Origin of the sequence: Bradyrhizobium sp. Arg816, assembly GCF_029989365.1 — a bacterium.
Taxonomy (GTDB): domain Bacteria; phylum Pseudomonadota; class Alphaproteobacteria; order Rhizobiales; family Xanthobacteraceae; genus Bradyrhizobium.
This window is the reverse complement of the sequence record NZ_JAPRAQ010000013.1, coordinates 1-57,222: the sequence shown is the minus strand read 5'-3', so window position 1 is coordinate 57,222 and position 57,222 is coordinate 1. Positions and strand designations below refer to the sequence as shown.

The following is a 57,222-nucleotide window of genomic DNA, read 5'->3' as shown; positions in this document are numbered from 1 at the left end:
CTGCACAGGACGCCGATGAGGCGGGTGTAGCCCCGCTCGACACGGTTATAGACGGCGTTGAAGCCGCGGTAGAAGAAATTGCGCTGCTCCGGCGGCACCGTCGGCCGCAGCCAGAGCGCGCATTGCGTCGGCTTCAGCGTCGCCGCGTTGATGGCGGACAGCAGCGCGGTCGCCGCGATCACCAGCGCGAATTGCGAATAGATGCGCCCGGTGAGGCCGGCGAGGAACGAGGCCGGCAGGAACACCGAGATCAGCACCAGGGTGATGCCGACGATCGGCGCGAACAGCTGGTCCATCGCCCTGATCGCGGCGTCGTGGCCGTTCATGCCCTGCTCGATGTTGTGCGCGGCGCCCTCGACCACGACGATGGCGTCGTCGACGACGATGCCGATCGCGAGCACGATCGCGAACAGCGTCGACATGTTGATGGTGAAGCCGAGCGCCGCCATCGCCGCGAACGCGCCGATGATGGTGACGGGCACGGTCGTCGCCGGCACCAGCATCGCGCGCCAGTCCTGCAAGAACACCAGGATCACGACCAGCACCAGCAGGCCGGCCTCGATCAGCGTCATGTAGACCTCGTGCACCGAGGCTTCGACGAATTTGGTGGTGTCGAACGGCGTGTCGTATTTGATGCCTTCGGGGAATCGTTTTGCAAGCTCCGCCATCTTCTTCTCGACGGCCTGCTCGACCTGGAGCGCGTTGGCGCCCGGCGACTGGAACACGCCGATGCCGGTGGCGGGCTGATTGTTCAGCGAGAAGATCTGGCTGTAGGTCTGCGCGCCCAATTCGACCCAGCCGACGTCGCGCACGCGCGTGACGTCGCCACTGGTGCCTGATTTGACGATGATGTTCTCGAACTGGGTGGTGTCGTCGAGCCGGCCGTTGACATTTAACGTGTACTGGAACGCCTGGCCCGGCGGCGTCGGCGGCGCGCCGACCTGGCCGGCCGAGACCTGCTGGCTCTGCTGCTGGATCGCCGTGACGACGTCCGACGGCATCAGTCCGCGGACCTGGAGCTTGTTCGGATCGAGCCACACCCGCATCGAATACTGGCCGGCGCCGAACACCGTGACGTTGCCGACGCCGGGCAGGCGCGAAAGCTCGTCGCGAATGTTGATGGTGGCGTAGTTGCTCAGATAAAGGCTGTCGAATGTCTTGTCCGGCGAGGTCAGCGTCACGAACAGCAGGATCGAGGTCGACTTCTTCTGGACGGTGACGCCCTGGTTCTGCACGGAGGATGGCAGTTGCGATAGCGCGCTGGAGACGCGGTTTTGCACCAGCACCTGCGCGAAGTTGAGGTCGGTGCCGATTTTGAAGGTCACGGTCAGCGTGTAGGTGCCGTCGGAGCCGCTGTAGGACTGCATGTAGAGCATGTCCTCGACGCCGTTGACCTGCTGCTCGATCGGCAGCGCGACGGTATCGATCACCGTCTTGGCGCTGGCGCCGGGATAGCGCGTGGTGACCTGCACCGTCGGCGGCACCACGTCGGGATATTGCGCGATCGCGAGGTTGAACAGCGCGACGCCGCCGATCAGGATCATCAGAAGCGCGATGACGTTCGAGAGGACCGGCCGCTCGATGAAGAATTTCGAGATCATGGCTGGCGACCCCTCACTTGGCAGACGCCTGCGGCTGCTCGATCTTCGTCAGTTGCGGATCGATCTTCTGACCCGGGATCACGCGCAGCAGCCCTGCGATCACCACGCGGTCATCAGGCTTCAAGCCGCTTTCGATCACCCGCAGGCCGTTGTCGACCTGACCGATCTGCACCTTGCGCTGCTCGACAATGTTGTCGCTATTGACGACCAGGAGATAGCGGCCGCCCTGGTCGCTGCCGAGCGCGGTGTCGGGCACGAGGAGGGCGCTCTTGTCCTGGTCGAAGGGCACCCGGACCCGGACGAAATAGCCGGGCAGCAGCGCCCGCTTGTCGTTGGGCAAGACGCCGCGCACCGCGAGTGTGCCCGTCGATGTATTGAGGGTCGGCGAGATGTAGTCGAGGTGGCCTTCATGCGGATAGCCGGTCTCGGTCTGGAGGCCCACCTGGAGCGGCAACTGTTTGAGGTCGGCCACGGTCAGCCCGCGGCGGATCGCTTCGGCGCGGATGCGAAGGACATCCTGCTCGTTGACCGTGAAGTTCACCCAGATCGGGTCGAGCGCGACGATGGTTGCAAGCTGGGTCGGGGAGGAGACGCCGACGAGCTCGCCGATCGAGACCAGGTGCGCGCTGACGATGCCGTCAAACGGCGCGCTCACCTTGGTGTAGCCGTAATTGACCTCGGCGAGCCTCGTATTGACCTGCGCCTGCTGGAGACTGGCCTGGGCGTTGTCGCGGGTCGACGTCGAGGTATCGAGGGTGGACTGCGAGACCGCCTGGCGCTGCACAAGCTCGGCCTGCCGCTTGAAATCGGCTTCGGCCTGCTTGAGCGTGGCCTGCGCGCCGACCTCGGCCGCCTGCGCCTGCTCGAGCTTGAGCTTGTAGGTCTCCGGCTCGATTAAGAAAAGCTGGGTGCCCTGCTTGACGAAGCTGCCGTCCTGATAGTCGATCGATTGCAGGAAGCCCTGCACGCGCGCCACCAGATCGACGCTCTTGACCGGCGCGGTGGTGCCGGTAGCTTCGACATAGCGCGTCACCGCGCGCTGCACGGGCGCCGCGACGTCCACCTTCGGCGGCGGCGGCGCCACGAACGCGTTCTTGTCCTCGCAGCCGGCGAGCGCCACCACGGCCGCCGCGGCGACGAGTGCCCGCCCGACATGTCTCCACGCTCCGTTCCGTTGTGCGAGATCCGCGGGATTCGCGCAGGTCATTCGGTGGCCCCCGATTATTGTCTGTCGGTGTAGCAGGCTACCAACAAATGCCCGGCCGTGGAACACCATAGCCATGGCGGTCACCGGCCTCGCACTGCAAACGGCGCAGTGGCCTTCGACAGGTTTGTCATGGCAAACCGCTTTTCACCGGGTGCATGATCGACCAGAATTGTGTCAAAGCCGGCGTAGCGGAAACGAAGCCCGTGGAAAGAAGAAAAGGTGAGGAGAACATGACATGCCCACGTCCCTCCAGGCGGCCCTTGCCGGCCTCGTTCTCGCAGCTGCAGTCGCCATGCCCGCGCTAGCCGATGGCCTGAAGGACGAGATCGCGCCGACCGGCAAGCTGCGGGTCGCGATCGCGATCAGCCCGGCGGGCGGCGCGTTCTGGTCGACCAAGACCGAAGCCGGCTATGCCGGCGTGCCGGTCGACCTCGGCAAGGAGATGGCCGGCCAGCTCGGCGTCCCCGTCGAATATGTCGTGCACCAGAATTCCGGGCAGATCACCGACGCAGCCGGCAAGGGGACGTGGGACGTAACCTGGCTGCCCAAGGATCCCGAGCGCGAGACCAAGATGATGTTCGGCCCGATCTATGAGGTCGCGGATGCCACCTACATCGTCAAGCCCGGCTCAGCCGTCACCAACTTCGCCAGCCTCGACCAGCCCGGCATCAAGGTCGCGGCCGTCAACGCCACCACGACCATGCGCGGCGCGATCGCGCATCTGAAGAATGCGAAAGTCACGGGCTATCAGACCTATGACGAGATCTTCGGCCTCCTGAAGAGCGGCGAGATCGACGCCTTCGCGCTGTCGCGCGACCAGCTCAACAAGATGGCGCAGAAGATCCCGGGCACGAAGGTGCTGGACGAGACGTTCAAGAAAACGGTGACGGCCGTCGCCGTCCCGCTCGGTCATCCCCAGGCGCTGACGTTCGTTTCCAGGTTCATGACGGAAGCCACGACGAACGGCACCTTGCGCAAGGCCTATGACAACAACGGCCTGAAGGACACGCCGATCCGGACGGAGTAGCGGCAGCGGCTCCATGGCAAGCGAGATTCAGATCCGCGCTTTCTTGCCGGCCGATGCAGCCGCTGTGCGCGAGCTGTTCGTCCGGGTCAATCGTCTATTGGCGCCGGCCCATTTGGCGGAGGCATTTGAGGGATACATTACGCGTTCCCTCGCGGAAGAGATTGACCGTCTCGCTGACTATTATGCGGTTCGCAACGGTGGTTTCTGGGTCGCCGTCGACGACGACATTGTCGGCATGTTTGGACTGGAAGCCGTCGGCGAGTCCGCGATGGAGTTACGGCGCATGTACGTTGCTCCCGGCGCGCGGCGCCGGGGTATCGCGCGAAAGATGCTGGCGTTCGCAGAAGAGGAGTGCCGCCGCCGCAATCGGCTAGAATTGCAACTAAGCACGTCCGAGCTTCAGCAGGATGCGCTGGAGCTGTATCGACGCGCGGGATACGAGAACGAGCGCGAAGAGATCGCCGATGCCGCCAGCAACAAGACACTAGGCGGTGGTATTCGTCGCTACCATTTCACCAAGCGGCTCTGACGGCATCTCGGGGCTCCTCGCCTGCTATTAGGGTTGGCTCACGGCTCCGCGGTACGAATGCCTGCGGGGCTGACCTGCAGCTTCAGCGTGGACATTTTGTTCAGCGCCTTGCCGTCGAACGAGAAAGCAATCAGCTCGTTCTCGACCATGCACTGCGCCACGACATGCTTGGAGTCCTTCGACCACACCATGCCCTGGCACCAATGGCCGATCTTTGCCTCCGCAACCGGCGTGAGGTCAGTCCCTGAAATCTTGTAGACTTTCAGCAGCCCGAAATCGTTGAAGAAGGGCGAGGCCGATGGCTTGTTCGAGCCGTTCATGACGGTGACAGCGACATGGCTGCCGTCCGGCGACATCTTCACGGCCTCCGGTGTCTGTCCGACGGTAACAGTCGTGACGACGCGGACCGGCTTGGCGTTCATGTCGATCAGGCTGATCGTGTCACTGTCGCCGCTGCTGGCGCCGACATTGCCGACGACGGCCACCGCGCTGCCGGTGAGGTCGATGTCGTAGGGGCGGATGCCGGCGGAGAGGTCGCGCTTGGTGTATTCGACCTTGGTCCCGTCCACGGTGAGAAGTGAGATCTTGCTGTCGCCGTCACGGGTGACCAGCGCGGTCGCGCCGTCACGGGAGAAGACGGCGTGGCTCGGGCCTGATTTGGCGTCGCCAAGCTGGATCTTGCCTGATGGCGTCAGCGTGCTGCCGCTGATCGTGAAGACCGAGACCGTGCCTTCGCTGCGGTTCGCAACCAGTGCCAGCGTGCCTGCACGATTGATCGAGACGCCGGCCGCGCCGGCGCCGGCCTGAAGCGTCGCGAGCACCTTTGGCGGCGAGGATTTGAGGTCGATGACGGAGAGCTTGTCATCGGGCACCGTCTTGGTCGCATCCGCCGGATCAATCTTCCTGGCGCCCGTCACCAGCGCGTACGCGCCATCGGATGCGACCGCCACGCTCGGCGGCGGGCCGACGACGCTGGCGGGAGCCGGCACCTCGCCAAGCAGTTTCAGCGTGCCGTCGGTGAGATCGATGACGCTGACGGTGTCCGGCAGCGGCTGCTTGCGGACCACGGCAACGCCATTTTCCAGCGCCATCTCGCCGTCATTGGCGGTGACGACGATCTCGGCATGAGCAGCGAAATTGGCAACGCCGATCATCGAGGTCGCTACAAGGGCTGACGCGGCAAGGCGCGTGCGCCTGCCAAATGCGGCTTTCATGTTTCCCCCGAAAGTTATGTTCTTCCGGCAAAGCTAAATGCAACCGGGCGTATCGCGCAACAATCTGGGCGCGATCATTTTTGCCTGCGCTCGGGGAATAAAACGGCATGACGTGACCCGGCGGCGTGAAGCACGCGCCCGCTTAAAAAATTATGCGCCGACCAGTGCGCAAAGTGTCTCGTGCGTCAAACTGACACAGCTCTGTCACCCCAGCTGTCTAGAAATATTTCTGATCGTAAACATCCTCATTTCCGGGGCGTCAAAAAAATGAAATCGAGACTTCTGACGACGGCTGCGATTTTCGCGGCCGCGAGCGCGCTCGCGTGCACTCTTCCCGTCCTCGCGGACGACTTCGGCCGTGACCGCGATCGCGGACATGATCATGACAACGATCGCGATCATCACCGTCATCCGCATGACATCCACACCGAGACGCCGATCAAGCATCTCGTGATCATCTTCAACGAGAACCGTTCGTTCGATCATTACTTCGCGACCTATCCGAACGCGGCCAATCCGTCAGGCTCGATCCCCTTCGTGCCGAAGCCGCATACGCCGAAGGTCAATAATCTCGCCAACGCGCATTTGCTCGTGAGCAATCCGAACGACAGCGCGGCCAACGGCACCGGCGCGACGGACCCGTTCCGCCTCGACCGCACCCAGGCCAACACGCGCTCGCAGAACCACGCCTACACGCCCGAGCAGCAGGCCGTGGACAACGGCAAGGAAGACCTGTTTCCGAAATTCACCGGCCGCGGCACAGCCGGCGGCGCCGGTGCGTTCGGCACCAACGGTCAGGTGATGGGCTATTTCGACGGCAACACCACCACCGCCTTCTGGAATTACGCCCAGCACTTCGCCATGAGCGACAATGCCTGGACCGACACCTTCGGTCCGTCGACGCCGGGCATGCTCGAGGTGATCTCCGGCCAGACCAACGGCGTGCAGAACGTTGTCGGCGTGTCGACGCAGACCGTTCCCGACGGCCAGGGCGGCCTGACGCTGATCGGCGACACCGATCCGGGCAACGATCCCTGCTCGAGCACGACCAGCACCATCCTGATGGACGGCAAGAACATCGGTGACCTGCTCAATGCCGAGCACATCAGCTGGGGCAGCTTCATGGGCGGCTTCGACCTGACGCTCAAGAACGCCAACGGCACCACCGGCTGCGGCCGCAGCACCTTCTCCAGCAACGTCAACGGCACCATCGTGGACTACATTCCGCACCACGCCTGGTTCCAGTACTACAAGTCGACCGCGAACCCGACCCATGCGCGGCCGAGCTCGGTGCATGCCGTCGGCCACACTTACGCGATGGACGGCAAGGTCGATCCCGCCAACCACGGCTACGATATCGAGGACTTCTACGCCGCCGTGAAGGCCGGCAATTTCCCGGCCGTCTCCTACATCAAGATGTCGGCCTACCAGGACGGTCACGCCGGCAACTCCGATCCGCTCGACGAGCAGGTCGGCAATGTCGAGCTGATCAACTTCCTCCAGAAGCAGCCGGAATGGCGCGAGACCGCCGTCGTCATCACCTATGACGACTCCGACGGCTGGTACGACCACCAATACGTTGCGCCGAAGAGCGCCTCGTATGACCCGACCGCCGATCAGGTCAACGGTTCGGGCCTGTGCGGCCTCGGCCCGCAGAAGCAGCCGGCACCGAAGGGTCTCGTCGGCAAGCCGGTGAACGGCCGCTGCGGTCCGGGCACGCGCATTCCGTTCATCGTGGTCTCGCCCTACGCCAGGACCAACCACGTGAGCAGCACCTACATCTCGCAGGCGTCCGTGGTGCGGTTCATCGAGGACAACTGGCTGCGCGGCCAGCGTATCGGTGGCGGCTCGTTCGATGCCAGCTCTGGCTCGATCATGGACCTGTTCGACTTCGATCAGGATCACAGCCATGACTATCGGACCGACGCGCTGTTCCTCGATCCGACCTCCGGCACGGTGATCACCAGCCCGTCGGACGAGCATCACCACCACTAGTCCAACGGGACGCTTGATGAACAGCCGCACCATGTGGCTCCTCGGCGCCGGCCTGCTTTGTCTGGCCGGCGCCGTCTTTGCGGCCGGGACGCAAGGACTTGCGGAGACGAACCAGCTCGGCGCGAACCCGAATTCGGTTCGTCTCATGCGTCCGCCCGTCGCGCCGTTGTCCGCGATGGCGCAGCTCGGCAAGGAGATCTTCTACGACGCGTCGCTGTCGTCGTCCGGCGCGCTGTCCTGCGCGTCCTGCCACAGCCCGGATCACGCCTACGGTCCGCCCAACGACGGACCGGTGATGCTCGGCGGCGCCGCCCTGTCGCGGCAAGGCGCACGCGCGGTGCCGTCGCTGACCTATCTCGATCGCCATCCGAATTTCAGCATCGGCCCCGACAAGGGCGACGACGACAACGTCATCGACCTCGCGCAGATGGCTGCGATCGGCCAGCAGGCCGCGCGCACGACGAAGACGGCCGGCGGCAGCGGCGCGTCGGCGAACATCGTGCCGCAAGGCGGTCTGTTCTGGGACGGCCGCGCCGACACGCTCCAGGACCAGGCGCTGTTCCCGCTGCTCGACCCCAACGAGATGGACGGCGGCAGTGCCGAGATCATCGCGGACAAGCTGCGCCGTGCGCCTTACGCCAATCGCTTCGTCGAGCTGTTCGGCGCCGGCGTGCTCAGAAATCAGCGGCTCCTGATCGCGGAGGCGATGTTCGCGGTGGCGCGCTATCAGGTGGAGGAAGTCAGCTTCCATCCCTACACCAGCAAGTACGACCACTGGCTCGAGGGCAAGGCGCGACTGTCCGAAAGCGAGCTGCGCGGCCTGCAGATGTTCAACGACCCTGACAAGGCCAATTGCGCCGGCTGTCACACCTCGGCGCCGACGCGCGACGGCCTGCCGCCGCTGTTCACCGATCACCAATACGAGGCGCTCGGCGCCCCACGCAATGCAGCGCTCGCCGGCAATCGCGATCCTAATCATTTCGATCTCGGCGTCTGCGGCCCGCAGCGCACCGACATTCCCGAGCAGATGCAATATTGCGGCATGTTCCTGACGCCGACGCTACGCAACACGGCGACGCGCCACGCCTTCTTCCACAACGGCGTCTTCAGCACCCTCGAGCAGGTGCTGGACTTCTACAATTTCCGCGACACCAATCCGGAAAAGGTCTTTCCGCGCGCCGCCGACGGCACGGTGCGGAAATACGACGACCTGCCGCAAAAATATCATGCCAATGTCGACGTCACCGATCCTCCCTTCGATCGCCACCCCGGCGACAAGCCGGCGATGACGGAGCAGGACGAAGCCGACATCATCGCGTTCCTGAAGACGCTGACGGACGGCTACAAGGCGGAAAACTAAGCCGTTCTCTCTGCGTGCCGCGGGGCGCGGAGGTATGGGCGTGACAGCCTGCAGTGTCCAGGACGGCGACAACCGATCCCTCAGCGTATCTTCAGCTCCGAATATTTCACCATCGCGCGCTCGAACTTCCGGTTGAACAGCCACATCGCACCGAGAATCTCGCGGAAGCTGGCCGAGGTCCGCGCCCGGTCGGCCTGTCCGAACGCGAAGATGCTGTTGTTGCGCAGGTGCTTCATGATGGTCGGGCTGGACACCCTGTAGTTCAGCAGATCGCCTGATTTGAGCGCGGACCGCGTCGGGGTCGGCACGATCTGGATCAGTTCGAACAGCTTCATCTGGTCGATCGGGTCGGGAAGCGTCTTCACGATTCCCGGAATCTCCCGGAAGACCTCCGCATGTGCGTTCATCAGGCCGTCGCGCACGTTGGTCCAGTGGTTGAAGCGATAGTCCGTGCCGCGGGCGCGTGCCTCTTCCTTGTCATCGCGCGCGCTGAGCTCGGGGTTGGCCGCCACGATGTCGCCCTTGATGGCCTCCCATTTCCTGCGGCCGTTGCGGTCCTCGGACGGGCCGGTCTGGAAGCTGCCCATATAGGTGTTCGAACGCCCGTTGCGGACATTCTGCTTGCCATTGGTCTCCGCAAAGAACAGCCCGAGGCTGATGCGGCCCGCAGCCTCGGCGTGAGCCGCTGCAAGCCCCTTGGCGCGCGCGATCGCTGTGGCGAGATCGACGACGTCCTTGAACGGCGTCGCCGAGTTCTGCGCGCCGGCCGGCGGCGCCTCCATGACGTCGAACAGCTTTGAATATTCGTCGATCAGCGGCTCGATGTCGGCGTCGAAATAGGCCGGTGGTATCTCGAACTTGTTGGGCTTGCCGATTCGCGACGGCATGGCGTCGGTGAGATCCTTGTAAGCACTGATGACAGCGACGCGTGCCAGATAGAGCGCCTGTCCCGGCAGGTTCGGCAACGGCTCCTTCGCCTCGATCTGTCGGCGCCGCTTGGCAAGGATGGATTTGAAATCGCCGAGCGCGCGATCGTAGGTGGCGAGCGCCTCGGATTGCTTTGCGTTAAGCGTTTGTGCCTGGCTGACCGTGAACGTCGTGAGGATCAGCCCAAGCACCGCCAGGGCTGTGGCGGCGTGACATCGTCGTCCCATGGCGGGTTCCCATGTGCCGGAGATTCGTCGGTCACGGGATCGTAAACATCAAACGCGCGGACTGGCGAGTTGCAAATCGCGCCCAGCCCGGGTTCTCCGACCTTACGCTGTGGCCCGGTACTCCGGCGCCGTCGCCAGGAATTTCGCATAGGCACCCGCATCCGGCGGCTGGAAGTGCCCCGCAAGCCCGCCGCGCTTCTGGTTCCTGGCGCCGATATCGGCCATGAGCTCGTCGAAATGGCGGTAGTGATAAGGCGCGACGCAGAGGCCGCCATAGACGCCGGCAGCCGGCCGTTCGACGCGCTTGAAGTGCAGCATCATCTCGACATTGTCGCGCATCGCTTGTGCCGTCGGCTGGTTCGCGAGCTGGCCGTCGGCATAGCGCACCAGCCAGTTTGCCGCGAGATCGGCGCAGAGCACGGTGCAGAACGACGAGTTGAAGCCGACGAAGCCCATCTCCGGCAGATCAGGGTTGGCGATCAGGCGGTAGAGCCGGTACTGCCCATCCGCATCGACAAGTTTCTGCCGATAGGCCGCGGGCAGGAACGGCACGCCGAGCTTGTAGCCGATCGCGAGCACGGCGACGTCGGCCGCGACGCGCTCGCCACCGCTCATCACGATGCCGTCGCCTTCATAGTGATCGAAGCTGCCGAACACCGCCTTGATGCGGCCGTCGGCGACCATCGGGTAAAAGCCCGGCGTTGCGATCGGCACCGAGCAGTTGACGCCGTCCTCGATCCGCTCCTTCGGCACCATCTTGCACCGGTTCAGCTTGAGCTGTGCCTTCAACAGGCTCTCCAGTCCGCGCCAGTTCGCCCAGATCAGCGGCGCGGCGATGCGGTGCGCGAGCCGTGCCATGGAGCTCGCGCCCCAGCCCGGAAACATCTCCTCCTGCGCGCGGATGTAGAGGATGCGCTTGAAGTTCACGAGCCCGCCGATGAAATACGGAATGCGCCACACCGGCTCGCGCATCACGATGGTGACCTCGCGCGCGCCCGATTTCACCGCGTTCACCGCGATGTCGGTCGCGGACTTCGAGCCGCCGAGCACGACGACGCGGCGTCCTTTCGCCAGCGTCGGATCGCTGTATGTCGACGAGTGCAGGATCTGGCCACCCTGCGCCAGAAAGCCGTCCTCGCCCGGGCAATGCAGCTCGCGCGGCTCGTTGAACTGCCCGGTGCAGACCGCGACGAAATCGAAATCTTCATTCGTCGTGCCGTTCTTGTTCGACAACGCGAGCGTCCAGCCCGGTTTGCCGTCGGCGCGGCGCGCCATGCCCGCGACCCCAGTGTTGAGGCGCAGCATGTGGTCGAGGCCAAAGTTTTTCGCATAGTCGCAGAGATAGGCATGGACCTGCGGCCCGGTGGGCCATTCCGGATAACTGTCCGGCATGGCGCGATCGGTGTAGCGGTAGAGTTCCTTCGGGCTCTGGGTCTGGACGTCAGGATAGGAGCGCGCCGGCTCCCAGACGCCGCCGAGATCGGCACTGCGCTCGACGATGGTGACGCGGTGGCCGTGGCTGGAAAACGCCTTTGCGGCGGCGAGGCCGGAGACGCCGGCGCCGATCACGCAGACATGCTTGGGGCTGACCATGGGATTCCTCGCAATCAATGTGTTTCGGGCGCAAGCGGCCACGTTCGGCCGCAATGCGCGGCCGGCGGACCTGCAAGCAGATGAAGTGGTCGGGAGGCCGCTGCCTAGTCGTTGGCCTCGGGCGGCAGGAAGTCGACCTCGTGCAGCGCCGAGATGCGCACGACCTCGGCGGGGTCGGTCAGATTGTGGAGCTGGTTGAACAGCGCCTCCAGCTTCTGCATCGGCGAGACCCAGAACAGCGCGCGGCACGGCTTGTCGGACTTGTTGAAATAGCCGTGCGGGATGCCGCGCGGCATGCGCACGAGATCCCCGGCATGGGCCTTGACCCATTGGCCGTCGAGCTTGAGGTCGAGCGTGCCTTCCTGCACCAGGATGAACTCGTCCTGGGTCGGATGGATGTGCACGGGCACGAACTGGCCGGGCTCGCTGTTGGTCTCGAACGCGAAGGTGGAATCTGTGACAGCCTTGGGAAAATAGACCTGGCCCAGGATGTTCCAGCTCTTGCCACCATAGCCCGTGCCAACGGCGGTTATGCCCTTTTCGAGTGCAGTCTTTTCGAGTGCAGTCATGGCTCGCTCCTCATGGATTCCGGCGAGGATGGAGCTTCGGCCCGTCGACGGTCGCTGTCTATCCGCTAAACGAATCCGGATGCGGCTGTTGCCATGCAGCACGACGATTTTGCGGCGCGGCTCTTTCCGCGTCCCGGGAACTATTATAGGCTTAAAGCAAATCCGTGGCCCGAAGCGTTGTCGACGATGTCCGCAGCCGAGCTGGAAATGATCACGCGGCGGTCCGAAGCCGAACGGCTTGCGGACTTCGCCCGCGTCACCACGGACGATGTCGACGAAGCGGCAGAGCAGATCGGACGCATCTTCTGCCCGCACGACCTCGAGCCGGCACGGCCGCGCGGGCCCGGCTTCTCCGCCCGGCACAATTGCGCGGCGTTCGACGGCTTCTCCATCAACTATGTGGCCTATGGCGGGTCGGTGAGCATCGATCCCGGCTGCCTCGAGCGCTTCTTCCTGGTGCAGGTCCCGCTCACCGGCACCGCCCGCATTCGTGCCGGCGTCAGCGAAATCGATGCCGCGCCGGGCCGCACGGCATCGCTGCTGTCGCCGACCATTCCGACCCGGATGATGTGGAGCGACTGTGCCCAGGCGATCCTGCTGCTCGACCGTCGCATGATCGAGCAACGCGCTGCGTCGCTGTCGGGCAGGGCGGCCGGCACAGTCGAGTTTAATGCCGCGATCGACCTGGACGCACCGGCGGGGCAGGCGTTGCGGACCAGCCTTGCCGAACTGATGCGGCTTGCCGAGCGTCTCGGGCCGTCCGGCAGGCTTTCATCGGTCGCGATGGCCGATTGGCGCGAGGTGCTGCTCGATCATCTCCTCAATGGCCAGCGGCATGACCTGTCGGATGCCATCAGGAGGTTTTCGGGGCAGGCCGAGCGTCTGCCGCGTGCGCTCCGCGCCGCGCGGGACCATCTTGCGGAAAATGCCGGTGAGCCGCTCGACCTCGCGCAGCTCGCCTGCGCGTCCGGGATCGGCGTCCGCGCGCTCCAGCTCGGCTTCCGCCGCCACTTCGGCGTATCGATCTCGGAGATGCTGCTCGGCATGCGCCTCGCTGCTCTGCACGCCCGGCTGGCGCAGGCTTCGCCGGATGTCTCCATCACCGAGATCGCCTTTGATCTCGGCTTCACCCATCTCGGCCGCATGGCTGGTGCCTACCGCGAAAAATTCGGCGAGACGCCGTCGGCAACGCTGCGGCGAAGGATGAGCTAGGCGGCGGGCATCTATTTTCGCGATCGCGTCGTGCCGCTGTCTTCAGCCGCTTGCCTCCGCAAAAAGCCTTCGACATCCGCCTGCACCGAGTACGGCGTCGGGATCGGATCGCCCGCGGCGTCGACGGCGGTGTCGAGGGAGCGGCGCAGCATGCGCGCGAGCTCGGCTTTCCGGTACGGCTTTGCCAGCAGCGGCGCGCCCATGGTGGCGCGTCCCTGCGCGTGCAGGGAATCGTAGGCATAACCCGACGTGAACAGCACCCGCAGCGAGGGCCGCGCAGCCACCATCTGCTCGGCGAGCTCGCGTCCATTGACGCCGCCGGCCATCACGATGTCGGTGAAGAGCAGATCGAACGGCGTTCCTTCGGCCACGATGGCGAGCGCTTCGGTCGCGTTACCGGCGGAGATGACCTTGTAGCCGAGGCTTTCGAGCTGGACGGTGACATATTGGCGGACGTCGCGATCGTCCTCGACGCAAAGGATTATTTCCGTGCCGCCCACGACCTTGCGCTCGTCATAGCCGGCCGGACGGAGCGTGCTGGTCTCGGCTTTCGGCAGGTAGATCGTGAAAATCGTGCCGCGGCCTTCTTCGGACGTGACCTTGATGCCGCCGCCGGACTGCTTGACGAAACCGAACACCATGCTGAGACCGAGCCCGGTGCCCTTGCCGACATCCTTGGTCGAGAAGAACGGATCGAAGATGCGTTCGAGAATGGCTTGCGGAATACCCGTGCCGGTATCGGCGATCTCGATCTCGACATAGTCACCGGCGTAGCCGGCGCCCACCGCGACGGCCTCGCGCACGCCGAACACCACGTTGCGCGTCGTCAGCGTGAGCTTGCCGCCGTCCAGCATCGCGTCGCGGGCGTTGATCGCGAGGTTGAGCAGCGCCGCGCTCAATTGGCCGCGGTCGGCGAAAGCCAGCCAGACGTTGCGGTCAAGCCTGGACACGATCTCGATCTTCTTGTCGAAGGTCGCCAGCAGCAGCTTTGCCACCTCTTCGAGCAGTTCGTTGACGTCGATCTCGGCCGGCTGGAGCGCCTGCTTGCGGGCAAAGGACAACAGGCTCGACGTCAGCGCGGCGCCGCGATCGGCCGCCTCGCTGATCAGCTTGGTGATGGTCGCAAGCGGCGGGTTGTCCTTCACGGCGTCGGCGAGGATCTCGATCGTGCCCGTGATCACGGTGAGCATGTTGTTGAATTCGTGAGCGATGCCGCCGGTGAGCTGGCCGACCGCCTCCATCTTCTGGGCCTGGATCAGCTGCTCCTCGGCCGCGCGCTTCTGGGTGACGTCCTTGACGAAATTGTTGATGATGGTGCGCCCGCCGAGCTCGAGCGCCGTGCTCGACGCCTCGATCAGGATCTGGTCGCCGTTCCGGTGCAGCAGCGTCGCTTCGAACCGGATGCCGATTGGCGTATCCGACAGTTCCGGCAAAAGCCGCATCATGCGTTGCCTGAAGCCGTCGCGGAGCGGCTCGGCGATGAGGAGGTTGACGACATCGGCGCCGAGCGCCTCCTTGCGCGTCCATCCGGTCAGGGCCTCGGCCTGGACACTCCACTCCAGGACGATGCCGTTCGCATCGGTCTGAACGAAGGCGTCGAGTGCGGTCTTGATGACGGCCTGGGTCATCTGCGCGCCGGCCTGGGCCTGCTCGGCCAGTTGCGCGGCGGCGCGTTTGTCCTGCGCCATTTCGATCGCGCGCGTGCACAGCCGTGCGAGCAGCACCGCAACGGCGCCGCTTGCCAGCAAGGCGACGACCTGGGCAAAGCCGAACCCGGTCCCGGTCGCGGCATAAGAGGCGAGGAGGGCCGCGGCGGTCACGGCGACCTGCGCGGCCATCGCGAGTGTCAGAAGCGGTCTGAGTTTCATGGTCTCACACCAACGACGTCAATCGCGGGACCCTCGCGTTCGCGCTGTAGATTGCTCCGGCTTCACGTCAGCTACAGGCTCCGCGAGCCTGCGTCGAGGGGCAATTTCCGGCGGGGCGCCGGCGTTCCTCGCGCTCAACCTGCCGGCGAATCGGTCTGGCGGAGCGTCGTGACCCAGATCACACGCGCGGCCTGCTGGGTCGGGTTGTCGAACATGTGCGGCACGATGCTCGGAAAACGGAAACTGTCGCCGGCCTCGAGCAGATGAGCCTGGTTGTCGAGCCACAGCCGCAGGCTGCCGGACAGGATGTAGCCGGCCTTCTCGCCGGTGTGCTGCAAGAAGTCGGTGCCGGACGAGGCGCCGGGATTGAGCGTGAGCTCATAGAGTTCGAGCTGGCCCTTGTCTGCGGGCGTCAGCGCTTCCTTGACGACGCCGCTGGCGGTGAGCCGCAGCAGGCGCCTAGAGTTCTTGCGCACGATGTAGCGCTGCACATCGGCGGGATCGGTGGTCTCGAAGAAATAGGAGATGGGAACGTCGAGCGCGATGCTGAGCAGGCGCAGCGTCCGTATCGACGGCATGGCGCGCGCGCGTTCGAGCTGGCTGATCATCCCATTGGAGAGCCCGGTCTTGGTGGCGACGTCCTGGATCGAGAGGCCGGCGCGCTGCCGCAGCAGCCGCACGGTTTCGCCGAGTCGCTGGTCGACCGCATCGTCAGCCTCGATCGCCGGGGCGTCCTTCGGGCCGTTGGTCTCGCCGCGACCATCCATGTCGCTCTCCCATGCATTGCCTCGCCGCCGGAATGGCCGGCGGCGTGAAAAGGTCGCGCATCCTAGCAATGTGATTGACAGCTGTATTTAGTCATGATGAACTTTTGACTGAAAAATTTAGAAGCACTAAAGCCCACTCCTGTCCCTTTGCCGGGTCTCGGGGGCGCGGGAGACGGTGCCGCGTGCGGGAACGGAGACTGGTCATGGCAGACAGCACCGGCAAGTTCGGCGTTGGCGGGCTGCATCATCTCGGCATTCCAAATCGCCGACAATTCTTCCAACTCGGCGCGGGCGCTGCGGCGGGATGGACCCTTGCAGGCAACGCGTTCGCGCAAACGGAACGCCCGACCAATCCGCCGGACAAGCCGCGCGGGCAGGTGATCGCGGCGCTGTCGCAGGAGCCGACCGTCTTTCATCCGCTGATGCCGGGGATCGAGGTCGATCAGGGCATCTGGTGGCAGGTGTTCTCGCCGCTCTGGTTCATCGAGCCCGACGGCAAGTTCGTCCCCGACCTCGCGCGCGAAGTCCCGACCGTCGAGAATGGCGGCCTGTCGGCCGATGGTCTGACCTGGAAGATCAAGCTGCGCAGCGACGTGAAATGGCACGACGGCACGCCGTTCACGGCCGAGGACGTCAAGTTCTCGCTGGACCTGATCAACAATCCCGACTTCCGCGTCCGCAACCGCGTCGGCCACAACCTCGTCAAGGACATCAAGGTCGTCGCGCCCGACGAGATCCACTGGCGGATGGAGGCTCCCTATTCGCCCTACATGTCGATCCTGTCGCTCACCTTCATCGTGCCGAAGCACATCCTGGAGAAGCTGTCGGATCCGAACTCCTCGCCGTTCCACAACGCGCCTGTCGGCACCGGGCCGTTCCGCTGGGGCGAGCGCGTGCCCGGCGACCACATTCAATTGAATGCCCATGCCGGCTATCACGGCAAGGGACCTTATGTCGAACGCGTGGTCTTCAAATACATTCCCGATCTCACCGTGCTCTACACCCAGTTCCGCACGGGGCAGGTCGACTACACCGGCCTGCAAGGCATCTTGCCGAACTTCGTGCAGGAGGCGAAGACGCTGAAGGGCCGCAAGATCTTCGTCTCCGCGACGTCATCGGTGGAGCACGTCGCGCCGAACCTCGAATTCGGCCCCTTCGCCGATCGCGCGGTGCGCGAGGCGCTTTATCTTGCCATCAACAAGCAGGCGATCATCGATGCGCTGAACTACGGCCTGCCGACGCAGACCGAGAGCTTCGTGCCGCAGCAGGCCTGGTCGTTCCGGCAGGGCCTGCCGCAGCACAAATACGATCCGGCCAAGGCCAACGCGCTGCTCGACGCTGCCGGTTGGACCCGCGGCTCCGGCGGCATCCGCGAGAAGGGTGGGGTCAAGCTCGAATTCACCAACTCGACCACGTCGGGCAATGCGGTGCGCGAGCAGACCCAGCAACTCCTGATCCAGGACTGGCGCGCGATCGGCGCGGCGATGCGCGTCAACAACATGCCCGCCGCCGTGATCTGGGGCGATTTCTGGCAGCAGTCGAAGTTCAATTCGGTGCTGGTGTCCGTGAACTTCATGCTCGGCAGCGACCCCGACGTGACGCCGCGCTTCGGCTCCGGAGCTATCCCTGCCAAGGGCGGCCGTGGCTTCAACACCTATCAGTACAACAGCGCCGAGGCCGATCGTCTGCTTGCCGAGGGCGCCAGACAGTTCGATCTCGCCCAGCGCAAGACGACCTATGGCGATCTGCAGAAGCTGATCCGCAACGACCTCGCCATCCTGCCGCTGTTCCAGGGTTTTATCGCCGAGGGCGTGAAAGAGGGGCTGCAAGGCTTCCGTCCCAACATCAACACCTCCATCAACTGCTGGAACATCCGCGAATGGTACTGGGCCTGATGCCTCAGGCTCGCTGGATCGCCTGAGATGGCCCGTTACGTCGTCAACCGCCTGGCGCAGGCGATCATGCTGCTGGTGATCGTCTCCGCGATCGGGTTTGCCATCCTGCATCTGGCGCCCGGCGGTCCGTTGTCGCAATACGCGGCGTCCGCGCAGATGACGCAGGAGGACCTCGACCGCGTCACCAGGCAGCTCGGCCTCGATCGCCCGTTGCCGATCCAGTATCTCGACTGGTTCGGCCGCATGCTGAAAGGCGATTGGGGCAAGTCCTATCGCGACGGCGAGGCGGTGCTGTCGGTGATCTCCTCCCATCTCGGCGCCACGTTGGAGCTGATGGCTACGGCGACGATCATCGCGGTTTTGCTCGGCTGCTGGATCGGCGTGCTGGGCGCGCTGCGCCGCTATTCGCTGTTCGATTCGCTCGCCACCGTCGGCGCCATGATCGCGCTGTCGATCCCGACCTTCTGGTTCGGTCTCGTCACCATCTATTTGTTCTCCGTGAAGCTCGGCTGGCTGCCGGCCGGCAATCGCCAAACCGTCGGCGATGGCTCCTTCCTCGACCTGCTGCATCATCTGATCGCGCCGGCGCTGGTGCTGGCACTGGTCGAGACCGCGATGTGGGGCCGCTTCATGCGCTCCTCCATGCTCGAGGTGATCAATCAGGATTACATCCGCACCGCGCGCGCCAAGGGCATGCCGGAATGGCGCATCCTCACCGTGCACGCGCTACGCAACGCGCTACTGCCGATGATCACGGTCGCGGGTCTGCAGTTTCCGACGCTGCTCGGCGGTGCGCTGGTCGCCGAGACCGTGTTCACCTGGCCCGGCATGGGCCGGCTGTTCCTGGATTCCATCGGCTACCGCGACTATCCCGTGGTGATGGGCATCCTGATGTTCTCGGCGACGATGGTGCTGATCGGCTCGCTGGTCGCCGACATCCTCTACGCCGTCGTCGATCCGCGCATCCGGGTGGGCTAGGGATGACGGCTGCGACCCTCTCGACCGTTCAGCTCGCGCCCGGCCAGGCCGCATGGCGGCGCTTCCGCCGGCACCGGCTTGCGCTCGCCGGTGCTGTCATCATTCTCGTTCTCGTGCTCGGCTCGGCGTTGGGTCCTTATCTGCTGCCGTTCGACGACACCTATATCGACATCATGAAGCGGTTCGCGCCGCCGTTGTCCGGCGCGCACATCCTCGGCACCGACGAGCTCGGCCGCGACGTGCTGGCGCGGCTGATGATGGGTGGGCGGGTCTCGCTCTCGATCGGCATCGTCGCGATGGTGATCGCGATGGCGGTCGGCGTCGTCGTCGGTGCTTTCGCCGGCTTCTATGGCGGCGTGGTCGGCGCGGTCTTGATGCGGCTCGTCGACGCCGTGCTGTGCTTTCCGACGATCTTCCTGCTGCTCGCGCTGGCGGCGCTCACCGAGCCGGGCCCCGTCACCACCACCGTGCTGATCGCGGCCACCGCCTGGATGGCCGTGGCCCGCGTTGTCGAAGCCCAGGTGCGCTCGCTGCGCGAACGCGAATTCGCGGTTGCTGCGCTCGCCTTCGGCTCGTCGAACCTGCGCATCATGTTCCGCGAGCTCGTGCCCAACGCGATCGCGCCGATCGTGGTGGCGGCGACGCTGAACGTCGCCAAGGCGATCCTGCTCGAATCCTATGTCAGCTATCTCGGCTACGGCATCCAGCCGCCGGCCGCGAGCTGGGGCAACATGCTCAACAACGCGCAGATCTACCTCACCAGCTCGCCGTGGCTCGCGATCGCGCCGGGCGTCGCCATCACGCTCGCGGTGACGAGCTTCAATTTCCTCGGCGACGGTCTGCGCGACGCGCTCGACCCGCGAATGAATATCGCATGATGAGCCTGCCCCCGAGCCGACTTGCGTCGATCGAACTGAATAGCTGGAGTGTCCCATGTCCCCGCCGCTCACCCGTATAAACAGCGACGAACGCCTGCCGGCGCAGGCGGACGTCGTGGTCATCGGCGGTGGCGTCATCGGCGTGTCCGCGGCCTATCATCTGGCGAAGAAGGGTCTCTCCGTTGCCCTCGTCGAGAAAGGCCATGTCGGCGGCGAGCAGTCGAGCCGCAATTGGGGCTGGTGCCGCCAGCAGGGCCGCGCCCGCGAGGAGATCCCACTGGCCCGCGAGGCGCTCCGGCTGTGGGAGGACATGCAGAACGACGCCGGTGTCGATGCCGGCTTCCGCCGCACCGGCGTGCTGTTCCTGACCAAGAGCAAGGACGAGCTGGCCAGCTGGGAGCGATGGGCCGCAACTGCGCGCGAGATGCAGGTCCACTCGACCGTGCTGACGCCGGCCGAGGTCGCCGAGCGCATGCCAGGCAATACCGACAAGTGGGTCGGCGGCCTGCACACGCCGAGCGACGGACGCGCCGAGCCGTCGATGGCCGTGCCTGCGCTGGCGACGGCCGCGCGAAAGCATGGCGTCACCATCCATCAGGGCTGCGCCGCGCGCGGGCTGGAGACGACTGGCGGAAAGGTCAGCGCCGTCGTCACCGAGAAGGGCACCATTCGCACGCAGGCGGTGCTGCTATCGGGCGGCGCCTGGTCGTCGCTGTTCTGCCGCCGCCACGGCATCGAGCTGCCGATCGGCCTCGTCAACGCCACCGCATGCCGGACCACGCCAGCGCCGGAGATCACGTCCGGCGCGCTCGGCACCGATCTCTACTGCATCCGCCGCCGTCTCGACGGCGGCTTCACGCTGGCCCTGCGCAACCGCGGCACGGTCGAGCTGTCGCCCGACCTGTTCCGCTACGCGCGCACCTTCTGGCCGACCTATCTGCATCGCAAGAACGGGCTGAAGCTCTCGTTCGGCAAGTCGTTCTTCGACCAGATCGTGCGCGGTACGAGCTGGAGTTTTGACAAGCCGTCGCCGTTCGAGACCGAGCGTGTGCGCGATCCCGAGCCCGACATGTCGCTGGTGAATGCGGCGCTGGTCTCGCTGATCAAGGCGAACCCGGAGCTGAAGGACATCGAGATCGCGGAAGCCTGGGGCGGCACTATCGACTGCACGCCGGACACCATTCCCGTGATCTCGCCGGTCGATGCCTTGCCCGGCTTCTTCCTCGCGACCGGCTTCTCCGGCCACGGTTTTGGCATCGGCCCCGCCGCCGGCAAGCTCGCCGCCGACATCGTGACCGGCGCGACGCCGCTGGTCGATCCCGCGGCCTACAGCCACAAGCGCATGATTGACGGCCGGCGTCTCGCGCCGGTCAGCCCGTTCTGAGAGTGCTGGCGGCATGACGGTTCTCTACAAGGCCAACATGGTTCGCGGCGCCGAATGGGCGAGCTTCTTCGCCGAGCGCGCGCCCGATGTGCCGTTCCGGCTCTGGCCCGACATCGGCGATCCCGCCGAGGTGCGCTATCTCGTGGCCTGGGTGCCGCCGGATGACATCGCGACGACCTTTCCCAATCTCGAGCTGGTCTTTTCGGTCGGTGCGGGCGTGGATCAGTTCGATGCCACGAAAGTTCCGGCGCACATTCCGCTCGTCCGCATGCTGGAGCCCGGCATCGCCGAGACCATGGTGGAATACGTCACCATGGCCGTGCTCGCCCTGCATCGCGATCTCCTGCACTTCGTCGGCCAGCAGAGGGAACAGGTCTGGCGCGAGATCCGGATCACGCCGGCCAAACGTCGTCGTGTCGGCGTGATGGGGCTGGGCCAGCTCGGCCAGGCCGTACTCGACCGGCTCAAGACGTTCGACTTCCCGCTTCTCGGCTGGAATCGTTCGCCGCGCGAGATTGAAGGCGTCACCTGTTACGCCGGTACCGACACGTTGCCAGAGTTTCTCGCGCAGGCCGACATCCTCGTCTGCCTGCTGCCGCTGACAGACGAGACCCGCGGCATCCTCAATGCCGATCTGTTCGCGCGCCTGCCGCGCGGAGCAGGGCTCGTCAATGTCGGGCGTGGCCCGCATCTCGTCCAAGCCGATTTTCTCGCGGCGCTCGACAGCGGCGCGCTGTCCGGTGCGGTGCTCGACGTCGCCGATCCCGAGCCGCTGCCGGCGGGCCATCCGTTCTGGAGCCACCCGCGCATCCTGCTGACGCCGCACAATGCCAGCATGACGACGCCTGATACGGCCGTCGATTTCGTGCTCGACGTCATCGCCCGCCACCGCCGCGGCGAAGATCTGCCGGGGCGCGTCGATCGCAGTCGCGGCTATTAGGGCAATCGCATGAGCACCGGCGCAAGCAGGCCTGATCCAATCGTTGCCGAAGCTCAGTCCCCCGTGTTGTCGGTCGCGGGCCTGACCACGTCCTTTCTGCGCGAGCGGCAATGGATTCCCGTCGTCCGCGACGTGTCGTTCGATATCGCGGCCAAGGAAACCGTGGCGATCGTCGGCGAGTCCGGTTCGGGCAAGAGCGTCACCGCGCTTTCCATCATGCGGCTCATTCCGAAGGAGAGCGGCCGGGTCGAGGGGCGCGTCACGCTCGCGGGCCGCGATCTACTGACGCTGTCCGAAGCGAGCATGACGGATGTTCGTGGCAACGATGTCGCCATGATCTTCCAGGAGCCGATGACGAGCCTCAATCCGGTGCTCACCATCGGCTTTCAGATCGCCGAGGCGCTGATCCAGCATCGCGGCCTGTCGCGCGCGGCGGCAGAGGCCGAGACCATCCGTCTGCTCGATCGTGTCCGCATTCCCGCGGCGGCATCACGCTTCCACGAGCATCCGCATCGTTTCTCCGGCGGCATGCGCCAGCGCGTGATGATCGCGATGGCGCTCGCCTGCAAGCCGAAGCTGTTGATCGCCGACGAGCCGACGACGGCACTCGACGTCACCATCCAGGCGCAGATCCTGGAGCTTCTGAAGGAGCTCCAGCAGGAGGAGGGGATGTCGATCCTCTTCATCACCCACGACATGGGCGTGGTGGCCGAGATCGCGGACCGGACCGTGGTGATGTATGGCGGGCAGGCGGTCGAGACTGACGCCACCGCGCGCATCTTCGCTACGCCCTCGCATCCCTATACGAGCGCGCTGCTCGCGGCCGTGCCGCGTCTCGGCTCGATGGGCGGGCGGACGCGGCCGATGCGGTTTCCGATCGTCGACAAGGTCACGGGGACCTCGGACGAGCCGGCGGAGACGCCTGAGACGGTCTCAACCGCGGAGCGGCCGCTGCTCGAAGTCGCCAACCTCACCACACGCTTTCCGATCCGCTCGGGCTTGTTCGGAAAAGTCTCGGGCCGGGTCCACGCGGTCGAGAACATCTCCTTCACCCTGCGCGCCGGCGAGACGTTGGCGCTGGTTGGCGAATCCGGTTGCGGCAAGTCGACCACCGGTCGCTCCATCCTCAAGCTCACGGAGCCGGACAGCGGCACCGTCCTGGTCGACGGCCATGACGTCCTCGCCATGAACGCCCGGACCTTGCGCGACTTCCGCAAGCAGATGCAGATCGTATTCCAGGATCCGTTCGCGAGCCTCAATCCGCGCATGTCGGTGGGGACGGCGATTGCCGCGCCGCTGCTCGCCAATGGGCTCGCCACGGCATCGCAGGCACGAGACAAGGTCGCCGATCTGCTCGTGCGCGTCGGCCTGACCGCCGATATGGCTGCGCGCTTTCCGCACGAATTCTCCGGCGGCCAGCGCCAGCGCATCTGCATTGCGCGCGCGCTCGCGCTCGGGCCGAAGCTGATCGTTGCGGACGAAGCGGTCTCCGCGCTCGACGTCTCGGTCAAGGCGCAGGTCGTCAACCTGATGCTCGACCTGCAGGCCAGCATGGGCCTTGCCTATCTCTTCATTTCCCACGACATCGCGGTGGTCGAGCGCATGAGCCATCGCGTCGCGGTGATGTATCTCGGCGAGATCGTCGAGACCGGCCCGCGCGCAGCCTTGTTCGGCAATCCGCAGCATCCCTACACGAAGAAGCTGATGGCCGCGGTGCCGGTGCCCGATCCATCGCGCCGCGGCACGAAGCGCGAGACATCGAACGACGAGATCAGAAGCCCGGTGCGCGCACCGGATTATCAACCGCCGGTCCGGCAGTATCGCGAAGTCTCGCCCGGCCACGTCGTCCAGGTCTGGGGCGAGGAATGGTCGGCCTAGCGCGCGAAGGCGCGTAGCGGATGCTTTCGAGAACGCACGATAAAATCGCGCCATGATCTGCCGCACACGTTAACGGCGGTGTCCTTCGCGATGCCAAGCCTGTGGAATCGTGCTGAAATCACAATGAATTCACCTCGCCGCGACGGAGTGCGACCGCCTGCCACAATCTATGTGTTAATGCGGCGAAGCTGGACCGTCGGCCGTCGATCTCCGATAATGCATCGCCTCGGAGAGGCCGACGCGGACGTGCCTTTCACGGATGGAATATTGAAATGACAGAAGCAGGCGTCTACGGGCAGAGGCTCGGGCGGGGCTTTCGCGTGACGGAAGCTCCGGTTCTGATCACGCGCTCGCTGCGCAGTGCGGAACTCGCGGTCACCGAGGTCCGCAATGACAAGCCGACGCCCGAGCTTTCCGGCTCGTTGCCGGCGGAGGATGCTTACCTCGTCAGCTTGAAGCTCCGCGACTATCCCGCTTGCGAATGTTGGGAGGAAGGCCGCTACGTCACCAGGGAGAATATTCGTGCAGGCGCGACCTATCTGTACGACCTCAAGCGCGACCCGCGCTACGTGATCGACAAGCCGTTTCACTCGCTCTTCTTCTATTTGCCGCGCTCGGCCCTTCACGACATGGCGAGGCAACCGGGCGCGCCGCGCATTGGCGAACTCTCTTACGAGCCCGGTGTGGGCCATGACGACGGGGTCATCCGTCATATCGGCGCCACCTTGCAGGAAGCACTGCGTCGGCCTGACGAGACCAACCAGCTTTTCGTCGATCACATGATGCTCGCGCTCACCGCCCACGTCGCCCAGACCTATGGCGGGCTGAAGCCTGTCGCAGAGCCTAACCGTGGCGGCCTCGCGCCATGGCAGGTGAAGCGCGCGTGTGACCGGTTCGAATCCGATCTCTCAGGCAAGGTCGCGCTGGAGCAGATCGCGACCGAGCTCGGCCTTTCGGTCAGCCACTTTTCACGCGCATTCCGGATCTCCACCGGCCTGCCGCCGCATCAATGGCTGCTGCGTCAGCGCGTGAAGGCGGCCACGCAGCTGATGACGGTCCGCAACCTGCCGTTGTCCGAGATTGCGATCTCGGCCGGATTTGCCAATCAAAGCCATTTCACCCGCGTGTTCACGCAGATGGTCGGCGTCAGTCCGGGCGCATGGCGTCGCGAAGCCCATGGCGGGCAGGACGCGTAGAGCGTTTTCACGTCAAAATCAGAATCCAAATCGGTGCCGCTTCGCCAGCGAGATCGCCTGCTTCGTGCCCGTGAATTCGTGAGGCGCTGGGCTTCAGGGCAAGCATTCCGGCCATTCCTTCAGCAGGCGGCGACATCCCGCGTATGCAACGATGCAAACTTAGTCCTCCTGAGATCGTGACTGGATGGAGCGACAGGGAACGGGAGTATGTGAACAGTCTCATAGTCCATCACTCTCTTTTCGAGCTAACTCTCCTCCAAGAAATTGCTGCACCCGGAGCTGACTGACAGACAAGGGTGAGATGCAATGCCTGCGAAGCCGCGAGCTCGCAGCTTTGGTTTGGCTCTCGTCTTGGTTACGAGCAAGCCAGCCCCATCACTCAGCCACATCTTTTGGAAATTGGAATCAAGGGCATCGCGAAACGCGTCCACGCAGCTTCTAATCGGGGTCGGCCGGTAGGCTGCTACTTACTAAGGAGCCCCCCATGAAGAAAGGCAACGCAGTTTCCAGCGCATTTTCCCTAACGAGGTACGCCGGTAATCTTGGGATCGCCCGTTCCAGTCTTATCAAGTCGGCCCATCTTCTCGAAAGAATTGGGCTCGCAGCCGTTGGGGCCTCTTGCGGCCTCTATGTGGGTGCGACCCTGTTGCGTCAGAAAGGCGGGCTTTTTGAAAGCGGCTGGATCGTGCTGCTAACGATGCTCTACGGAGCTCTCAGCTATTATGTTGGAATTGATTTGTCCCGGTCTGTCGCTCGGAAGTCGATTTCGAGCACCTCGGAAGAATACAACGGCTCTGAGGTTGCTGAGATCATGAGTGCGGCCGGTACGTTCGGCGCGGCGATTGCAGCAACTCTGTCCGTCAGCATCCTTGTCCTTGATCAAAGCCTACCCAATGGGCTGATAGCCTTTCTCGTCGGCTGTTGGGTCGTTGGGTCTTCGCTTCAAGTTGCGGCGGGAACGATGGCGCGCAACTACGAAGTGCCCAAGGACAAGGAATGAAGACAATTGTGCTCACGGAAGACGTCTGCTTGGCATCGTGATGTGGGCACCAGTGCCAGTGCCGACGTCAGGTCTGAAGGCGAGTGGTTGACGGCTCATCGCAACTTCTGTCGTTCAACGCTGCGTGCAGACGATTTTTAGTAGCGCCGCCGTTCGCGTCGAGCAATGTCTTTGCTTGGAAGCGGCATCGGTACTGAGCAACCTAAGTTGTCGCGCAACAAACAAGACGTGCCATCATGGTGACGTTGCGATATTGTCCCCGCACGCCGTGGTCCAAAATTCTGCTAACTGCCAACCACACGATCGGTGGAGCCAATGCAGATTGCGGAATGGCTCGAGAAGCTGGGGCTTGGACAATACGCAGAGCGTTTTGTCCAAAATGGGATCGACATGGGCGTCCTTCCCGAACTGATGGCCGAGGACTTCGACAAGCTCGGAGTCCTGCTTGGCCATCGCCGCAAAATGCTGCGTGCCATTGCCGACCTCGATCCAGCTGCGTTGATCGCATCACCGGCTCCTCCTCACGACGCCGAGCGGCGTCACCTGACCGTTATGTTTTGCGACCTGGTCGGCTCGACTGCGCTCTCGGCGCGTCTCGATCCCGAGGACATGTGGGAAGTGATCCGGGCCTACCGCGCCGCCTGTGCGAGCGTCATTGCTGCTTATGACGGCAGGATCGCCAGGTTCGTCGGTGACGGAATACTGGTCTATTTCGGCTATCCCCGCGCCCACGAGGACGATGCGGAGCGCGCAGTGCGAGCGGGCCTCGACACCATTTCTGCGATTGGGCAACTCAAAACGGGCGCTGACGAACGAGTTGAACTGCGGATCGCAATCGCGACCGGGCTCGTGGTGGTCGGCGACCTCATCAGCGGAGACGCGTCTGAGGAGCACGCAACGGTCGGCGATACACCAAACCTCGCTGCCAGGCTTCAGAGCCTGGCGGAACCGGGAGTGGTCGTCGTCGCCTCGTCGACGCGCCGGCTCCTTGGCGATCTCTTCACTTTTCGCAATCTCGGCCGCCGCGAGGTCAAGGGGATAGCCGAACCCATCGCGGTCTGGGCGGTCGAGGGGGCGGCCGCATCGGAAAGTCGCTTCGAGGCGGTCCGCGCAGCGCGTTCGATCGGCTTTGTCGGTCGCAAGGATGAGATCGAATTCACGCTCTCGCGCCAGCGATTGGCATGGCAGGGGCAGGGCCAGATGGTGTTGATCTCCGGCGAAGCGGGCATCGGCAAGTCGCGCATTGTCGCAACGCTGTCCGAGAACCCCGCGTTAGGGGCGCACCGCCGGGTGCGATATCAGTGTTCGCCCTACCACACCAACAGCGCGCTTCATCCCTTTGTCGCGCAGCTGGAGCGCGCAGCCGGTATCCGCTCGCACGACACGCCGGAGCAAAAGCTCGACAAGCTTAAGACAATGCTGGCGCTTGGAACGCAGCAGGTCGCCCGGGCGACACCGCTCATTGCGGCGCTCCTTTCGATTCCAACCAGCGACCATTATCCGCCGCTCGGTTTGAGCCCGGCGCAGCAGCGGCGACAGACGTTTGCCTCGCTTCTCGATCAGCTCGAGGGGTTGGCGCGAGAGCAACCCCTGCTGATCATCTGCGAGGATATGCATTGGGCCGATGCCACGACACTTGAACTGTTCGATCTCGGGGTCGACCGGATCAGGGGGTTGCCAATACTCATGCTCATGACATCCCGGCCGGAGTTCGAGCCCTCCTGGTCGGGCCTTGGCAACGTCAGTCTGCTGCGGCTCGACCGGCTCGACCGGCAGGACACGCGTGCGCTGGTCGAGCAGGTGACCGTTGGCCGCCAGCTGCCGCGCGAGATGATGGAGCAGATCATCGACAAGACGGACGGCATCCCGCTATTCGTCGAGGAACTGACCAAGATGGTGCTGGAGTCCGGACTGCTCACCGAAGATTCCGGACGTTATCGCCTCGATAGTCCGCTTCCGCCGCTCGCTATTCCCGCGACGCTGCAGGATTCGCTGATGGCGCGGCTCGACCGGCTGGCTCCCGTCAAGGAGGTGGCGCAGATAGGCGCCGCCATCGGCCGCGACTTTTCATACGCGCTGCTAAGATATGTGACAGGACGCGATGATCTGACGCTGAGCGCTGCGCTGACGCAACTCGAAGAGGCGGAACTGCTGGTGCGTCGCGGGACGCCGCCCGACGCAAACTATAGCTTCAGGCACGCTCTCGTTCAGGAAGCGGCCTATGAAGGCCTGCTCAAGAGCAAACGGCAGGTGCTTCACAAGCGCATCGGCGATGTCTTGCGTGAGAAGTTTCCGGCCGTCGCCGAGACTGAGCCGGAAGTTCTGGCGCATCACTTCACCGAGGCGGGGCTGAGCGAGGTCGCCCTCGAATGGTGGCGCAAGGCGGGCCAGCAGGCGCTGAAGCGCTCGGCCTATTCCGAGGCGATTGCGCATCTCGGCAAGGCGATTGCGTCCGCCGATGAGGTGCCAGATGATCCCCGCCGGATGATGAGCAGGCTGCATCTTCAAATCGCATACGGCCGTGCGTTGCGAGGCAGCCTCGGCCACAGCGCTCCCGAAACGGTTGCCGCATGGACGCGTGCCCGGCAGTTCGCTGCCGACATCAATGATCCCGTTGAACTCGCGCCGGTCCATTCGGGTCTCTTCAATGCTTGCCTGACACACGGCGAACTCGCTCCGATGCGGGAGCTGGCGGATGCCATCAGGAGCGCCGCTGACCGACGACCGGACTCACCGGTGGCCGCCGTCGTTGCACATTGGACGGGCGGGGTTACCTGCTGGTTCGGCGGTGACTACTTGAACGCGAGCATGCGTCTCGAGCAGGCACTCGAGATCTATGCTGCCGAGCCGGATCCCGCGACGTTCAGGGCTTCGGCACTGGATCTCCCGTTCGTTATCATGAGGTTTCTTGCCCTGGTGCTTTGGCCGCTTGGCAAGATCGCGCGGGCACGCCGCCTCGCCGCCGAAGCGGTGAGTGCTTCGGGAGAAAAACGGGCGCTGTCCCAGGCCAACGCGCTGGTTCATCGCGCTGTGTTCGACGGACTATGCGGAGGCATGTTGCAGCAGACAGAGACGATCCTGGCGCTCGGTCTCGCGCGCGACCACACGATGCCGTTGTATGTGGCCGCCGGCACCTACCTGGATGGCCTCGCCAAGTGGCGTGCCGGCGACCGAATGACCGGACTGACGGAAATGCGTCGCGGCTGGACCTTGCTGCACGAGAATGACTGCTATCTCTGTGAGCCGTTTTGGGGGATGCAGGTCGCCGTGGCGAACGCTGCGTCGGGCCAACTCGAAACCGGGCTGGAAATCTTGAGCGAATTGATCGCATGGACCGGGCAATCCGGCCAGCATTGGCTTGATGCCGAGCTGCATCGCGCCCGCGGCGAACTTTTGTCGCGTCTTGATCCTTCGGACGAAGCCAGTGCCGAAGCTTCCCTCAACCGAGCGCTTGAGATCGCACGACACCAGCAGACGAAGACTTTCGAGCTGCGCAGCGCCCTTGGGCTTGCACGCCTGCACAAAAGAAATGGCCGAGCAGGCGGGGTATCCGAAGTGCTCGCTCCCGTGCTGGCCGAATTCGATGTGGAGCGAAATCTTTCTGAAGTCGTGGAAGCGAAAGAGCTGCTCGAGCAAGTGCATTAGGCACGTGCCGTTTTTCCCCGGTCTGGGGGCAGGCAATGACAGTCAGGAATTCACGTGCACGAAATCCCGCAGCAGCGGATAGATTTCGTTGTTCCACCGCTTGCCCGAGAACACGCCGTAATGGCCGACGCCGGCCTGCATGTGGTGAACGCGGCGATAGGCGCGCACACCGGTGCAGAGGTCTTGCGCGGCGAGCGTCTGGCCGATCGAGCAGATGTCGTCCTTCTCGCCTTCGACCGTCATCAGTCCCATGCGGCTGACGGCCTTGGTGTTCACGGGACGGCCACGGTGCATCAACTTGCCTTGCGGCAACAGGTGCTCCTGGAACACGTCACGCACCGTCTCGATGTAGAACTCGGCCGGCAGGTCCATCACGGCGAAATATTCGTCGTAGAAGGTCTTGATGCTCGCGGCCTTCTCCTTCTCGCCCTTGGCGATATGGTTGGCGAGATCCATGTGCTGCTTGATGTGGCGCTCGAGATTCATCGAGACGAACGCCGTGAGCTGCACGAAGCCGGGATAGACCTTGCGGAGCGCGCCGCGGCATTGCACCGGCACGTAGTTGATCAGGTTCTGCTCGAACCAGTCGATCGGCCTGCTCTTGGCGAACTCGTTGACCCTGGTCGGCTGGATGCGCGTGTCGATCGGGCCTGCCATCAGCGTCAGCGTCGCAGGCCGCGAGGGGTGGTTGCCCTCGCACATGACCGCGGCGGCCGCGAGTGCCGAGACCGAGGGCTGGCAGATCGCGACCATATGCGGACGCGGGCCCATTTGGCCGAGGAAGTCGATGAGATGATCGGTGTAATCGTCGAGCCCGAAGCGGCCTTCGCGGCGTGGAATGTCGCGCGGATTGTGCCAGTCGGTGATGTAGACGTCGTGATCCTGCAGTAGCGTTTTCACGGTGCCGCGCAGCAGCGTGGCGAAATGGCCCGACATCGGCGCCACCAGCAGCATGCGCGGCTGCTCCGGCACGCCGTCCTTCCTGAAGTGCAGCAGCGAGCCGAACGGCGTCGCGTAGGCGACCTCCTCGGTGACGCCGACCTCACGGTTGCCCACCATCACGCTGTCGATGCCGTAGGCCGGACGGTGATAGGTGAGGGTGGAGCGGGAGATCAGCTCCAGCGCGGCGGAGAGCCGGCCGACGACCTGATCCGATAGGCCCTGCGGCACCAGATTGAGGAATCTGAGCGCGGACGAAGCTCCCGCCCGCCACGGCGCGGTGAGGTCCATATGGTTCTGAAAGGCCTGATAATACATCGACATCATACTGAAACGCCCACCTTCCCGTGCTGTCATGCAATATCGAAGCCAAACGGGAGCCCTACCGCCCTCAAAACTGGCACATCGCTTGCTCCTCCTTTTGCGGGAAGCACAGGTCATGAGCACTCCCGCGGGCCGGGCGGCGTGCAAGTCACAGGCGTAGGGAAGAGGCCATATGGCGAAGGCGACACTGACCATCAGCAGCAAGAACTATTCGTCCTGGTCGCTGCGCGGCTGGCTGCTGACGAAATTTTCCGGGCTCGATTTCGAGGAGATCGTCACCGCGCCGGACGACGCGTCGGCGCGCGCGGAAATCCTGCTGCTGTCGTCGTCGATCCTGGTGCCGTGCCTGCGCCACGAGGGCGCCGTGGTCTGGGATACGCTGGCGATCGCCGAATATCTCAACGAGGCGATGCCGGAAGCCGGTCTGTTGCCTGATGACCGCGTCCAGCGGGCGCATTGCCGCTCGATCTGCGGCGAAATCCATTCCGGCTTCACAACGTTGCGCGCTTCGCTGCCGGTCAATCTGAAGGGGCACTTCCCCGGCTTCAAGATCTGGTCGCGCGCCCAGGCCGATATCGACCGCGTCTGTTCCATCTGGCGCGACTGCCTGGAGAAATCAGGCGGACCCTTCCTGTTCGGCGCGAGGCGCACCATGGCGGATGCGATGTACGCCCCCGTGGTGACGCGCTTCGTGACCTATGACGTCAAGCTCGAGCCGCTGCTGAAGGCCTATGCCGATACCATCATGGCCATGCCCGAGATGGAGGAATGGATCGGGGCGGCCAGGGACGAGCCGGCCGAGATCGAGGAGCTCGAGGTCGAATATTAGGCAGGCTCGGCGCCCGCCTGCCTGTTTTGGGAGCGAGGCCCAGGCTGCTGCACCCGGCAGCCATGTCTTTGAAGCCGTTAACTTTTAGCACCCGTGGCCGGCTCGGGCCGTGCCACATGCTGCGCAGATATTGTATACGCGTGCGGGCTGGTTGCGACATCTAGCCGTGAACAGCCGCGTACACGGCGTTTCGGCTGATTCGGACGCGATTCGTTCGGGCCGCGTTCCGTTCGTTAAGGCAGAGCGCGGCCCCGTTGCATTTTGAGACAGACGCCGCTCGTCAGGCGAAGCCCGAGTGCTTGACGCGCGGCACGCGCCAGCCGATGACGGTGGCTTCCACCGGGACGCCTGCCGCATCGTTCTGCCATCGTCCCTCGACATAGCGGCAGGCGAACGGCAGCTGATACGTTCCGCTATGGTCCTCACAGAGCACTTCGACCGGCAGGCCAGGGGGCGGTTCTCCGGCGCCATCGAATTCCGCTAGACGTCTATCGCGCGTTGCCATTCCAAAAATCTCCCCTAATCAAAGTCGCGGAAAGAGCGCCCACTTCTTCTTCCGCGCACGGTTCACCGCTCCCCGTCCAAGGGAACAAGCCAAGCTCAACGCGAGAATGCGGTACGAGTGTGGTAGCCTCCGGCGTCGGCGCGCAAAAAGCGCACATTGCCGTGATTGATTTGGACGAGGAACCTGCATGCTGCTTCGAAGTGCCGGCGTCTGTTTCGCGATGTTGTTGCTCGCCACGCTGGCGATTGCGCCGGTCCGCGCGCAGGACGTGCCCGGCATCGAGATCTGCACCGTCGAGAAGACCATGGAGCGGCGCACGAGCTGCCTCCAGAGCAACGTCGACTTCCTGCAGAAGACGATCACCAAGCTGACGCTCGATCATCAGCAGAAGCTCGATGCCGCCAACCGCCAGATCGATGCGTTGAAGACGGTTGTGGCCGGCCTGCAGAAGACGCTGGGCGATCTTCAGGCTGCGCAGGTGAAGATCGCGGAAGACTTGAAGAAGAAGCAGGACGCGCCGCCACCAAAGGACGCGGCGAAATAGGCGTCGCGATCACGCCACGCGGTAGCGCTCCATCACGCCGCGATCGGGCTCATAGCCGAGCCCGGGTCCCGAGGGCACCGCGACGTGGCCGGTGGCATCGACATCGGCGCGGCCGCCCCACAGACACGCTTCGCGTTTCAGATAGAACATCTCGACCAACCCGTCGTCGCGCGTCGCCAGCAGGTGCAATGTCGCCAGCAGGCCCGGACCGAAATACGGGGAGTGCGGAACGATCTGGACGCCGAGCTGATCGGCGAGTGCGGCGACCTTCAGAAATTCCGTGATGCCGCCGACCTTGGTCACCGACGGCTGGGCATGGCTCACCGCGCCTGCATTCATCATCTGGCGGAATTGATACTCCGTGCAGGCGTTCTCACCGGCGGCGACGCCGAGCCTGCCCTCGCGGCGGACGTCGGCGAGTGCGGCAAAATCCTCCGGCGGCCAGACCGGCTCTTCCAGAAACATCGGCTGCGCGTCCTCGCACGCCTTCGCGAATGCGATCGCCTGCTCGCCTGTGAGCGGGCAGTTCATGTCGACCATCAGCGGGATGCCGGGCCCGATCGCCTCGCGCGCGGCAAACACCGCCGGTGTCGTGGTCTCGTGCAGCTTGATGGCGCCATAGCCGAGCGCGAGCGCCTTCTTGCATTCGCCGGTAATGTTCTCAGGCGAGCCAATCCGCAGCAGGCTCGCATAGGCGGGGATGGACGAGCGCCTGGTCTCGCCGATCAGGCGATGCAGCGGCGCGCCCTCGATCTTCGCGGCCAGGTCCCAAAGCGCGATGTCGAGCGCTGATATCGCGAACATGGTGATGCCGTAGCGGCCGAACAGATGCAAATTGCGCTGGATCTGTTCCATCGCCGCGGGAATGCCGGCGGCATCGGGAACCTTCAGCCCGCGGGCCTGCGGCGCGATCATCTCCTCGACGGCGCTTCGCGTGGTGCGCGGGGAGACATAGGCAAAGGCATCGCCCCAGCCGGTCAGTCCGGCATCGGTCGTGACCTCGACCAGCACCATGTCGAGCGCGGAGATTGCGGACGCGCCCTGGCGAAAGCTCGCGACACCGGCGTCATAGGGGATGCGGATATGGTGCGCCCGCACATCGGTGATTTCCATGACGCGGTTCCTCTTTCTGGTGAGCGGTTGCAACGAGTGTAGCTGCGAATGCCGGGGCGTTGCCAGTGGCTATTCCAGGACTATTCTCATGCGAGGACAGCAATGCCGATCAAGCGAGGCGGTGGCCGGAAGCGCATCATCGCCAGGCTTCGAACGAGGGCCTTTGACGTATGAACCCAGCCCAGCGCGCGCTCTGGTATATCGAGAGCCATCTGGCCGAGCCGATGACGCTCGACGAGATTGCGGCGATATCTGGCGTGTCGCGGTTCCACATCGTGCGGGCGTTTGCCGCAGCCACCGGGCTTCCGGTGATGCGCTTCGTGCGCGCGCGGCGGTTGACGGAAGCGGCGCGCAGTCTTGCGAACGGCGCGCCGGACATCCTGTCGCTGGCGCTGGAGGCGGATTACGGCTCGCACGAAGCGTTCACCCGCGCGTTCCGCGACCAGTTTGGCACCACACCCGAAGCGGTGCGGGCGGCAACGTGCCTCGACAAACTCAAGCTTCAGGAGCCGATCCTCATGGATTCCACCATGCTCGACCATCTGGTCCCGCCGCGTTTCGAAGCCGCGAAGGCCTTCCTCGTCGCCGGCCCCGCCGAGCGCATCTCCTGCGACAACGGCGCCGCCATTCCGGGACTGTGGCACCGCTTCCATCAGGAAGTCGCCGACCTTCCCGCGCGCGTCGGCGAGGGAAAATCTCAAGTCGCCTATGGCGTCTGCTGCAACGGCGATGATTCCGGCAATTTCGACTACATCGCCGGCGTCGAGGTCGCCGATTTCTCCGACCTGCCGCGCCGCTTCGGTCGCATCCGCATTCCCGAGCAGCGCTACGCGGTGTTCACCCACACCGAGCACGTCGCCTCGATCCGCCGCACCGTCAACACGATCTGGAATCAGTGGCTGCCGGCGTCCGGCCTGAAGGCTGCGGATGCGCCGAACTTCGAGCGCTATGACGAGAAATTCGATCCCGCGACCGGCAATGGCGGCTTCGAGATTTGGATACCAGTGCGGGAAGCATGATCCGGACCCGAAGGGCCGCGTTCGCGCAAAGTGCGCACCCAAAGCGCGATATGTCATCGCGCTTTGGGTTGCAACGCTGGCATACCATCCCGCTTGCTTGGCAAGCCCCGGCGACTTTGTCATAACCGCAGGCAAATCTTGCGTGTGGGGCCCGTGCCGGACATCCCGTGCAAGCCATAACAAGCAGCCGGGAGGGTCCCCATGTCCGATGTTATGTCCAACGTTCGCGTTCTCGCCACCGACCTCGAATTTCCCGAGGGCCCAGTGGTGATGCCGGACGGCTCGGTCGTGCTGGTGGAGATTCGCGGCCAGCGCCTGACCCGAATCTATCCCGACGGCCGCAAGGAGGTCGTCGCCAAGGTGCCGGGCGGCCCGAATGGCGCAGCGCTCGGCCCCGACGGCAAGATCTACATCTGCAACAATGGCGGCTTCTCCTGGATTCCGACCGGCAAGATGATCATGCCCGGCCCGCAGCCGGACGGCTATCTCGGCGGCTCGATCCAGCGCGTCGATCTGCAATCGGGCAAGGTCGAGACCGTCGTGACCAAATGCGGCGAGCACGATCTGCGCGGGCCGAACGACCTCGTCTTCGACAAGCACGGCGGCCTCTGGTTCTCCGATCTCGGCAAGCGCCGCGCCCGCGAGATGGATGTCGGCGGCATGTATTATCTCAAGCCCGGCATGACCGAGATCGTCGAGGTCGTGCATGGCGTGCTGCCGGCCAACGGCATCGGCCTCTCGCCGGACGAGAACACCGTCTATATCGCGGAGACGCCGACCGGGCGGCTCTGGGCCTATGAGCTCTCCGCGCCCGGCACACTCAAGCCGGCTGACGTGATCTACCGCGGCGAGCGCGGCAAGCCGATCTGCGGCCTCGGCGGCTACCAGATGTTCGACTCGCTCGCGGTGGAGGCGAACGGCAATGTCTGCGTCGCCACCCTCGTATCCGGCTGCATCTCGGTGATCGCGCCTGACGGTACCCTGGTCGAGCAGATCCCGACCGGCGATCGCGTCACCACCAACATCGCCTTCGGCGGCCCCGAGCTTAAGACCGCCTACATCACGCTGTCGGGCAAAGGCGAGCTCATCGCCATGGACTGGCCGCGCGGTGGTTTGCCGCTCAATTTCCTAAACAAGTGAACGATGCTAGTTACCGTCATTGCGAGCGAAGCGAAGCAATCCAGGAATGCGTCCGCGGTGACAGTCTGGATTGCTTCGTCGAGGAGCCTGTCATCCGGCCCGCCGAAGGCGGGACCGGGTGGCTCCTCGCAATGACAAAGGAGAGAGTCCCAAATGCCCTGGCCTGATCCCGTCACCCTGCGTGGACAGCACGCCCGTCTCGAGCCGCTCTCGCATCAGCACCGCGAGGGGCTGACGGAGGCCGTCAAGGACGGCGAGCTGTCAAAACTCTGGTACACGGCGATCCCGCTGCCGGAGAACATGGGCAAGGAGATCGACCGCCGGCTGGCCTTGCAGACTGCGGGCTCGATGCTGCCGTTCACCGTATTCGATGCCGGCGGCAACATCGTGGGCATGACGACCTACATGAACATCGACGCCACGAATCGCCGCGTCGAGATCGGTTCGACCTGGTACGGCAAGGGCGCGCAGCGCGGGCCGCTCAACACGCAGTGCAAGCTGTTGCTGCTCCGGCACGCCTTCGAGGCGCTGAACTGCATCGCGGTCGAGTTCCGCACGCATTTCTTCAACCATCAGAGCCGCCGCGCCATCGAGCGCCTCGGGGCCAAGCAGGACGGCATTCTGCGCAGCCACCAGGTCACACCGAACGGCACGCTGCGCGACACCGTGGTTTACAGCATCACCGCCGCCGAATGGCCGACGGTGCAGACGCATCTCGAATTTCAGCTCAACGACAAGCCGCGCTAGGAGCGGCCGAGGCACCATGGATAGATTTGATTATGTGATCGTCGGCGCGGGATCGGCGGGTTGTGTGCTCACCAGCCGGCTCAGCGAAGATCCGAACGTCAGCGTCTGCGTGCTCGAGGCCGGGCCGAGCGACTGGCATCCCTACATCCATCTGCCGGCGGGCTTCATCAAGACCTTCCACATGAAGAGCATCAACTGGGCCTACCAGCAGGAGCCGGGGCCCTACACCGGCGGGCGCAGCATCTATGCGCCGCGCGGCAAGACGCTCGGCGGCTCGTCCTCGATCAACGGCCACATCTACAATCGCGGCCAGCGGATGGATTTCGACACCTGGGCGCAGATGGGCAATCGCGGCTGGGGCTATGCCGACGTGCTGCCTTACTTCAAGCGGCTGGAAAAGCGGGTCGGCGAGGGCGAGGACACCTATCGCGGCCGCGACGGCAACCTCACCGTCACCACCATGGACTGGCGCGATCCGCTCTGCGAAGCCTTCATGGAAGGCGCGGTCTCGCTCGGCATTCCCCGCAACCCCGATTACAACGGCGCTAAGCAGGAAGGCGTCTCCTACTGCCAGCGCACCATCGACAAGGGCCTGCGCGTCTCCGGCTCGACCGCGTTCCTCAAGCCCGCGATGAAGCGGCCGAACGTCCATGTGCACACCCACGCGCACGCGACCGAGATCATTTTTGAAGGCAAGCGCGCCGTCGGTGTGCGCTACACCAAGGGCGGACGCGGTGGCGCGCCGGTGGAAGTGCGCGCCAACAAGGAAGTGATCCTCTCCGGCGGCACCTATAATTCGCCGCAGCTGCTCCAGCTCTCCGGGGTAGGCTCACCCGATCTGCTCGGCGCCCACGGCATCGCGGTGCGTCACGCGCTGCCGGTCGGCGAAGGCCTTCAGGACCACTACGCCCCGCGTACGGTCGCGCGCGTAAAAGACATCAAGACCATCAACGAGCTGCGCCGCGGCTTCTCGCTGTGGATCGAGGCGCTGAAATGGGCGACCGCGCGCCGCGGCCTGCTCTCGCTGTCGCCGACCATGGTCTATTGCTTCTGGCATTCCGGCGAGAGCGCCGATAGCTCGGATTTGCAGCTCACCTTCACGCCGGCGTCCTACAAGGAAGGCGTGCAGGGCCAGCTCGAGGACGAGCCCGGCATGACGGTGGCCTCCTGGCAGCAGCGCCCCGAGAGCCGCGGCTATGTCCGCATCCGCTCGGCTGATCCGTTCGCCCCGCCGATCATCCAGACCAATTATCTCGACGCCGAGCTCGATCGCCGCGTCATCGTCGGAGGCATGAAGCTCGCGCGCAATTTGCTGAAGAGCGCGCCGCTGTCGCCCTACTACGCCTACGAGGATTTCCCGGGTCCGAACATCAACACCGACGACGAATTCCTCGCCGCCGCCACCGAGCGCGGCACCACCACCTTCCACCCCGGCTGCACCTGCCGCATGGGACCTGCGGACAGCACGTGGGCGGTGGTCGACGACCAGCTCCGCGTCCATGGGTTGGAGGGCCTCCGCGTTATCGACGCCTCCGTGATGCCGCGCATGATCTCGGCGAACCTCAACGCGTCAACCATGATGATCGCCGACCGCGCCTCGGACCTCATCCGCGGCAAGCAGCCGATGGAAGCCGCGCGCGTGCCGGACGCCGCAGTGGCGTGAGGTGCTTGAGCCCTGGCGTCCAAGTCATCGATGAACGGGAGCGCCTTCTTCTGGAAGAGGAGTTAAGGAAGGAGATTGGCGACCGGCACCCGCTTGTCGGTTTGGAGATCAAGGTGCTTGGTAGGCGAGATGAACCGTGACGACGTCCTTGCCTCGCTGGAAGATGGAAGAGTGGCCGAAGTTCACTTGACGTGGTCCGGCGGGAAGGAGGCTCATCCAAGCTGGCCCAGAACCGCCATTTTTGAATCGATGGACAAGTGGCGGACAGGGGCTGATCCGACGTAGCCCCATGGAGCGAAGCGCAATCCGGGCCACAGACGTGACTCGTCAGGCAAAACACCCCGCCACCCGTCGTGCAACAAGATCAAACGCCCACCCTCAAAAGAGGATGGGCGCGCGGTGACTTATGACTTGATGACGTCCTACTTCTTCTCGGCGCTGGCTTCCTTAGCTGGGGGCGGCTTCATGCCGACGGTCAACTGGCGGATTTTTAAAGCGCCGCCTTCACGGATGTTGATGGAACCCCAGAACACCGTGACCTTAGTGGCGTCACCGCTCTTAGGATCCTTGCCGAAGATGTCCGTCTCGCCGTTGGCAACGACCAGATCGTTGTTGATGACCGACATGTTGCCGACTCTGATCTCAATATGATCGGTGCCGTTCTTGAAGTTGTTTTCGTATACGGTCTTGAGATCGGAAAACACACCGCCCGGGTTGATCTGGACCCCGTCCTTTGTATAGAGCGCAGCGACACAGGCCGCGTCTTTCTTGGCGACGCAGTCGGTGTAGGCGACGGCTATTTTTTCAGCCTCCTGCTTGACCTCATCGGCCAGTGCCGGTGCAGAGATGAAAGCGGAAGAACACAATGCCAAGAGCAATGAACGTCGCTTCATAACAACTTCCCCTCTGGTTGTGATGCACAATTGCATCGCGACGTCCTCCAACGTAGGACGCTGCGTTGCATTTGTTCCGAGGGGCGTCTTCTTCGTCAGGCTGAAACACTACCGGTTTGCGAGTATACACCATTTTGCACGGCTTGACGCGCCAACCTTGACCATCGACGACGGGGCGCGGGCATTCCTCGAGAATGCAGTGAATGCGGGTACTGTTTTGGGAAAGACAGGCACATTGACGCATGCCACAGATGAAAGTGTCTTGCTCGACGCGCGCGGTGGCCTACTTGTTCGTCATCCGGCGGAGCTTCCAATCGACATCCCTGGCGTTCTCTCCCGCAACGGCCTGCTTCACCATCGTCATTACGTTCGGTCCGACGACTCCTGGCGGACGCGCCTTTGCGAGTCCTTTATGATCCGCCTCAACTCCGCGGCTACGCCATCCAACACCGCGCGCTTTTCCCTTCATCCGCTTGGAGTGATTGTCATGCGGCGGATGCGGCAGTTGCGTCAACCGGCGCGATGCCGGCGAATTCCGCGAGGGCGAGGGAGGCCAGAACGAACTCGGCTCCCGGGAGAGCACGGCATAAGCCGTCCAACCACTGCGCAGGGAAGGCGGCGGCGCAAAAAACATTGATAAATCAATGCATTGCATTTCGTGTGTCCTCCGCTGTGTCCCGATCCGCTAAGGCCTCCCGCGCAATACGGTGGCGCGGAATCCCCCGGTTTGATGTCGCTCCCTACCGGCGACACCTGTGAATAATCGGGACAACGGCCCTAACCCTCATATCGCTACTCTGCATTGTGTCACGGTAATCACTCGCGATTCGCAGAAAGGCAAAGCCGTGAACGATGACAACGAAGATTTCAGCTGGCGGGACACCGATGCCGTGGCTGTGCGCCAGCAGGACGCCATCGCCGTCTACAGTAATCCTGATGGTGACCTTGTGATCAGACGTCGCCGAGCATGGGATGAGGACGATGACGTCTGATAGCAGAGGCGCAAATTCGGATCGTCATTGAAGTTCTAAAGGAAGATCATAGCGGGCAGACGAAGTGATGGCAGTCTGGGAACTTTATTCTAAGCGACGAACGAAAGAACTCGGCCAGTTAGCCGACGTCTTTACTTACGATAGCATTCCGCGCGTTTTGCGAACGCAGGTGGTCCATATGTGGGACGAGGGCATAGGCGTTCCATATTACACGGGGGATGGGCCGGACGACGCAGAAAAGATTCAAGATACGTACTTGCAGATTACTCAAATTCTCCGCCGCGAATACGGATTGTTCAGGCTGTCTAACGCGAGGGACCCACGGAATCGCGAACACGCTAAGGATGACCTCGTTAACTGGTTCCTTGATGAGCAGGACAATGAGCGCGTCCTTGATGCAATTGAACTGACGTTCAGAATAATCGAGGCATACTGCGGGGAACGTGACTACCTCTATTACAGGAAAAATCGAGAAATTGCCGATGGCGTCGTGGAGGAGCTGAATACTAGATTTAAAGAGCATGGGGTAGGATATCAATTCACGGACGGCAAACTCGTAAGAGTCGATTCGCAGCTCATCCATATGGAAGCCGTTATCCCGGCTCTGGCCGTGCTGCGCGGGAAACACTTTGCTGGCGCGCAAGAGGAATTCTTGAGCGCGTTCGAGCACTATCGGCATGGGAAGAAGGAAGAAGCGCTAATAGACGCCTGCAAGTCCTTTGAGAGCACCATGAAAGCTATTTGCGATAAGCGGGGCTGGGCTTACGACAAGAACAGGGCAACGGCGTCCGATCTGGTGAATATCTGTCTCACACAAGGGCTGATCCCATCATTTTGGCAGGGCCACTTTTCTGCCCTTCGGACCGTTCTTCAGTCGGGCATTCCAACTGCACGGAATCGCCAAGCGGGCCATGGTTCGGGCACACAAGCTCGACCCGAGCCTCCTGATGAGCTTGTTGGTTATGTCCTCCACATGACGGCTTCAACAATCTTGTTTCTGTCTGAATCGGAAAGACGCTTAGCCGATCGATGATTTTCCGGACAAACCAAATGAAAAATGCAGTTCGTGCGGTGCTAGTTGTTTGTCTCGTTGCCGTTCAAATGCTTGCGCCAACACTTTCGGCTGCCGACGTGCTGAGGTGCAAAATCGCGGGCTACAATGAGGACATTTTTATCGTTACTTCGCCCGACACCAATCAAAACGACGGTCAGTACGCCCGGATCGGCATCTCGCCCGGCATCGGCAACAAAGCCTTTGTTGTCGCCGACCGCATCGGGGCTCACGTGTTCGTTGAGCTGAATACCGACGGCACGCCGATCGGGCTGCTTACGGTTCAGAAGAATATGCGCGCGATCAATCAAATCAGTCAATCGATTCCTCTGGCATGGTTTTGGCGCCATCCCAAGGTGCGGGCGTGTGTACTCGATGCGCGGGGCTAAGAGCCTGTTTGCCTTAGCGCAGCCTTCGACGCCGAGTTCATCGACGACGACTATTCCTTGACCCAAAACACTCTGACAGATTTTGGCTTTGGATTAGGAACGGTTGCTCCAAGATACCAGTCCCAGTTCTTGCCGCCGTCGTAGGAAATGATGGGCTTTGCTGTCTTGGTGTCGCTCCCATACTTCGGAGCGTTCTCACCAGCCACCAGCACACCATCAGCGTTGTAGACCTTCACGTGTGCCTTGTAGCTACACCCCTTATCACCGAGTGGTGCGTGTATAAAGTCGCAGTCGTTCGGCTTGGCATCGGTCTGAACGTCATCAAAGCCAACTCCATACTGGGTGGAGTACCAGAGCGAATTGCTCCAACCGTAATTGGAAAAAGCAAGAAAACCGCCCACCGCTACGGCCAAAAGCACCAAGCAGCCAAAACTATCATCAGACTGAGCCACTTCGCGCCCCCAGCTCTACGGTTCATCAGCAGCTTTGTAATTTGGCCTCGTCAATCCGTACTTTATTGCCCAAGCCGCGTTCACGATGCTGGTGGCATTTTTGTCATCTAGTGATTGGCCGAAGGCAATGTCGATTGTATGGATTATGTCTGCCCGATCCTTCTTGTTGAGTATGAGGTGATGGAGTTTACCGTCGGCTTCCACTCGTCCCTCATCCACCAGCGCAAGGAATAAGGGCTGCGACATTGTGAACATAGTCTTGTCGATTTGTTCGACCTGAGCCGTGAGTTCAGGTGCGCGAGCGGTCATTGCACCGTAGTTCACACCGGGAGCTGGACCACTGAGCATTGCTTTGGACATTTGTGTCATCTCTTCCACACCCGCCATTCGCTGGCTGTGGAACGACTTGAGCAAGTCCCTGAACTCCCCCCAGCGAATATCGAGGCCGATCCTGTCGAGGCGACTCGCGTTCTCTCGCATTTCAAACAGAGTGCGAGACCCGACCCTTATGCCTGTTGTTAGTCTGCCGACGGTTGAACTGTTCTCGGCAAGCTCCTCCTTTGCAGTTTCCTGCAAGCGGTAGAGGACTTCCATCTCCCGAATGAACTCACGAACAAGCGCGATACGGGCGGTCTTCTCGGTGATCCCTGGTGAACGCTCAGCCTGCGTCGCCTCTGTCACCGTGACACCAACGCACAGCAATGCCGCAACGCCTAACGCCAATAGAGATTTCATTAGCCTGCCCCCGAAAACGGCCCATTCGCCCCGCTCGCTTTGCTTGTGTCAAGCGCTCTCCGAAAGGTTATCCCCGCCTTGCAGGCTACCACTTCGGGCCGCTTTCGAAGGCTACGACTGGATCGGGGGGCATCGGCCGACGCCGTGCCGCTGCATCCGCAAGCGCGAGAGCAGCATCCCGACCCTGGGATCGACAGAAGCGCAACAACGGCACCGCGCACGCGGCTGCACTAGTGAACGGGCTCTTCCGCATGGTCAATCGCTACGTCGATGCCCGTCGTATGCGGCTCGCATTCGCACACAACCCGCTTTGCCCCGTTTTTGGAAACTCTCTTTTGACAACCGGCCGCTCAGGCTCGTATTCTCAATCTTGGGCTGAGTCAACGTAACCGAAGGAATTGGCACCCGACGAACGGGTGCACGCCGGGGGGCTGGCAAGTGCAATTAATTGAGAAGCTGCGCAATCAGATTGCGCAACCGTTCGGGCGGCTGAACATTGCTGCCCGATTTGCGGTCGTCATTCTAGCGTGTGTAATCATCGGCGGCCTGATTCTCTGGCTCTGCAATGAACTAGTCTACTATTACGTAGCGCGGACCTATGCGGAAGAACTCGCAGATGCGTACGACCTAAATACTGGGGTAACGCGAGCCATCCTTTGGGCCAGCTTTGCCGCCGTTGTAGTTCTTGCGGGCTATTCGTTTTCGTTCTCCAAGCAAAAGCGGCGGATAGGATACGCGGGCCTGCTCGCACTTATCCTCGGACATTCGCTGCTGCTGGGACGCATCGACACAAATTTCCGCAAGAATGGTGTTGCCGAGAAATGCTACGTGATGACGCGCACCAGCATCAAGACCCTCAACCGTGTCGGGATTGATTCGGAGACAGGTCGTGAGTGCCGTCCGCTAACGCCCCAGATCGTTGAGAAGATTGCAGAGTACAAACGGGGGCATCGGCCGACACAGATAACCTCGAGCGATCCAGCGTTTTTTGATCCGACGACTGGCGAGCCGGTCGTTTGGTATTTCAAGAGCAATCAGGGCCAAATCCAGTTGTTTGACCTCATGGGTTTTCATCCCCAGACTGGCGACGAACTGGTACCCGTCACCCGAGAGGTCGTCGAGGCGTGGAAACAACAGAATGCAAAGGTTGTTCGGCGTGTGCCGGTTGTCGTCCCGGACCCAGAGAAGTTTGGCTTTTTCGATCCGACAACGGGCGCTGCAAAAGTGTGGTACTGGCGCAACGAGGCCGGGCAGTATGAGTTCTACGATGGCCCCGGCTTTCACCCTCGATCAGGCGATCCATTCACAATCATCACCCGCGATGTGATTTCCGATTGGCGGCAACAACAGGAGGCGATCGCCGCGCGCAAGAAGGCGGAGCAGGAGCAAAGGGAAAAGGAGGCACGGGAACGTGCTGAACGCGAGGCTCAACAGGCCCGAGAAGCGGCCGAGCGTGATCGTCTAGCGAGGGAATCTGCTGCCGGTGAATTGCGGCAGCGTCAACAAAGTGGGGACGAGTGCGACCGCCTCGCCGCCAACCCAACTGACGCCAGGAGGACAGGCGCGGGCGTATCTTTTGACGCTTTGAAGCTCCAAGCTGATCAAGCGTACGATGCTTGTACCAAGGCCGTAGCGGTCTTTTCCACCGAGCTCCGCTATCAGTATCAGCTTGGCCGCGCCGCCCAATTCAAGGATAAGAAACAAGCATTCGATATCTTCTTCCGTCTCGTCCAGGCAAATTATCCTGCGGCGTTCGACAACCTAGGCGGAATGTATCTATGGGACCGCAAGGATGTGACTACAGCTATTACGCTACTTAAGCGTGGGAGCGCACTCGGTGATGCTGATTCAATGGTGAGCCTCGTCGATCTCATCGACAAAGGCCAGGTCGCAACGCCAAACCCGGAGCAGACCAAGTTGGCTCTGCTGCAGCGAGCTGCGGAGCTCGGGCATGCGGGGGCACAACGTGGCTATCAGCTTGAACTACAAAAGCTCAATCAAGAGCGCATCAATCAAGTGAACCAGCAACAAATGATGCAACTGTTCGGGGCCTTCGTTCAGGGGATTGCAAGGCGTTAACAATCCGGCAGAATCGCTTTGTTTTCTTTTCGCCGACTAATTATCTTTCTGCCTTGGAGAGGAAGCATAGCCTTGCGCGCCATCTATCGCCGTCGGATTCTAATTTTCATTCTCGCGGCCGCGGGCGAGATCTCTTGTAGTGCGTTTGCGTTCGCGGGAACGGCATCTTCTCCCATGCCGCCCGATGACCCATTAGCGTGCGTGGTGATCGATCCAACCTCGACGCCGTTGAATGTTCGAGCCACGCCCCAGGGGCAAATACTCTCGGCTATTTCTAATGGACAGCTTGTCCGCATTCTGGACGAGGCAAAAGACTCTCAAGGCAAGCGGTGGGCACATATAGCCGATGCTTACTCTCGGCCCGTGGGGTGGGTATTTAGGGAGTATCTCGCCTGCAAGTAGGACTGCGCCGACACCGAGATCACCCGGCGCCGGGTTTGAAGCAGTACTATTTGTGTGTTCCGTACTGGTTGCCGCTGCTAGGGTTCGAATAGGTGCCGCCCTTGTGAGACGATCCTGATCCTCTGACATATGAGCCGCCGTGACTGGAAGTGTGGGAACCTCCTCCGTAGGACACCCTGCCACCGCCGCCCCTAGCTTCAGCAAAGGTCGTTGAGCACAGAAGCGCCACCGCGAGTATCGCTACCTTTTTCAAATCAGTTCTCCCTAAATCGCCGCACAGATTTGGCGGCGGTTGTAGATGCTTAGAGCTAGGTGGCACCCGCAACACAAAACTCATTCGTGCACACACAACTATCGTCTATGTGCCGGTCACTACACAGCAGCGGTAGTTTCTATTGATCTCGCCCGCCGGTTGCGCTCTTATGCGCGCGGGTCTGGGGAATGAGTCATGCGTACTTGGGGGATCGTGGCGCTGTGCGCCGCGTTAGGCGGCTGCGTCACCAACGCTGAGACGGTTCAGTTTCGGCCATCCAATCCACAACAACAGGCGCTTATGCGAGATGGGCAGGCAGCCCTCGTGTCTCGGCAGAAGAGTTCGCTTGTCTTAGTTCGTCCCGCTTCACGACAAGTACGCGGGAACGGACGGCCCGTCTTCGTCGTTGCCATCAATAACCTGAGCAAGACCCCTGTAGATTTCCGGGTCGCTCAAGTCGAAGCAGCGCAGCACGTCGCCGGCTCCGACTACGGCATGCAGGTCGTCACCTATGAAATGCTAGTCCAAGAGGAAAAGAACCGGCAGGTAGCCGCGGCAGTCTTCACGGGCTTGGCCGCAGCAGGAAATGCCTACAGCGCGTCTCAGGCCGGTTACGGCCATTATACGACTCCAAAGGGTCAAACGGGCACATTCTATAGCCCGACCGCGGCGGCTATCGCGCAGAGCAACGCGACTGTGCAGAACGAGGCCATGATCGCTGCTACGGTTGAGACAGGCCAGCGCAACATGGCAGTCCTCGAACAATCAGTCATCAAGGACAACACGCTCATGCCTGGTGAGTGGTACGGCGGGCAATTGCATTTGGCGCCACCGGTCGCCAGCGAAGGTGGAAGGGCGAAGTCTTACACCATCGTCATAACTGTCGGCACCGATCGGCACGTCATCGACATCGCGCAAGGGCCGGCTGGGGTCTGACCAAACCCGGAACGTCGCCCGTGGGGGCTTGCATGGAATACGTCCGTTTTGCCGTGAAGTTCACCTCCTTTGCTCTGATCGCCCTATTAATCGGCGGATACGGTTATCTCGTCTACACGGGAGACATTCCGAAACCCGACGTCGATGCGATCGTGAGGCAGGTCGCCCCATCAATGACGACAGGCGGATCGGTGATAGTTGGGATTGCCATCGCTGTATGCGTTTTCCTGACTGCCATCGCGCCATTCATTTACGCTGCGCGTTCAGGTGACGCATTTACAATCATCGTCAGTATCGTTGCGCTCATCGTATGCTTCGTGATGCTGGCCTCTAGTAGGACGGTTGTCGATATGGTTCTCGCGGCCATCGTTTACTTCACGAGTGCACTGATATCTGTCGTCATGTACTCGACAAGACAGATCGTTGGGGCGCTCCGGGAAAGGGAAATGACACAGAGCATTTCGTTGCGAGGATGAATGAAATTGCGTGGATTGCGCGGATCGAGACAGTCATCCCGCTCGCAGCTCTGTAGATTCCCCACCTGATACTCCGAGACTTACGGCCAGACAATACAGCTCGGTAAGATCATGCTCTCCCGAAGTAACTGGCTTGACCTGCAAAAATGCCAATGGCCGAGGTTTCTTTCTATCGAGAAGGGCTCAGACACTCTTCTTAGAAAGGTTCGACTTCAAAACGGTATGCATTTTCCTGTGCTGCCAAATCGTGCAAGAATTGATCCGAATGAAAAATGTCAGCGTAAAATTCCTAGTAACACTCGCAATAGTGTTCCTCGTTCTTTGCTCTCACTCCGAAAGAGCTTTCGCACAATCGAAGGCCCTTGCTCAGTTGCACTTCGACGGCAAGGCACCCATTTCGATCAAGTACCGCGAGCTTACAATTTCAATAGACGGCGCATCATCTGCCGAGTCACCGGAATCGAAATATCCAGTTTTTCATCTATCATTCGGTGACGGGCGCCGCCTCGATGTAAAGCTGGGTGACCAACAGCCGGCCGACGAGCCAGAGGCTGATGCCCGCATATTTCAGCTCGACCGATCGTCGCCGTTTCCGCAAGTCGTGCTTACCTATTACTGGGCAGGGGCTCATTGCTGCACCGTGACTAAGATCGTCACGGTAGATAGCTCAAACAAAATGGTCGTGGTGGACGCCGAAACTCTCGATGGCAGCGGATACTTCTTTGATGATGTTGACGGCGGCGGGGACGTCGAACTCCTGTCCTTCGATAACTCCTTCTACTACGCCTTTGCTTCTTACGCTGAATCCATCGCACCAGTCAGAATAAGCCGGTTGCGGGGCACCGGCATTACTGACGCTACATTAGAGGAGTCCTATCGCACCATCCTCAAGAGAAGGCTCAGCGATATCGAGGCGATGGATCGCGACAGCCGAAAATCAAACGGTTACTGGGGCGGTTGGGTCGCAACAAAGACGCAACTGGGCCAGTTTACCGAAGCATGGCAAACGATGCTTGCATCGTACGACCGTGACTCCGATTGGTCGTTGCAGGAATGCTCGGACTACAGGGCCGTGGCTGAATGCCCAAAGGAGAGGCTAGGGACCTTACGTTCCCAGAAGCGCTCGCAAAACACCTTCAGAAACACGGATATATCAAAATCGGCGATATGCGCGAGGCCATAGTGTTGGCCCAGTCGGCGCAATACAACAAACCCCAGCAGCGACGAGACCCCTCTCTTGAGTCCTGTGTGAACGGTGAGGATGTGGTGAGACGCATCATCATTGGTCAACTTACAGGTAAACGGCCGGAACCAGGGCGCGAGTCGCCAGCGGTGACAGTGCGTGACTATACACTCGATGGCGTTAACGATCGAATTGGCAAAACAACGTGTTCAGCAACAGTTGAGATCGATTTACGCGCGTTCCTTTCAGAACTGGCTTCCAAGAACGAAATGCGTGCGGTGGCTCAGCTGAGCCAGTTCGCCGCTCGTAGGGGAGCCCGCGTCACCAGGCGTGTGACGTACACAGTACAGCCCACTGCTGAGTCCGGTCGCATCTGGGTCAACGTCATTCGATAGCGCATCATTCCGTTGCCCAAAGACGGCCTCGACATCAGGATTGACGCCGAGGCCGCCAAAGCGAAATTCGGGTTACATCCGCCCGAGTCCGCTTGAGAAGAGGCATTCAACCCCATGCCCGAAAGAAGGTGCTCTGGCCTCCTGATGCCGATTCCTCGCCCCCCGATTCAATGCGCGCGATTGGGTTACCGCGTTTCGAGCCCAAACCGATTACGCCGCGCGAGAACGACTTTCTGCGACAACTCGTACTTCAGTTGACGCACCATCATCCGCGCCCGCGTAGCCTCGGCGACGCTGCGAGGAGCGGCAGTAGGCATTTTGCCGACGATCAGTCGGACGACGCTGTCAGGCACTTCTTCGGGGCTACCGAACCAACCATCGATTCTGTGCAGCGTGCGGAAAGGCTCGGCGCCGGGTGGACAAAATTTCAAATCATCCTCCTTTCTAGGTCCGAACGTAGCCCTTGAAGGCGGGCTTAGGTTTCACGGTGCGATACGCGAAATGCGGCTCAGTGGCAGCCTGAGCCGGCGCCGGGACGTGCTGATCCTCGCCCCGCGGCAGGGTCGCTGGCGCCGTGCCGGCGATCACAGCGTCCGCGTGAGCACGAAGCAGCGTAGTAACCAACTCCAGAGCGGAAGGAACTTCCGCGCGACACGTCGCCACGAACTTATCGAGGCCGAGTGCGTCAAACACGAGCGGCACGGCGCGCGCGGTATGCTCGGACAGGCGAACCGCTGTCTCGTTGAACTCGGTACCGACCTCCGTCAGCTTGCCAATCAGGCGATCGATCTCCGCTGCGGTTTCCGCCCGCAACTTCTTGTCGGCGGCCTCCTCCTTGGCGCGTTCCAGATCAGCCAACCGCTGGTTCATCTCCGTCAATGCCGTCTTGAGGGTCGTGGCGCGATCCTGAGCGGCGCGCAGCGAAGCCTCCGCGGCATCAAGGCCGGCATCGTCGCCGCTGAGGGCGCTTTCCTTGGCCGCGGCAGCGTTCCGGGCGATGGTTTGATCACAGTCGGCCAGCTTCATGGAGAGCCGGTCACGGTTGGCGGTTGCGGAATCGATGTCACGCTGGATGGTTTTGTCGGGATTGGATTTGAAGATCGCCACTCGTTGCTCCTGTCGTTTCACGACCAGTTTACGCAATGACGAGACAGGTTCGCATTAGCCGCAATCCAACGAAATCCAATGAGCGCGTCCGCTGTTCAGCCGGAAGCAGTCATCGGGCATAGGGCTGCGATTGGCCAGGATGGGCCAATAGGCGTCATCGAGCACAGCCCACCTTGTGCGGTAAGCGCACCCACTAAAGATTGCGATTGGAACTAGGAAAGGTTGGGAAGTTCATGCGTTTATCGGACCGGGGCAACGCGATGGAGGAGACGTATGCGAACAGCAATTCTCGCGATGATTGTAGTTGCCGGAAGCGCGATTACCTTCCATGCAATGGCACAGGAGCAAAAGGCCGCGCCCAGTCCGCAAACCAAGGATGAGATGCACGGTGATGTCGATAAAGGGCTCAAGACGAGCGAGCCCAACGAGCAGATGCAGCGTGATGCGGACAAAGGGATCAAGACACGCAACTCCGGAGCGTCCGGATACGTGGCCGATCAAGAGAAGCCGGGCGCTTCTGCGCATTCCCCGGGCCAACCGGGAGGGGAGCAGACCACCGGTTCGGGTAGCCCGACCGGCGCACCCAAATAGAGCGTTCGCGATGAGGCCGCCCACTGAGGCGGCCTTTACTTGTTAGGCGTTCCGCCATTCATTTGCGGTGGACCGTCCTCTTGCTCGAAGGCGGCCGCCAGCATTGTCCATTGGGCAGCAAGCTCAAGCCACGCCTCTTCGCCGGACGCACTTCGCTCATTCGTTGCATTCAAGCGGCATTGTTCCGCTCTCTTGCGGCACTTGTCGGCCCGCGATTGTCCCACTGTGCTTAGGTCGGCGGCCTGAGGCCGGGCGAGTTTAGCCACTCGGTCACGTGCGCGGCAGTTTCATCCTGCCGAGCCCTTCGCAGCAGCGCCTCCCGCTCGTAACCTGGTGGAAGGGTTGCGGCCGTCGCGCGCAATTCCTTGGCTTCTTCAGCAAGGCGCTCTTCGAGGGATTTGGTGTGCTTAATGCGGCGTCGGTGCTGCACGGCGCTGCTCCTTTCCATGAGAGGAAGGCGGGAGCGCTACCGGCGTTCTCATCACCGATAAAAGCCACGATCCGGTCGGCGATGGTTGCTAACGTGCCACCAATGAAAGGGTTGCTCCAGTTAATTCGGAACTGGCCTGCTACGATCTTGTGCGCTGCCGCTCATCCGGGAAATGGCAGCAATACATACATGTTCGAGGGTGACCCCCGTCCGCATCACCCGCGCCGTGGCGTCGAGAGTACTGCGGCAGCCTTCGAATCGGGTTCGTGGACAGGTCGGCAATCGGTCAGGTTCCATGGGCACAACCTTGTCTCACAGCGACAGTCGACAATGGTGTCCGATAGTGTTGCAAAAATCGTAAGTTGCAACGGCCCAAATGTTTGGCGAAAACCTGAAGCGCAAAGAGGTCGATGATTCGCATCGCCTCAGTCGCGCTACCGAAGTCGCCCATGAATTTCGCGCAAGGCGATGAGGTCCCTCGGATCATTATACGAAGAACGCGCCGACGGTCCTCAGAATTTTTGACATCTCCTGCAAAACGATTTTTGCAACACAATCGGTCATAAGCGGCAGTCGAGGCAAAGGCGGCCCCGCGTCAGGTTCGCAGCCGATCGCCGACATCCGAATTGGCTCCGCGTTGTTCAGCTAAGGGCCAGATGCGGAAGTTCCTATACTCTTAGGCTTCGTCTGCGGCATCCGACACAAACTGCTGCCGACTTGAGGACGACGGCGGAGACTACGCGGTTTATCGACCATTCTAGGCATTTTCCTTGCGCCACTTCCCCGGGCTAATGCCGATGTGCCGCCTGAAGACCCTGGCGAAATGGCTCTGATCCGCGAAGCCGCAATCTATGGCAATTTCCGAAAGCGACGCCTCGCGGCCCGCGAGCATGGTGAGGGCCTTTTCGACGCGGCGCTCTTGCAGCCAGTGGTGGGGAGGAACCTGCGCTGATTGCCGAAAGGCCCGCGCAAAATGCGAGACTGTCAATCCGCACTCCTCCGCGAGCCGCTTCAGTGTAACGTCGGAGCTAAGGCTCGCCGACATCAGTTCCTTAGCGCGCCGCTCCTGCCAAGAGGCCAGCCCACCCTTCGCGTGTGCTCGCGTCGCCCCCGGCGCGCCATAGCGCTCGACGACGTGAGAGCCCACCGCGTGAAGAATGTGGTCGAGGAACAATCCATCAACGCGATGATCTCGCTCAAGTGCAAGGAGCAGCGCCGAACCGAGATTACGGATGATCGCATCGTCGTAGCTCGAGCCGAAGGTATATTGAAGCTCACCATCAAACCGCACACACTTTTGCTGCGCTATGTCGATGAGCACCGCTCGGGGTAAGTAGAACGGAAGAATGTTGTACCCTGTCCGATGAAAGCCGCGAGGGTCGCGGCGAAGGTCAAATAGCCCCGTCGTGCCGGCCTTGAACGGTTCTGCTTTGACTGAATGACCGTCTTGCCACAGCTCGAGGTCCGGCAAACTCTCGATCATTAGGCAGACGTGATAGGCCTCATCACGGGCGACCGAATGGCTGGGCGCTGACATTGGCGCGTGAGACCTGATCTGGGTCACCGCCAGCACGTCGTGCTTGCGCGTGCGAGAGACGTGGGACCTTGGCTCTCTCTGATGGAAGCGCTCCGCCAGATAGTCTCCATAAGCGCGATGCCGGTCTACGGCTTCCAGGTTCACACCCATAGCCCAACCTCACTCCTGCCTCTTCCCTGTAATTTGCTCTTTCGTCGGAAAGTCGACAACGGAAACTATCGAAACTCATTGTTTCGGGATTTGCGCCGGGGCCAAGTCAGAAGAGGCGTGCGGACCGCTGAAGCCCGCTGGTTCAATCCGCATAACGAGCATGGCCTCCTGATGAATTGAGAGAAACACGTCCCAAACAAGCATGGTCGTACAAGTAGCTTGGCGCGCGTGACCCTATCCATCGGTCACGTTCGCTGGTGCGGCGGTCGCTGCACGAAAGCAATTGATGGAGCATATGACCAATGACGAAGCTACCGATGCCACTTACCGACGATCAGTGTCTCGTGCTGTTGCGCGCAATCGTCTTTATCGGGTTTGGCGTTCTCGCATTCTTTTGGCGTGGTCCTACGCTGGTTACGCTGACCTTGCTGTGGGGAGCCCATGCCCTGATCGACGGGGTTATCGCCGTCTGGGCCGCTGTTAAGGCTTCCGAGGGCGAGACAGGTCCGCGCTTCTGGTTGGGCCTGAGCGGCGTCATGATCATCCTCGCCGCCATCACGACGTTTTCCTGCAGCGGCCAAACAACAATGGTGCTCTTAATGTATGAGCGATTTTGGCCGCGACCTGTCTTACGTCAACGCGGTGAGGCAACTCGGACAGTATACGCGGCAGCCCTGAAATGGGTGCCGTCGTCGGCACGACGAACCGTCCTGACCAACCAGTTGCTGGCTCTGGCGCATTTGGGTTTCTGAAGCGGAAAGGTCCGCTTCGGGTCAAAAGCGGCGGTCGCCCTAACGGGGCGCGATTTCCGGTGTACCTCCAAGAGCGGACAAGCCGACATGACTAGATTCTCCCGGTCCATGGTCTAGCAGTACAACGAGCGGCAAGTGTTCCTTCGCTACTCTCTATTGGAGCCAACATCTATCCCTGAGCCCCACCAAAGATACGCGCCTGTCGTGCCTTCAGGCTGGTCAAGTTAACCATCCAACGCCCGCCCTCGCGGCAGGCGTCGATCAGCCCGCGCTCGGCCCACAGACGTACCGTTTCGTAATTCAGACCACAGACCGCTGCCCCTCGCTTCAGCGGCGTCCACTGCGGCGGTGGCTGTTCGAGTTCCGCAACGCGCGCCCGCAGTTCTGCGATCGTCTGCTTCAAGGAAGTGACAACATCCTCATCGTCAGCGATGTCGCCCGATTCTCGCGTACCGGCGTCCATGGTCAAGCGCCTCCAATCGAACGCGCAGGGTCGCCGGCAATGGCGTCGAGAATCTTCCAGCACTCATCATGCGTCCACTCACACGGGCTCTCGAAGCGGCGCATCGCAACCCGGAAGTGCTGGTCACAGCGGAGGGAGGCACGAAGATCGTCTTCGCGAGCTAGGCGAGCGGCGGCTCGCATGGCGTCGTCCAGCTCGATCAAGAGGGCAATAAGACGGCGAGCATCCTGCCGGCGCTTCTTCAGATCAGCAATCACGTGGAGGGCTTCGCAGCCCTCATCGAATTCGCTGAAAGCAACATCCAAGCGGGTTTGATCGGCAGCCCGTGGCGCGCTATTGCGGCCGAGATGCTGATCGACTGCGTCAACAATCGTCTTCATCCGCCAACGTGGCTGCTTCTTCTCGTATCCATCCGGTGCCACGTAACGCAAGGCGCGCCGGACAGTCTGCCGGTCCAACTCCAGCATGTCGGCGGCGCCGAATGCCGAGATCAATTTCACGATGTTTACTCCTGTAGTTGTTGTAGCCTCGATCGCGGCTCATCCCAGGGGTTGCACTGCGCGGCTGCGCAACCCGCAGCCTGCCCCGGTCTGGGAAGGACCCAAACCGAGGCAGCCAAGCCGTAGTTAGTGGCCTCACATGAGTCGGGCGGCTTCAGTTCCATGTGGCATGGTGTGCAACAGGCTCTCCATCGCACCGTTCGTCGTGCTCGACGCAACCTTCGACGCGGCGCGCTTCACCTTGTGGATGGTGACGGATTTCGGGACCTCCAGTCGATAGCTCCCGCCGTCGGAACGGAAGAAGCCGAGCTGGACCATCATGGCAAATGCCGTGCTGAAGACCTCGGTCTCATCGAAATCGACGACCAGGAAGGGATTCTCTGGATAGGAGGGGAACGGCGCGGCGCTCAGAACCTTAAGTGCAGCGCGTTGGAACGGATCAAAATGCCGAGACAGCGTGGAAGCCGAATTCCGAAAGACGCGATCGTGCAACTTTTCGGACCAGAAGCTCTGCGCTCGTGCCACCATCAGAAGCCATGAGCCTATGAAGCTGCAATCGCACACGCCAGGCATTTCGATCAAGATTTGTGAATCGGTAGTTCGCATTTCAATCCTCACTCGTGATTGGGACCTGTGTGAGCCCGCCGTGATGTGTCCCTTCACCATCGCGGGGCGCGGCGGGAAATTCCGCCGCGATTGGCCTTATCCATGAGAGGTGCGAGAGCTCTGACGCCACTGACGCTGCTGACGCCATTTTCGGTTTGAGGCCCCACGCGCGCGCGTAAGCGACTAATCCGGAAAATGCGTCAACGCCGTCAGTGCCGTCATCATCCTTCCTCATGGGCTACTCCCATTCCTGCTTCGGCCGCAGGCGAATCCCGAAGAACTCCCTTGCCTTCGCGCCCCGGTAAAACTTGAACCCGGCCGCCGTCAGATTGTCCTTGAAGGTCGAGGACGTGCCCGGTTTATTTCCCGCCGCCTTGGCGTAGTCGGACCAAGACTTGAACAGGACACTGCTGGCCTCCGAGATGTCCATATTGCCCGGTTCGCAGATGCATTCCTCTTCGAGCCAATGCCGGAACAGATCCTGATCGCTGAAATACTCCGCCGTGGCCTCGACGACGCACTTCGGGCGGACCAACCCGTGCTGCTGCCAGTCGAGGCAACCCTCGATCATCCATTGCAGGATTCCGGGCGCCTCCTGCATCAGCTTCTGCTCAAGGTCTCGATCCGGCGTGGCCGGCTTAAGGATGAACGGCACGATGTTGAATCGGCGCTTGGCTGCATCATCAACGTTATGCAGGCCCGGCTTGTGGTTGCCGATCACGATCAGCTTGAACGTCGGCGCGTAGGTGAAGAAGTCGCGCCGCATGAAGCGCGCGGTGATCGGATCGCCACCGGTCAGCGCCTTGATGCGTGCTTCGGCCCATGCGCGGCCCTCTTCGGTCTCGCTCGCGGTGACAAGCCGCGCTCCAGCCAGCATCGCAAGTTCGGTCGGGTGCTTGTCGCTTTTTGATGCCGTGAACGTTTCCATCGCCGACGTGACGGAGTAGTGCTTCAGAATCGAGGTGACCGTATTCAGGAAGACAGACTTGCCGTTGCCGCCGGGGCCGTAGACGAAGACCAGCGCGTGCTCGCGCGTAACGCCGGTCAGGCAGTACCCGCACCACTGCTGCAGAAACCGAATCAACTCGCCGTCGTCTCCAGTAGTTTCAACCAAGAAGCGAAGCCAACGCGGGCAACCGCTACCGTCCGGCGCTACCGAGGCGACCTTGGTGATGCCGTCCTCGCGCGAGGCAGGGCGCAGCACCCCGGTCCGCAGATCAACGGTGCCGCCCGGCGTACCCAGGAGCCAGGGGTCGCGATCCCAGAATTCCATGGTGACGGCGACGTTCGGATCGCACTTAGCGAACCGTTCCACGCCGCCAGCAAAGTTGGTGGCTTCGATCTTGTAACGCTTGCGGTCCTCCTCATTCTCGGCAAGCTGCCGCGCCAGCTCGCGTGCCGCGTGGAATGCAAGACTGGTGTGATTGATCTCCCAATAGGAACCATTCCATCGAAACCACTTGCCGTGAGAATGGCAGTGGCGGAGATCATCACCATGGAGCTGGACGAACTGCTGGGCGGCGTTGTCCTCGGTCACGATGTCATTCGGCATCAGCCGATGCACGGCGAAGGGCTTATTCATCGCCGCGCGCCTTCCAGCAGTCGTTGAAGTCGTTGCCGATCTTGGTCTCGACGATGTTGACCGGACGGCGTGCGCCGAGATAACGACGCGCGCATTCCTGGGTATCCCGCCGGCTCGTCGGGTCGTTCTCCTGCAGAATCGTCAACTCGTTCAGATTCGGCAGCACCGGGAAGGAGCGCACAGCACCGCTCGATCCCAGCGCCCATCCCGGAGTAAAGCCGGCAGCGCGCGCCGCCAGCACCGTCTCGACGCCTTCACCGATCGTGAGTTCCGAGGAGGACGCGGCGTCCACCTTGATGGCCGCGCCCTTGGCGATGCCAAGCATTTTCCGGTCGATCTTCTCGCCGGTGTATCGATTGAGGAAAGTGCGGTGAATGCCGGTCGGTTCGTTGCTAGTGATGTCGCGCAGCAAGCAGACCATCGCAGGGAGATACTTGCCGCCCTCATAGCGCAGGCCCGCATGAAAGCGGATCGCCGAGTACGCGACGCTCTCAGGCAGGTCCAGGCCGCGATGTTCGCGAAGGTAACGCTCAGCGAGCGTTCCGCGCGGATCGA

53 protein-coding genes (1 of these 53 only partly in view) are annotated in these 57,222 nt (G+C 62.3%); 30 read left to right on the top strand and 23 right to left on the bottom strand.

Features of this window, described 5'->3' with window-relative positions:
* Together OWC48_RS28060 and OWC48_RS28055 are read right to left on the bottom strand one after the other, a co-directional pair.
* A protein-coding gene (locus tag OWC48_RS28060) for an efflux RND transporter permease subunit (protein ID WP_282522894.1) crosses the window boundary here: on the bottom strand, nt 1–1,601 show its 5' portion. The gene continues 1,558 nt to the left of window position 1, outside the view; 1,601 of the gene's 3,159 nt are visible here — the first part of the coding sequence; its start codon is at nt 1,599–1,601; the stop codon falls past the left edge of the window.
* 13 nt (nt 1,602–1,614) lie between these two features.
* Entirely contained in the window at nt 1,615–2,808 is a 1,194-nt protein-coding gene (locus OWC48_RS28055; protein WP_282522893.1) for an efflux RND transporter periplasmic adaptor subunit, read from the bottom strand.
* Nucleotides 2,809–3,043: 235 nt separating this feature from the next.
* Here OWC48_RS28055 and OWC48_RS28050 point away from each other — a divergent pair, with 235 nt between their 5' ends.
* Entirely contained in the window at nt 3,044–3,835 is a 792-nt protein-coding gene (locus tag OWC48_RS28050) for an ABC transporter substrate-binding protein (protein WP_282522892.1), read from the top strand.
* A 13-nt stretch (nt 3,836–3,848) separates the two neighbouring features.
* Complete coding sequence (locus OWC48_RS28045; RefSeq protein WP_282522891.1) at nt 3,849–4,364, top strand: GNAT family N-acetyltransferase; 516 nt, start codon at nt 3,849–3,851, stop codon at nt 4,362–4,364.
* A 38-nt stretch (nt 4,365–4,402) separates the two neighbouring features.
* Here the strand turns inward: OWC48_RS28045 and OWC48_RS28040 are convergent, their stop codons facing one another.
* Complete coding sequence (locus OWC48_RS28040; protein WP_282522890.1) at nt 4,403–5,578, bottom strand: beta-propeller fold lactonase family protein; 1,176 nt, start codon at nt 5,576–5,578, stop codon at nt 4,403–4,405.
* A 267-nt stretch (nt 5,579–5,845) separates the two neighbouring features.
* On the opposite strand from OWC48_RS28040, the gene OWC48_RS28035 reads away from it, so the two are divergent.
* Both OWC48_RS28035 and OWC48_RS28030 read left to right on the top strand, forming a co-directional pair.
* Nucleotides 5,846–7,573: a phospholipase C gene (locus tag OWC48_RS28035; protein ID WP_282522889.1), complete on the top strand. Its 1,728-nt coding sequence runs from the start codon at nt 5,846–5,848 to the stop codon at nt 7,571–7,573.
* A 16-nt stretch (nt 7,574–7,589) separates the two neighbouring features.
* Nucleotides 7,590–8,933: a cytochrome-c peroxidase gene (locus OWC48_RS28030; RefSeq protein WP_282522888.1), complete on the top strand. Its 1,344-nt coding sequence runs from the start codon at nt 7,590–7,592 to the stop codon at nt 8,931–8,933.
* Between the two features lie 80 nt (nt 8,934–9,013).
* Here the strand turns inward: OWC48_RS28030 and OWC48_RS28025 are convergent, their stop codons facing one another.
* The 3 genes from OWC48_RS28025 to OWC48_RS28015 all read right to left on the bottom strand — a co-directional run bounded on the left by OWC48_RS28025 (nt 9,014) and on the right by OWC48_RS28015 (nt 12,249).
* On the bottom strand, nt 9,014–10,087 hold the full coding sequence (locus OWC48_RS28025; protein WP_282522887.1) for a hypothetical protein: 1,074 nt from the start codon (nt 10,085–10,087) through the stop codon (nt 9,014–9,016).
* 102 nt (nt 10,088–10,189) lie between these two features.
* Complete coding sequence (locus OWC48_RS28020) at nt 10,190–11,698, bottom strand: flavin-containing monooxygenase (RefSeq protein WP_368860675.1); 1,509 nt, start codon at nt 11,696–11,698, stop codon at nt 10,190–10,192.
* Between the two features lie 86 nt (nt 11,699–11,784).
* Nucleotides 11,785–12,249, bottom strand: coding sequence for a cupin domain-containing protein (locus OWC48_RS28015; protein ID WP_282522885.1), 465 nt, complete (start codon nt 12,247–12,249; stop codon nt 11,785–11,787).
* A gap of 186 nt (nt 12,250–12,435) precedes the next feature.
* On the opposite strand from OWC48_RS28015, the gene OWC48_RS28010 reads away from it, so the two are divergent.
* The gene (locus OWC48_RS28010; protein WP_282522884.1) at nt 12,436–13,461 is read left to right on the top strand and encodes an AraC family transcriptional regulator; all 1,026 of its coding nucleotides are present in this window, start codon (nt 12,436–12,438) and stop codon (nt 13,459–13,461) included.
* Nucleotides 13,462–13,472: 11 nt separating this feature from the next.
* On the opposite strand, the gene OWC48_RS28005 is transcribed toward OWC48_RS28010, so the two are convergent.
* Entirely contained in the window at nt 13,473–15,329 is a 1,857-nt protein-coding gene (locus OWC48_RS28005; protein ID WP_282522883.1) for an ATP-binding protein, read from the bottom strand.
* Nucleotides 15,330–15,463: 134 nt separating this feature from the next.
* Nucleotides 15,464–16,096 (bottom strand): cupin domain-containing protein, encoded by a 633-nt coding sequence (locus OWC48_RS28000; protein WP_282522882.1) that lies wholly within the window; start codon nt 16,094–16,096, stop codon nt 15,464–15,466.
* 203 nt (nt 16,097–16,299) lie between these two features.
* On the opposite strand from OWC48_RS28000, the gene OWC48_RS27995 reads away from it, so the two are divergent.
* The 9 genes from OWC48_RS27995 to OWC48_RS27955 all read left to right on the top strand — a co-directional run bounded on the left by OWC48_RS27995 (nt 16,300) and on the right by OWC48_RS27955 (nt 29,890).
* A complete protein-coding gene (locus OWC48_RS27995; RefSeq protein ID WP_282522881.1) occupies nt 16,300–17,991 on the top strand; it encodes a peptide ABC transporter substrate-binding protein in 1,692 nt (563 codons plus the stop codon).
* A 27-nt stretch (nt 17,992–18,018) separates the two neighbouring features.
* Nucleotides 18,019–18,969: an ABC transporter permease gene (locus OWC48_RS27990; RefSeq protein WP_282522880.1), complete on the top strand. Its 951-nt coding sequence runs from the start codon at nt 18,019–18,021 to the stop codon at nt 18,967–18,969.
* Between the two features lie 2 nt (nt 18,970–18,971).
* Nucleotides 18,972–19,847, top strand: a complete 876-nt coding sequence (locus OWC48_RS27985; RefSeq protein WP_282522879.1) for an ABC transporter permease — start codon at nt 18,972–18,974, stop codon at nt 19,845–19,847.
* Between the two features lie 55 nt (nt 19,848–19,902).
* Nucleotides 19,903–21,231: an FAD-binding oxidoreductase gene (locus tag OWC48_RS27980; RefSeq protein WP_282522878.1), complete on the top strand. Its 1,329-nt coding sequence runs from the start codon at nt 19,903–19,905 to the stop codon at nt 21,229–21,231.
* Between the two features lie 13 nt (nt 21,232–21,244).
* Nucleotides 21,245–22,171: a glyoxylate/hydroxypyruvate reductase A gene (locus OWC48_RS27975; RefSeq protein WP_282522877.1), complete on the top strand. Its 927-nt coding sequence runs from the start codon at nt 21,245–21,247 to the stop codon at nt 22,169–22,171.
* A gap of 9 nt (nt 22,172–22,180) precedes the next feature.
* Nucleotides 22,181–24,049, top strand: a complete 1,869-nt coding sequence (locus OWC48_RS27970; protein WP_282522876.1) for an ABC transporter ATP-binding protein — start codon at nt 22,181–22,183, stop codon at nt 24,047–24,049.
* Between the two features lie 272 nt (nt 24,050–24,321).
* Complete coding sequence (locus tag OWC48_RS27965; RefSeq protein ID WP_282522875.1) at nt 24,322–25,245, top strand: AraC family transcriptional regulator; 924 nt, start codon at nt 24,322–24,324, stop codon at nt 25,243–25,245.
* 484 nt (nt 25,246–25,729) lie between these two features.
* Complete coding sequence (locus OWC48_RS27960) at nt 25,730–26,245, top strand: hypothetical protein (RefSeq protein ID WP_282522874.1); 516 nt, start codon at nt 25,730–25,732, stop codon at nt 26,243–26,245.
* Between the two features lie 315 nt (nt 26,246–26,560).
* Nucleotides 26,561–29,890: an adenylate/guanylate cyclase domain-containing protein gene (locus tag OWC48_RS27955; RefSeq protein WP_282522873.1), complete on the top strand. Its 3,330-nt coding sequence runs from the start codon at nt 26,561–26,563 to the stop codon at nt 29,888–29,890.
* 42 nt (nt 29,891–29,932) lie between these two features.
* Here the strand turns inward: OWC48_RS27955 and OWC48_RS27950 are convergent, their stop codons facing one another.
* The gene (locus OWC48_RS27950; RefSeq protein WP_282522872.1) at nt 29,933–31,156 is read right to left on the bottom strand and encodes a polyhydroxyalkanoate depolymerase; all 1,224 of its coding nucleotides are present in this window, start codon (nt 31,154–31,156) and stop codon (nt 29,933–29,935) included.
* Between the two features lie 169 nt (nt 31,157–31,325).
* On the opposite strand from OWC48_RS27950, the gene OWC48_RS27945 reads away from it, so the two are divergent.
* A complete protein-coding gene (locus OWC48_RS27945; RefSeq protein WP_282522871.1) occupies nt 31,326–31,982 on the top strand; it encodes a glutathione S-transferase family protein in 657 nt (218 codons plus the stop codon).
* A 280-nt stretch (nt 31,983–32,262) separates the two neighbouring features.
* Here OWC48_RS27945 and OWC48_RS27940 read toward each other — a convergent pair whose 3' ends face one another.
* Complete coding sequence (locus OWC48_RS27940) at nt 32,263–32,487, bottom strand: hypothetical protein (RefSeq protein ID WP_014492853.1); 225 nt, start codon at nt 32,485–32,487, stop codon at nt 32,263–32,265.
* 187 nt (nt 32,488–32,674) lie between these two features.
* Here OWC48_RS27940 and OWC48_RS27935 point away from each other — a divergent pair, with 187 nt between their 5' ends.
* Nucleotides 32,675–33,031 carry a hypothetical protein gene (locus OWC48_RS27935; RefSeq protein ID WP_282522870.1) on the top strand — a complete coding sequence of 119 codons (357 nt, stop codon included), beginning with the start codon at nt 32,675–32,677 and terminating at the stop codon, nt 33,029–33,031.
* 9 nt (nt 33,032–33,040) lie between these two features.
* Here the strand turns inward: OWC48_RS27935 and OWC48_RS27930 are convergent, their stop codons facing one another.
* On the bottom strand, nt 33,041–34,144 hold the full coding sequence (locus OWC48_RS27930) for a mandelate racemase/muconate lactonizing enzyme family protein (RefSeq protein ID WP_282522869.1): 1,104 nt from the start codon (nt 34,142–34,144) through the stop codon (nt 33,041–33,043).
* A gap of 170 nt (nt 34,145–34,314) precedes the next feature.
* Between OWC48_RS27930 and OWC48_RS27925 the strand changes: the two genes are divergently transcribed.
* The 4 genes from OWC48_RS27925 (at nt 34,315) to OWC48_RS27910 (ending at nt 38,713) form a co-directional block, all read left to right on the top strand.
* Entirely contained in the window at nt 34,315–35,163 is an 849-nt protein-coding gene (locus OWC48_RS27925; protein WP_282522868.1) for an AraC family transcriptional regulator, read from the top strand.
* A gap of 213 nt (nt 35,164–35,376) precedes the next feature.
* The gene (locus tag OWC48_RS27920; protein ID WP_282523019.1) at nt 35,377–36,303 is read left to right on the top strand and encodes an SMP-30/gluconolactonase/LRE family protein; all 927 of its coding nucleotides are present in this window, start codon (nt 35,377–35,379) and stop codon (nt 36,301–36,303) included.
* Between the two features lie 153 nt (nt 36,304–36,456).
* A complete protein-coding gene (locus OWC48_RS27915; protein WP_282522867.1) occupies nt 36,457–37,050 on the top strand; it encodes a GNAT family N-acetyltransferase in 594 nt (197 codons plus the stop codon).
* Nucleotides 37,051–37,066: 16 nt separating this feature from the next.
* Nucleotides 37,067–38,713, top strand: a complete 1,647-nt coding sequence (locus OWC48_RS27910; protein ID WP_282522866.1) for a GMC family oxidoreductase — start codon at nt 37,067–37,069, stop codon at nt 38,711–38,713.
* 422 nt (nt 38,714–39,135) lie between these two features.
* Here OWC48_RS27910 and OWC48_RS27905 read toward each other — a convergent pair whose 3' ends face one another.
* Nucleotides 39,136–39,606, bottom strand: coding sequence for a nuclear transport factor 2 family protein (locus OWC48_RS27905; RefSeq protein WP_282522865.1), 471 nt, complete (start codon nt 39,604–39,606; stop codon nt 39,136–39,138).
* 845 nt (nt 39,607–40,451) lie between these two features.
* On the opposite strand from OWC48_RS27905, the gene OWC48_RS27900 reads away from it, so the two are divergent.
* The 3 genes from OWC48_RS27900 to OWC48_RS27890 all read left to right on the top strand — a co-directional run bounded on the left by OWC48_RS27900 (nt 40,452) and on the right by OWC48_RS27890 (nt 42,038).
* Nucleotides 40,452–40,598: a hypothetical protein gene (locus tag OWC48_RS27900; protein ID WP_282522864.1), complete on the top strand. Its 147-nt coding sequence runs from the start codon at nt 40,452–40,454 to the stop codon at nt 40,596–40,598.
* Nucleotides 40,599–40,665: 67 nt separating this feature from the next.
* Nucleotides 40,666–41,631, top strand: a complete 966-nt coding sequence (locus OWC48_RS27895; protein WP_282522863.1) for an STM4504/CBY_0614 family protein — start codon at nt 40,666–40,668, stop codon at nt 41,629–41,631.
* 17 nt (nt 41,632–41,648) lie between these two features.
* Nucleotides 41,649–42,038, top strand: coding sequence for a hypothetical protein (locus OWC48_RS27890; RefSeq protein WP_282522862.1), 390 nt, complete (start codon nt 41,649–41,651; stop codon nt 42,036–42,038).
* Between the two features lie 50 nt (nt 42,039–42,088).
* On the opposite strand, the gene OWC48_RS27885 is transcribed toward OWC48_RS27890, so the two are convergent.
* Complete coding sequence (locus tag OWC48_RS27885; RefSeq protein WP_282522861.1) at nt 42,089–42,490, bottom strand: hypothetical protein; 402 nt, start codon at nt 42,488–42,490, stop codon at nt 42,089–42,091.
* Between the two features lie 15 nt (nt 42,491–42,505).
* Entirely contained in the window at nt 42,506–43,225 is a 720-nt protein-coding gene (locus OWC48_RS27880; protein ID WP_282522860.1) for a hypothetical protein, read from the bottom strand.
* A 438-nt stretch (nt 43,226–43,663) separates the two neighbouring features.
* On the opposite strand from OWC48_RS27880, the gene OWC48_RS27875 reads away from it, so the two are divergent.
* From OWC48_RS27875 to OWC48_RS27860, 5 genes are all read left to right on the top strand, one after another.
* Entirely contained in the window at nt 43,664–45,304 is a 1,641-nt protein-coding gene (locus OWC48_RS27875; protein WP_282522859.1) for a tetratricopeptide repeat protein, read from the top strand.
* Nucleotides 45,305–45,478: 174 nt separating this feature from the next.
* Complete coding sequence (locus tag OWC48_RS47215) at nt 45,479–45,706, top strand: SH3 domain-containing protein (RefSeq protein WP_368860676.1); 228 nt, start codon at nt 45,479–45,481, stop codon at nt 45,704–45,706.
* Nucleotides 45,707–46,154: 448 nt separating this feature from the next.
* Complete coding sequence (locus OWC48_RS27870; protein WP_282522858.1) at nt 46,155–46,895, top strand: hypothetical protein; 741 nt, start codon at nt 46,155–46,157, stop codon at nt 46,893–46,895.
* Nucleotides 46,896–46,927: 32 nt separating this feature from the next.
* On the top strand, nt 46,928–47,371 hold the full coding sequence (locus OWC48_RS27865; RefSeq protein WP_282522857.1) for a hypothetical protein: 444 nt from the start codon (nt 46,928–46,930) through the stop codon (nt 47,369–47,371).
* 265 nt (nt 47,372–47,636) lie between these two features.
* Nucleotides 47,637–48,554, top strand: coding sequence for a hypothetical protein (locus tag OWC48_RS27860; RefSeq protein ID WP_282522856.1), 918 nt, complete (start codon nt 47,637–47,639; stop codon nt 48,552–48,554).
* 580 nt (nt 48,555–49,134) lie between these two features.
* Here OWC48_RS27860 and OWC48_RS27855 read toward each other — a convergent pair.
* The gene (locus OWC48_RS27855; protein WP_282522855.1) at nt 49,135–49,380 is read right to left on the bottom strand and encodes a hypothetical protein; all 246 of its coding nucleotides are present in this window, start codon (nt 49,378–49,380) and stop codon (nt 49,135–49,137) included.
* A gap of 13 nt (nt 49,381–49,393) precedes the next feature.
* On the bottom strand, nt 49,394–50,056 hold the full coding sequence (locus OWC48_RS27850; protein ID WP_282522854.1) for a hypothetical protein: 663 nt from the start codon (nt 50,054–50,056) through the stop codon (nt 49,394–49,396).
* Nucleotides 50,057–50,329: 273 nt separating this feature from the next.
* On the opposite strand from OWC48_RS27850, the gene OWC48_RS27845 reads away from it, so the two are divergent.
* On the top strand, nt 50,330–50,647 hold the full coding sequence (locus OWC48_RS27845) for a hypothetical protein (protein ID WP_282522853.1): 318 nt from the start codon (nt 50,330–50,332) through the stop codon (nt 50,645–50,647).
* A gap of 229 nt (nt 50,648–50,876) precedes the next feature.
* Here OWC48_RS27845 and OWC48_RS27840 read toward each other — a convergent pair whose 3' ends face one another.
* Complete coding sequence (locus tag OWC48_RS27840; protein WP_282522852.1) at nt 50,877–51,077, bottom strand: hypothetical protein; 201 nt, start codon at nt 51,075–51,077, stop codon at nt 50,877–50,879.
* A gap of 757 nt (nt 51,078–51,834) precedes the next feature.
* On the bottom strand, nt 51,835–52,764 hold the full coding sequence (locus tag OWC48_RS27835) for an AraC family transcriptional regulator (protein WP_282522851.1): 930 nt from the start codon (nt 52,762–52,764) through the stop codon (nt 51,835–51,837).
* A 302-nt stretch (nt 52,765–53,066) separates the two neighbouring features.
* Here OWC48_RS27835 and OWC48_RS27830 point away from each other — a divergent pair, with 302 nt between their 5' ends.
* Nucleotides 53,067–53,516: a DUF308 domain-containing protein gene (locus tag OWC48_RS27830; RefSeq protein WP_282522850.1), complete on the top strand. Its 450-nt coding sequence runs from the start codon at nt 53,067–53,069 to the stop codon at nt 53,514–53,516.
* Between the two features lie 169 nt (nt 53,517–53,685).
* Here OWC48_RS27830 and OWC48_RS27825 read toward each other — a convergent pair whose 3' ends face one another.
* The 5 genes from OWC48_RS27825 to OWC48_RS27805 form a co-directional block, all read right to left on the bottom strand.
* A complete protein-coding gene (locus OWC48_RS27825; RefSeq protein ID WP_282522849.1) occupies nt 53,686–53,979 on the bottom strand; it encodes a hypothetical protein in 294 nt (97 codons plus the stop codon).
* A gap of 2 nt (nt 53,980–53,981) precedes the next feature.
* Nucleotides 53,982–54,479, bottom strand: a complete 498-nt coding sequence (locus OWC48_RS27820; protein WP_282522848.1) for a hypothetical protein — start codon at nt 54,477–54,479, stop codon at nt 53,982–53,984.
* Between the two features lie 135 nt (nt 54,480–54,614).
* Nucleotides 54,615–55,085: a hypothetical protein gene (locus tag OWC48_RS27815; RefSeq protein ID WP_282522847.1), complete on the bottom strand. Its 471-nt coding sequence runs from the start codon at nt 55,083–55,085 to the stop codon at nt 54,615–54,617.
* A 238-nt stretch (nt 55,086–55,323) separates the two neighbouring features.
* A complete protein-coding gene (locus tag OWC48_RS27810) occupies nt 55,324–56,667 on the bottom strand; it encodes a phage/plasmid primase, P4 family (RefSeq protein ID WP_282522846.1) in 1,344 nt (447 codons plus the stop codon).
* Nucleotides 56,660–57,222: toprim domain-containing protein (locus tag OWC48_RS27805; RefSeq protein ID WP_282522845.1), on the bottom strand; the 563-nt coding region annotated here is incomplete at its 5' end. The genes OWC48_RS27805 and OWC48_RS27810, both read right to left, overlap by 8 nt.

Coding starts and splice junctions, on each gene's coding strand:
- OWC48_RS28055 (WP_282522893.1), bottom strand. CDS start 2,808: ATGACCTGCGCGAATCCCGCGGATCTCGCACAACGGAACGGAGCGTGG.
- OWC48_RS28050 (WP_282522892.1), top strand. CDS start 3,044: ATGCCCACGTCCCTCCAGGCGGCCCTTGCCGGCCTCGTTCTCGCAGCT.
- OWC48_RS28045 (WP_282522891.1), top strand. CDS start 3,849: ATGGCAAGCGAGATTCAGATCCGCGCTTTCTTGCCGGCCGATGCAGCC.
- OWC48_RS28040 (WP_282522890.1), bottom strand. CDS start 5,578: ATGAAAGCCGCATTTGGCAGGCGCACGCGCCTTGCCGCGTCAGCCCTT.
- OWC48_RS28035 (WP_282522889.1), top strand. CDS start 5,846: ATGAAATCGAGACTTCTGACGACGGCTGCGATTTTCGCGGCCGCGAGC.
- OWC48_RS28030 (WP_282522888.1), top strand. CDS start 7,590: ATGAACAGCCGCACCATGTGGCTCCTCGGCGCCGGCCTGCTTTGTCTG.
- OWC48_RS28025 (WP_282522887.1), bottom strand. CDS start 10,087: ATGGGACGACGATGTCACGCCGCCACAGCCCTGGCGGTGCTTGGGCTG.
- OWC48_RS28015 (WP_282522885.1), bottom strand. CDS start 12,249: ATGACTGCACTCGAAAAGACTGCACTCGAAAAGGGCATAACCGCCGTT.
- OWC48_RS28010 (WP_282522884.1), top strand. CDS start 12,436: ATGTCCGCAGCCGAGCTGGAAATGATCACGCGGCGGTCCGAAGCCGAA.
- OWC48_RS28005 (WP_282522883.1), bottom strand. CDS start 15,329: ATGAAACTCAGACCGCTTCTGACACTCGCGATGGCCGCGCAGGTCGCC.
- OWC48_RS28000 (WP_282522882.1), bottom strand. CDS start 16,096: ATGGATGGTCGCGGCGAGACCAACGGCCCGAAGGACGCCCCGGCGATC.
- OWC48_RS27995 (WP_282522881.1), top strand. CDS start 16,300: ATGGCAGACAGCACCGGCAAGTTCGGCGTTGGCGGGCTGCATCATCTC.
- OWC48_RS27990 (WP_282522880.1), top strand. CDS start 18,019: ATGGCCCGTTACGTCGTCAACCGCCTGGCGCAGGCGATCATGCTGCTG.
- OWC48_RS27985 (WP_282522879.1), top strand. CDS start 18,972: ATGACGGCTGCGACCCTCTCGACCGTTCAGCTCGCGCCCGGCCAGGCC.
- OWC48_RS27980 (WP_282522878.1), top strand. CDS start 19,903: ATGTCCCCGCCGCTCACCCGTATAAACAGCGACGAACGCCTGCCGGCG.
- OWC48_RS27975 (WP_282522877.1), top strand. CDS start 21,245: ATGACGGTTCTCTACAAGGCCAACATGGTTCGCGGCGCCGAATGGGCG.
- OWC48_RS27970 (WP_282522876.1), top strand. CDS start 22,181: ATGAGCACCGGCGCAAGCAGGCCTGATCCAATCGTTGCCGAAGCTCAG.
- OWC48_RS27965 (WP_282522875.1), top strand. CDS start 24,322: ATGACAGAAGCAGGCGTCTACGGGCAGAGGCTCGGGCGGGGCTTTCGC.
- OWC48_RS27960 (WP_282522874.1), top strand. CDS start 25,730: ATGAAGAAAGGCAACGCAGTTTCCAGCGCATTTTCCCTAACGAGGTAC.
- OWC48_RS27955 (WP_282522873.1), top strand. CDS start 26,561: ATGCAGATTGCGGAATGGCTCGAGAAGCTGGGGCTTGGACAATACGCA.
- OWC48_RS27950 (WP_282522872.1), bottom strand. CDS start 31,156: ATGATGTCGATGTATTATCAGGCCTTTCAGAACCATATGGACCTCACC.
- OWC48_RS27945 (WP_282522871.1), top strand. CDS start 31,326: ATGGCGAAGGCGACACTGACCATCAGCAGCAAGAACTATTCGTCCTGG.
- OWC48_RS27940 (WP_014492853.1), bottom strand. CDS start 32,487: ATGGCAACGCGCGATAGACGTCTAGCGGAATTCGATGGCGCCGGAGAA.
- OWC48_RS27935 (WP_282522870.1), top strand. CDS start 32,675: ATGCTGCTTCGAAGTGCCGGCGTCTGTTTCGCGATGTTGTTGCTCGCC.
- OWC48_RS27930 (WP_282522869.1), bottom strand. CDS start 34,144: ATGGAAATCACCGATGTGCGGGCGCACCATATCCGCATCCCCTATGAC.
- OWC48_RS27925 (WP_282522868.1), top strand. CDS start 34,315: ATGAACCCAGCCCAGCGCGCGCTCTGGTATATCGAGAGCCATCTGGCC.
- OWC48_RS27920 (WP_282523019.1), top strand. CDS start 35,377: ATGTCCAACGTTCGCGTTCTCGCCACCGACCTCGAATTTCCCGAGGGC.
- OWC48_RS27915 (WP_282522867.1), top strand. CDS start 36,457: ATGCCCTGGCCTGATCCCGTCACCCTGCGTGGACAGCACGCCCGTCTC.
- OWC48_RS27910 (WP_282522866.1), top strand. CDS start 37,067: ATGGATAGATTTGATTATGTGATCGTCGGCGCGGGATCGGCGGGTTGT.
- OWC48_RS27905 (WP_282522865.1), bottom strand. CDS start 39,606: ATGAAGCGACGTTCATTGCTCTTGGCATTGTGTTCTTCCGCTTTCATC.
- OWC48_RS27895 (WP_282522863.1), top strand. CDS start 40,666: ATGGCAGTCTGGGAACTTTATTCTAAGCGACGAACGAAAGAACTCGGC.
- OWC48_RS27890 (WP_282522862.1), top strand. CDS start 41,649: ATGAAAAATGCAGTTCGTGCGGTGCTAGTTGTTTGTCTCGTTGCCGTT.
- OWC48_RS27880 (WP_282522860.1), bottom strand. CDS start 43,225: ATGAAATCTCTATTGGCGTTAGGCGTTGCGGCATTGCTGTGCGTTGGT.
- OWC48_RS47215 (WP_368860676.1), top strand. CDS start 45,479: ATGCCGCCCGATGACCCATTAGCGTGCGTGGTGATCGATCCAACCTCG.
- OWC48_RS27870 (WP_282522858.1), top strand. CDS start 46,155: ATGCGTACTTGGGGGATCGTGGCGCTGTGCGCCGCGTTAGGCGGCTGC.
- OWC48_RS27865 (WP_282522857.1), top strand. CDS start 46,928: ATGGAATACGTCCGTTTTGCCGTGAAGTTCACCTCCTTTGCTCTGATC.
- OWC48_RS27860 (WP_282522856.1), top strand. CDS start 47,637: ATGAAAAATGTCAGCGTAAAATTCCTAGTAACACTCGCAATAGTGTTC.
- OWC48_RS27845 (WP_282522853.1), top strand. CDS start 50,330: ATGCGAACAGCAATTCTCGCGATGATTGTAGTTGCCGGAAGCGCGATT.
- OWC48_RS27835 (WP_282522851.1), bottom strand. CDS start 52,764: ATGGGTGTGAACCTGGAAGCCGTAGACCGGCATCGCGCTTATGGAGAC.
- OWC48_RS27830 (WP_282522850.1), top strand. CDS start 53,067: ATGACGAAGCTACCGATGCCACTTACCGACGATCAGTGTCTCGTGCTG.
- OWC48_RS27825 (WP_282522849.1), bottom strand. CDS start 53,979: ATGGACGCCGGTACGCGAGAATCGGGCGACATCGCTGACGATGAGGAT.
- OWC48_RS27815 (WP_282522847.1), bottom strand. CDS start 55,085: ATGCGAACTACCGATTCACAAATCTTGATCGAAATGCCTGGCGTGTGC.
- OWC48_RS27810 (WP_282522846.1), bottom strand. CDS start 56,667: ATGAATAAGCCCTTCGCCGTGCATCGGCTGATGCCGAATGACATCGTG.